General features: G+C 39.0%; 46 protein-coding genes, 1 other RNA gene and 5 pseudogenes. 41 read left to right on the top strand and 11 right to left on the bottom strand.

Annotation, left to right across the window (positions count from 1 at the left end):
• Positions 1-76: 76 nt before the first annotated feature.
• Positions 77-805: a 23S rRNA (guanosine(2251)-2'-O)-methyltransferase RlmB gene (rlmB, locus tag HT724_RS08280; RefSeq protein WP_023944296.1), complete on the bottom strand. Its 729-nt coding sequence runs from the start codon at positions 803-805 to the stop codon at positions 77-79.
• A gap of 44 nt (positions 806-849) precedes the next feature.
• Positions 850-1,461: a peptide deformylase gene (gene def / locus HT724_RS08275; protein WP_173276410.1), complete on the bottom strand. Its 612-nt coding sequence runs from the start codon at positions 1,459-1,461 to the stop codon at positions 850-852.
• Positions 1,462-1,741: 280 nt separating this feature from the next.
• Here def and HT724_RS08270 point away from each other — a divergent pair, with 280 nt between their 5' ends.
• From HT724_RS08270 to ssrA, 4 genes are all read left to right on the top strand, one after another.
• A complete protein-coding gene (locus HT724_RS08270; protein WP_173276409.1) occupies positions 1,742-3,061 on the top strand; it encodes a CapA family protein in 1,320 nt (439 codons plus the stop codon).
• A 21-nt stretch (positions 3,062-3,082) separates the two neighbouring features.
• On the top strand, positions 3,083-3,910 hold the full coding sequence (locus HT724_RS08265; protein WP_173276408.1) for an HAD family hydrolase: 828 nt from the start codon (positions 3,083-3,085) through the stop codon (positions 3,908-3,910).
• A 1-nt stretch (position 3,911) separates the two neighbouring features.
• Positions 3,912-4,547, top strand: a complete 636-nt coding sequence (locus HT724_RS08260; RefSeq protein ID WP_173276407.1) for a GDSL-type esterase/lipase family protein — start codon at positions 3,912-3,914, stop codon at positions 4,545-4,547.
• 61 nt (positions 4,548-4,608) lie between these two features.
• Positions 4,609-4,956, top strand: a transfer-messenger RNA (tmRNA) gene (gene ssrA / locus HT724_RS08255).
• 246 nt (positions 4,957-5,202) lie between these two features.
• Here the strand turns inward: ssrA and HT724_RS08250 are convergent.
• The 3 genes from HT724_RS08250 to HT724_RS08240 all read right to left on the bottom strand — a co-directional run bounded on the left by HT724_RS08250 (position 5,203) and on the right by HT724_RS08240 (position 8,631).
• Positions 5,203-5,550 (bottom strand): PedC/BrcD family bacteriocin maturation disulfide isomerase, encoded by a 348-nt coding sequence (locus tag HT724_RS08250; protein WP_173276406.1) that lies wholly within the window; start codon positions 5,548-5,550, stop codon positions 5,203-5,205.
• 111 nt (positions 5,551-5,661) lie between these two features.
• Positions 5,662-7,380: a phospho-sugar mutase gene (locus tag HT724_RS08245; protein ID WP_173276405.1), complete on the bottom strand. Its 1,719-nt coding sequence runs from the start codon at positions 7,378-7,380 to the stop codon at positions 5,662-5,664.
• Positions 7,381-7,704: 324 nt separating this feature from the next.
• Positions 7,705-8,631, bottom strand: a complete 927-nt coding sequence (locus HT724_RS08240) for an Rpn family recombination-promoting nuclease/putative transposase (RefSeq protein ID WP_173276404.1) — start codon at positions 8,629-8,631, stop codon at positions 7,705-7,707.
• A 471-nt stretch (positions 8,632-9,102) separates the two neighbouring features.
• Here HT724_RS08240 and HT724_RS10425 point away from each other — a divergent pair.
• The 17 genes and pseudogenes from HT724_RS10425 to HT724_RS08170 all read left to right on the top strand — a co-directional run.
• Positions 9,103-9,219, top strand: a pseudogene (locus HT724_RS10425) (YSIRK-type signal peptide-containing protein); the annotation flags it as partial.
• 1,765 nt (positions 9,220-10,984) lie between these two features.
• Positions 10,985-11,793 (top strand): annotated as a pseudogene (locus tag HT724_RS10070) (MucBP domain-containing protein); the annotation flags it as partial.
• A 30-nt stretch (positions 11,794-11,823) separates the two neighbouring features.
• A pseudogene (locus HT724_RS10420) lies at positions 11,824-12,024 on the top strand (hypothetical protein); the annotation flags it as partial.
• A 153-nt stretch (positions 12,025-12,177) separates the two neighbouring features.
• Positions 12,178-15,756, top strand: coding sequence for an LPXTG cell wall anchor domain-containing protein (locus HT724_RS10310; protein WP_240156740.1), 3,579 nt, complete (start codon positions 12,178-12,180; stop codon positions 15,754-15,756).
• A gap of 101 nt (positions 15,757-15,857) precedes the next feature.
• Positions 15,858-18,200: a G5 domain-containing protein gene (locus HT724_RS08230; protein WP_173293575.1), complete on the top strand. Its 2,343-nt coding sequence runs from the start codon at positions 15,858-15,860 to the stop codon at positions 18,198-18,200.
• A 402-nt stretch (positions 18,201-18,602) separates the two neighbouring features.
• Positions 18,603-19,502 (top strand): Rpn family recombination-promoting nuclease/putative transposase, encoded by a 900-nt coding sequence (locus HT724_RS08225; protein ID WP_173276835.1) that lies wholly within the window; start codon positions 18,603-18,605, stop codon positions 19,500-19,502.
• 160 nt (positions 19,503-19,662) lie between these two features.
• Positions 19,663-21,564: an ABC-F family ATP-binding cassette domain-containing protein gene (locus tag HT724_RS08220; protein ID WP_173276836.1), complete on the top strand. Its 1,902-nt coding sequence runs from the start codon at positions 19,663-19,665 to the stop codon at positions 21,562-21,564.
• A gap of 2 nt (positions 21,565-21,566) precedes the next feature.
• Positions 21,567-22,430: a MutR family transcriptional regulator gene (locus HT724_RS08215; protein ID WP_173276837.1), complete on the top strand. Its 864-nt coding sequence runs from the start codon at positions 21,567-21,569 to the stop codon at positions 22,428-22,430.
• Between the two features lie 79 nt (positions 22,431-22,509).
• On the top strand, positions 22,510-23,688 hold the full coding sequence (locus tag HT724_RS08210) for an MFS transporter (RefSeq protein WP_173276838.1): 1,179 nt from the start codon (positions 22,510-22,512) through the stop codon (positions 23,686-23,688).
• Positions 23,689-23,780: 92 nt separating this feature from the next.
• Positions 23,781-25,739 (top strand): NAD-dependent DNA ligase LigA, encoded by a 1,959-nt coding sequence (gene ligA, locus HT724_RS08205; protein WP_173276839.1) that lies wholly within the window; start codon positions 23,781-23,783, stop codon positions 25,737-25,739.
• Positions 25,740-25,851: 112 nt separating this feature from the next.
• Positions 25,852-28,131 carry a type I pullulanase gene (gene pulA / locus HT724_RS08200; RefSeq protein WP_173276840.1) on the top strand — a complete coding sequence of 760 codons (2,280 nt, stop codon included), beginning with the start codon at positions 25,852-25,854 and terminating at the stop codon, positions 28,129-28,131.
• Positions 28,132-28,513: 382 nt separating this feature from the next.
• Entirely contained in the window at positions 28,514-30,442 is a 1,929-nt protein-coding gene (gene glgB, locus HT724_RS08195; RefSeq protein WP_173276841.1) for a 1,4-alpha-glucan branching protein GlgB, read from the top strand.
• Positions 30,432-31,574, top strand: coding sequence for a glucose-1-phosphate adenylyltransferase (locus HT724_RS08190; RefSeq protein WP_173276842.1), 1,143 nt, complete (start codon positions 30,432-30,434; stop codon positions 31,572-31,574). The genes glgB and HT724_RS08190 overlap by 11 nt, the downstream gene beginning before the upstream one ends.
• A complete protein-coding gene (gene glgD, locus HT724_RS08185; protein WP_173276843.1) occupies positions 31,564-32,703 on the top strand; it encodes a glucose-1-phosphate adenylyltransferase subunit GlgD in 1,140 nt (379 codons plus the stop codon). The genes HT724_RS08190 and glgD overlap by 11 nt, the downstream gene beginning before the upstream one ends.
• Positions 32,700-34,133: a glycogen synthase GlgA gene (glgA, locus tag HT724_RS08180; protein ID WP_173276844.1), complete on the top strand. Its 1,434-nt coding sequence runs from the start codon at positions 32,700-32,702 to the stop codon at positions 34,131-34,133. Before glgD ends, glgA begins: the two co-directional genes overlap by 4 nt.
• Positions 34,134-34,191: 58 nt before the next feature.
• A pseudogene (serB, locus tag HT724_RS08175) lies at positions 34,192-34,837 on the top strand (phosphoserine phosphatase SerB).
• A gap of 9 nt (positions 34,838-34,846) precedes the next feature.
• Positions 34,847-35,962 (top strand): glycerate kinase, encoded by a 1,116-nt coding sequence (locus HT724_RS08170; RefSeq protein WP_173276845.1) that lies wholly within the window; start codon positions 34,847-34,849, stop codon positions 35,960-35,962.
• On the opposite strand, the gene HT724_RS08165 is transcribed toward HT724_RS08170, so the two are convergent.
• Positions 35,959-36,405, bottom strand: coding sequence for a DUF1694 domain-containing protein (locus HT724_RS08165; protein WP_173276846.1), 447 nt, complete (start codon positions 36,403-36,405; stop codon positions 35,959-35,961). The genes HT724_RS08170 and HT724_RS08165 overlap by 4 nt on opposite strands.
• A 163-nt stretch (positions 36,406-36,568) precedes the next feature.
• Here HT724_RS08165 and eno point away from each other — a divergent pair, with 163 nt between their 5' ends.
• A complete protein-coding gene (gene eno / locus HT724_RS08160; protein WP_000022813.1) occupies positions 36,569-37,873 on the top strand; it encodes a surface-displayed alpha-enolase in 1,305 nt (434 codons plus the stop codon).
• A gap of 149 nt (positions 37,874-38,022) precedes the next feature.
• On the opposite strand, the gene HT724_RS08155 is transcribed toward eno, so the two are convergent.
• The 5 genes from HT724_RS08155 to HT724_RS08135 all read right to left on the bottom strand — a co-directional run bounded on the left by HT724_RS08155 (position 38,023) and on the right by HT724_RS08135 (position 42,700).
• Positions 38,023-39,186: a site-specific integrase gene (locus HT724_RS08155; protein ID WP_173276847.1), complete on the bottom strand. Its 1,164-nt coding sequence runs from the start codon at positions 39,184-39,186 to the stop codon at positions 38,023-38,025.
• 394 nt (positions 39,187-39,580) lie between these two features.
• On the bottom strand, positions 39,581-40,015 hold the full coding sequence (locus HT724_RS08150; RefSeq protein WP_045606907.1) for a type II toxin-antitoxin system PemK/MazF family toxin: 435 nt from the start codon (positions 40,013-40,015) through the stop codon (positions 39,581-39,583).
• Between the two features lie 446 nt (positions 40,016-40,461).
• Positions 40,462-41,532, bottom strand: coding sequence for a hypothetical protein (locus tag HT724_RS08145; protein ID WP_173276848.1), 1,071 nt, complete (start codon positions 41,530-41,532; stop codon positions 40,462-40,464).
• An 81-nt stretch (positions 41,533-41,613) separates the two neighbouring features.
• The gene (locus tag HT724_RS08140; RefSeq protein WP_173276849.1) at positions 41,614-42,060 is read right to left on the bottom strand and encodes a hypothetical protein; all 447 of its coding nucleotides are present in this window, start codon (positions 42,058-42,060) and stop codon (positions 41,614-41,616) included.
• Between the two features lie 31 nt (positions 42,061-42,091).
• A complete protein-coding gene (locus HT724_RS08135; protein WP_173276850.1) occupies positions 42,092-42,700 on the bottom strand; it encodes a helix-turn-helix transcriptional regulator in 609 nt (202 codons plus the stop codon).
• 150 nt (positions 42,701-42,850) lie between these two features.
• On the opposite strand from HT724_RS08135, the gene HT724_RS08130 reads away from it, so the two are divergent.
• The 19 genes and pseudogenes from HT724_RS08130 to HT724_RS08045 all read left to right on the top strand — a co-directional run bounded on the left by HT724_RS08130 (position 42,851) and on the right by HT724_RS08045 (position 50,838).
• The gene (locus HT724_RS08130) at positions 42,851-43,036 is read left to right on the top strand and encodes a hypothetical protein (RefSeq protein WP_042900417.1); all 186 of its coding nucleotides are present in this window, start codon (positions 42,851-42,853) and stop codon (positions 43,034-43,036) included.
• 95 nt (positions 43,037-43,131) lie between these two features.
• Positions 43,132-43,317, top strand: a complete 186-nt coding sequence (locus HT724_RS08125; protein ID WP_070527671.1) for a hypothetical protein — start codon at positions 43,132-43,134, stop codon at positions 43,315-43,317.
• 300 nt (positions 43,318-43,617) lie between these two features.
• Positions 43,618-43,908: a hypothetical protein gene (locus tag HT724_RS08120; RefSeq protein WP_070527669.1), complete on the top strand. Its 291-nt coding sequence runs from the start codon at positions 43,618-43,620 to the stop codon at positions 43,906-43,908.
• A complete protein-coding gene (locus HT724_RS08115) occupies positions 43,905-44,105 on the top strand; it encodes a hypothetical protein (protein WP_173276851.1) in 201 nt (66 codons plus the stop codon). The genes HT724_RS08120 and HT724_RS08115 overlap by 4 nt, the downstream gene beginning before the upstream one ends.
• A 1-nt stretch (position 44,106) precedes the next feature.
• A pseudogene (locus tag HT724_RS08110) lies at positions 44,107-44,309 on the top strand (hypothetical protein).
• Between the two features lie 13 nt (positions 44,310-44,322).
• Positions 44,323-44,589, top strand: a complete 267-nt coding sequence (locus HT724_RS08105; protein ID WP_065427241.1) for a hypothetical protein — start codon at positions 44,323-44,325, stop codon at positions 44,587-44,589.
• 8 nt (positions 44,590-44,597) lie between these two features.
• Complete coding sequence (locus HT724_RS08100; protein ID WP_173276852.1) at positions 44,598-45,116, top strand: hypothetical protein; 519 nt, start codon at positions 44,598-44,600, stop codon at positions 45,114-45,116.
• Positions 45,106-46,716: a phage resistance protein gene (locus HT724_RS08095; RefSeq protein WP_070527658.1), complete on the top strand. Its 1,611-nt coding sequence runs from the start codon at positions 45,106-45,108 to the stop codon at positions 46,714-46,716. Before HT724_RS08100 ends, HT724_RS08095 begins: the two co-directional genes overlap by 11 nt.
• Before the next feature lie 19 nt (positions 46,717-46,735).
• A complete protein-coding gene (locus tag HT724_RS08090; RefSeq protein ID WP_173276853.1) occupies positions 46,736-46,966 on the top strand; it encodes a hypothetical protein in 231 nt (76 codons plus the stop codon).
• Positions 46,967-47,067: 101 nt separating this feature from the next.
• A complete protein-coding gene (locus HT724_RS08085) occupies positions 47,068-47,241 on the top strand; it encodes a sporulation protein Cse60 (protein WP_173276854.1) in 174 nt (57 codons plus the stop codon).
• 15 nt (positions 47,242-47,256) lie between these two features.
• Positions 47,257-47,415: a DUF2292 domain-containing protein gene (locus HT724_RS08080; RefSeq protein WP_173276855.1), complete on the top strand. Its 159-nt coding sequence runs from the start codon at positions 47,257-47,259 to the stop codon at positions 47,413-47,415.
• Positions 47,416-47,498: 83 nt separating this feature from the next.
• On the top strand, positions 47,499-48,098 hold the full coding sequence (locus tag HT724_RS08075; protein WP_240156736.1) for a hypothetical protein: 600 nt from the start codon (positions 47,499-47,501) through the stop codon (positions 48,096-48,098).
• On the top strand, positions 48,098-48,337 hold the full coding sequence (locus tag HT724_RS08070) for a hypothetical protein (RefSeq protein ID WP_084953903.1): 240 nt from the start codon (positions 48,098-48,100) through the stop codon (positions 48,335-48,337). Before HT724_RS08075 ends, HT724_RS08070 begins: the two co-directional genes overlap by 1 nt.
• 63 nt (positions 48,338-48,400) lie before the next feature.
• Complete coding sequence (locus HT724_RS08065; protein WP_119942686.1) at positions 48,401-48,667, top strand: hypothetical protein; 267 nt, start codon at positions 48,401-48,403, stop codon at positions 48,665-48,667.
• 50 nt (positions 48,668-48,717) lie between these two features.
• The gene (locus HT724_RS08060) at positions 48,718-49,059 is read left to right on the top strand and encodes a replication protein (protein ID WP_119942688.1); all 342 of its coding nucleotides are present in this window, start codon (positions 48,718-48,720) and stop codon (positions 49,057-49,059) included.
• Positions 49,046-49,297, top strand: coding sequence for a hypothetical protein (locus HT724_RS08055; protein WP_119942690.1), 252 nt, complete (start codon positions 49,046-49,048; stop codon positions 49,295-49,297). The genes HT724_RS08060 and HT724_RS08055 overlap by 14 nt, the downstream gene beginning before the upstream one ends.
• A 449-nt stretch (positions 49,298-49,746) precedes the next feature.
• A complete protein-coding gene (locus HT724_RS08050) occupies positions 49,747-50,139 on the top strand; it encodes a transcriptional regulator (protein ID WP_173276857.1) in 393 nt (130 codons plus the stop codon).
• 196 nt (positions 50,140-50,335) lie between these two features.
• Positions 50,336-50,464 carry a hypothetical protein gene (locus HT724_RS10415; RefSeq protein WP_259391131.1) on the top strand — a complete coding sequence of 43 codons (129 nt, stop codon included), beginning with the start codon at positions 50,336-50,338 and terminating at the stop codon, positions 50,462-50,464.
• Positions 50,465-50,502: 38 nt separating this feature from the next.
• Positions 50,503-50,838, top strand: coding sequence for a hypothetical protein (locus HT724_RS08045; protein ID WP_119942696.1), 336 nt, complete (start codon positions 50,503-50,505; stop codon positions 50,836-50,838).
• Positions 50,839-51,223 lie beyond the last annotated feature (385 nt).

Below are 51,223 nucleotides of genomic sequence, written 5' to 3'. Positions count from 1 at the left end.
GCAGTGCTTTGAGCAACCTACGGCTAGCTTCCTAGATAATCATAAAAAGTTTCCAATCAGATGACTGGAAACTTTTTTATAGTCTATTTCGAAAAACTTCGTACATGAGAATGGCTGCAGCAACACTGGCATTGAGACTTTGAACATGTCCATTCATCGGAATGGTAATCATCTCATCAACCTGTTTTTTGATGTTACTAGAGATACCTTTTCCTTCATTTCCGATGATGAGGGCGATTTTCCCTTTTGTATTCCACTTGTGGCACGGAGTACCATTCATATCCGTTCCAAAGGTCCAGAATCCTTCATCCTTGAGTTTGTCCAGAGTTTGGCTCAGATTGGTTACTCGGGCAATTGGAACGTGTTCAATAGCACCTGTGGCCGTTTTGGCAACGACAGGAGTTACTCCGACAGCACGGTGTTTGGGAATGATGACACCTGAAACATTGGTCGCATCAGCGGTTCTTAAGATGGAGCCTAGGTTGTGAGGGTCAGTTAACCCATCCAGAATCAATAGAAGTGGATTTTCTTCTTGGCGTGTTTTTGCAAGGATGTTATCCAGCTCGCTATAGGCAAATTCAGACACTCGTAGAACAAAACCTTGGTGAACAGCACCTTCAGTCATCTCAGAGAGGGATTTTTTTGAAGTCCAAGAAATGGACACTTTCTTTTCTGTAGCCAGTTCCTTGACTTTTTCAACATTTTTACCTCGGAGGTCTTCTTGGAGGTAGAGTTTGTTTCCAGTATTTGCAAGTAGGGCTTCGGTAACGGCGTGGACGCCGTAGACAATATCATTTGTTTTCATGCCTCTATTATAACACAAAACCCCGTCTTGCAACGGGATTTTCTTTATTCAAGAATTAGTAGACCATCTTTAACTGCAAATGGGTCTTTTTCATTGATACGGTCGTAAAACATGATTCCGTTGATGTGGTCAATTTCATGCTGAACAACGATGGAGTTGTAGCCTTTGAGTTTGATACGGTGTTTTTCTCCATCCTTGTCAAAGTAGTCAACAGTGACGCGAGCATGGCGCACCACATAGCCAGGCACGTTGCGGTCAACAGAGAGGCAACCTTCTCCTTCGCCAAGAGCAGCGTCTTGAACCGAGTGAGAGACGATTTTTGGATTGTACATAATGGCTTGTAAGTCGTAGGCTTCCTGCGGAGTTTCACCTTCTTCAACAATATTAGGCACCAAAACAGCGATAATGCGTTTTGAGATATCTAACTGAGGAGCAGCAAGTCCAACCCCACCGCGTAACCCCATTTTTTCAGCCATGACAGGATCTTGGGAATGTTTAAGGAATTGCATCATCTTTTCACCAAGAATGATTTCCTGGTCAGATAGGGGGAAAGCGACTTCCTCAGCAACCGCGCGTAGAGTTGGATTCCCCTCGCGGATAATATCGTTCATATCAATTAAGTGAGCAGCTTTTGTAATACGTTCTATAGCAGACATTTTCTCTCCTTTCATTACCTCTACATGATAACACAAAATGACAAGGATTGAAAGTATTACAGCCTTTAGGATTTATAGAAAATAGATAGGATGTTCAATTCATACTCAATGAAAATCAAAGAGCAAACTAGGAAGCTAGCCGCAGGCTGTACTTGAGTACTGTAAGGCGACGCTGACGTGGTTTGAATTTGATTTTCGAAGAGTATCAATTGTGAAAGAATTACTTATCTATGATATAATAAAAAGAAAAGGCTTGCATAAGAAAGTAGGGAGAATGAAGATGAAAAGAAGACAAGATAGAAATCAGGGTGGTTTAGCTTTTCGTTTTATGAAGGGCTTGGTAAACTTTTTTAGGAGTTATCGCAGGTGGAGCAATAAAGGATTTGTGGCGGTACTCTTGCTAGCAGTTGCTTTATCAATGGGCTTGGTCTTGTTGGTTGAAAGTTTCCAAGGCATGCCTCTGACCAGTCAAAAACGAGATACTATTTCTCAAGAAGGGACTAAGCAAAAGTCTCAGGAGCAGGAAGAGGAAAAATCTGCCAGAATTATGGCCAACGGAGATTTGCTCTACCACGATGGACTTTTCTTTTCAGCTAAAAAAGAAGACGGTACCTATGACTTTCATGAGAATTTTGAGTATGTGACTCCTTGGCTTAAGCAAGCAGATTTAGCTATTGGTGACTTTGAAGGAACCATTAATAAGGATCATTATTTAGCGGGTTATCCTCTCTTTAATGCTCCTGCTGAAGTTATGGATGCCATTAAGGATGCAGGTTATCATGTGCTAGATTTAGCTCATAATCATATTTTGGATTCGCAAATTGAGGGAGTTATTTCAACGGCCGATATTATTGAGAAAGCTGGAATCACTCCAATCGGAGTTTATACGCACGAGCCACGTGATCAGGCTCCGCTGGTCATTAAGGAAGTGAATGGTATCAAGGTTGCTCTTTTGGCCTATTCCTATGGTTTCAATGGAATTGAGCAGTATATTTCTCAGGAAGACTATAATCGTTATCTTTCAGATTTAAACGAAGATAAGATGAAGGCTGAAATTGAACGGGCGGAAAAGGAAGCGGATATCACCATTATCATGCCTCAGATGGGTGTTGAGTATCGATTGGAACCAACTGAGGAACAAAAGGCTCTTTATCACAAGATGATTGATTGGGGGGCGGATATCATCTTTGGAGGGCATCCACACGTTGTGGAGCCATCTGAAATTGTTGAAAAAGATGGAGAAAAGAAACTCATTATCTATTCAATGGGGAACTTCATTTCCAATCAACGAATTGAATCTATGGGAGATGAAGAAAATGCTAAGTGGACTGAACGTGGCGTTCTCATGGACGTGACCATCAAGAAGAAGGATGGAAAAACAACTATCGGAACAGCTAAAGCTCATCCTACTTGGGTCAATCGAACACCAAAGGGAACCTTTTCACCAGAAGGCTATCCTTTATATCATTATCAAACCTATATCTTGGAAGATTTTATAGAGGGTGGCAGTCATCGTGACCAATTAGATGAAGCGACTAAGGAACGAATTGATACAGCCTATAAAGAAATGAACGAACATGTGGGATTGAAGTGGGAATAGCTTGAATCCAGAGGGAAGTAAATGACGATTAAAGTAATTGCGACAGATATGGATGGGACCTTGCTGGATGCTAGAGGCCAGCTGGATCTCCCACGCTTGGAAAAGATTTTAGATCAGTTGGATCAAAGGGGCATTCGTTTTGTCATCGCGACGGGCAATGAAATTCACCGCATGAGGCAACTACTGGGGCACTTGGTGGATCGAGTGGTTCTGGTTGTTGCCAACGGTGCTCGTATTTTTGAAAACAATGAACTGATTCAGGCTCAGACATGGGATGACGCCATTGTTGACAAGGCTTTGGCTCATTTCAAGGGTCGAGCGTGTCAGGACCAGTTTGTGGTAACGGGGATGAAGGGTGGTTTCGTCAAGGAAGGTACTATTTTTACAGATCTTGAAAGTTTTATGACTCCAGAAATGATTGAAAAATTCTATCAACGGATGCAGTTTGTGGATGAATTAACATCTGACCTCTTTGGTGGTGTGCTCAAGATGAGTATGGTTGTTGGTGAGGAACGTTTGAATTCGGTCTTGGAAGAAATCAATGACCTCTTTGATGGCCGTGTTCGGGCTGTATCGAGTGGCTATGGTTGCATTGATATCCTCCAAGCTGGAATTCATAAAGCATGGGGCTTGGAAGAATTACTCAAGCGTTGGGACTTGAAAGCCCAACAAATCATGGCTTTTGGTGACAGTGAAAATGATGTTGAAATGCTTGAAATGGCTGGAATTGCCTATGCGATGGAAAATGCTGATGACAAAGCCAAAGCTGTGGCGACTGCTCTAGCGCCAGCCAACAGCCAAGGAGGAGTTTATCAAGTCTTGGAAAACTGGTTAGAAAAAGGAGAATGAAGTGGCAGTACAGTTATTAGAAAATTGGTTACTAAAGGAACAAGAAAAAATCCAAACCAAGTATCGTCACCTAAATCAGGTTTCAGTTGTAGAGCCAGATATTCTCTTTATTGGGGATTCCATTGTCGAATATTATCCTCTGCAGGAGTTGTTTGGTACTTCAAAGACGATTGTCAATCGAGGTATTAGAGGTTATCAGACAGGGCTGTTACTAGAAAATCTAGATGCGCATCTGTACGGTGGAGCAGTAGATAAAATTGTCCTTTTGATTGGGACAAATGATATCGGAAAAGATGTGCCGGTGAATGAGGTGCTCAATAATCTCGAAGCTATCATTCAATCCATTGTTCGCGATTACCCACTGACAGAGATTAAATTGCTTTCTATTTTGCCAGTCAATGAGGGAGAGGAATATAAGCAGACAGTCTATATCCGCACGAATGAAAAAATTCAGAAATGGAATCAAACCTATCAAAAGCTTGCGTCGGCCTATATGCAGGTGGAATTTGTGCCAGTTTTTGATAGTTTGACAGACCAAGCAGGCCAACTCAAAAAAGAATATACAACTGATGGACTGCACCTTAGTGTTACTGGTTATCAGGTTTTGACCAAAGCCTTGAAAGACTATCTTGTGTAGTTAGTTGATTTCCTTTTTGCATTTTTGAGTTAGATAAGGTATAATGGTTTTATTGTCTTTTGGGGTCGTTACGGATTCGACAGGCATTATGAGGCATATTTTGCGACTCGTGTGGCGACGTAAACGCTCAGTTAAATATAACTGCAAAAAATAACACTTCTTACGCTCTAGCTGCCTAAAAACCAGCAGGCGTGACCCGATTTGGATTGCTCGTGTTCAATGACAGGTCTTATTATTAGCGAGATACGATTAAGTCTTGTCTAGCGGCTTGATAAGAGATTGATAGACTCGCAGTTTCTAGGCTTGAGTTATGTGTCGAGGGACTGTTAAACTAATACATAACCTATGGTTGTAGACAAATATGTTGGCAGGTGTTTGGACGTGGGTTCGACTCCCACCGGCTCCATTATTCCTTTGCATTCTTTTGCATTCCTTGGTAAAACGTTGTTAAATCAACGTTTTTTATTTTTGTCTTTTGTATTCTTTTGCGAAAAAAGGAGTCACAAACAGAGCCTAAAACAGACCCTATTTTTAAAAAAGGGATACAAAAAAGGATACAACATTTTTGTCGTATCCTAAAAATCTATGTGCTTCACAAAGCGTTCTTCGGCTTCATTATGCGTTTTTGTGATTTTAAAACTTGTTAGCTGATTTTTTACAATCCTACGAAATCTTTGATTTCTTGTGCTGACATTGAAGAGTCGCAACGGACATTGATTTGTCCATCTGCAATGTGAACGAAGCCTGGTACAGTTGGAATTCCATAGCGTGAGCGGAATGCTTGTAACTCATTGAGTTGGCTTGGCTCTTCACTGTTGATGAAGTAGATGTGAGCTTTAGTTTCAGCTACGACACTTGCCAAGGTACCAGCAAATTTACGGCAGTAAGGGCAAGTTTTGCGACCGATAAAGAAGGTTGCAGTTTCTTTTTTATCAAGAGCTTCTTGCGCACGCGCTACTGTAGTGACTTCAAGGTCTTTGATATTATCTAAAAATTGTTCCATGAGATTACCTCGCTTTCATTGATATGTCTAGTATGCCATAAAGTTTCTAAAATTGCTTAGATTTGATACGAAAAAAAGATGAGATTGGTCTGTCTCATCTTTTATAGGATTTTATTTTACAAAAGCATTGATTTCTGCTTCGATGTTAGCAATTTTAGCTTGTGATTCTTCGTTGGTTTCACCTACAACTGCAATGTAGAACTTGATTTTTGGTTCTGTACCTGAAGGGCGAACGGCAATCCATGAACCGTCAGCAAGTGTGTATTTCAACACATCACTTGGAGGAGTTGTCAAGTTTGTAACAGTTCCGTCAGCAGCAGTAGCTGTTTGAGCTTTGAAGTCTTCTACGACAGTGATAGCTGTTGTGTTCCATTCTTTTGGAGCATTGTTACGGAATTTAGCCATAATCGCTTTGATTTGTTCAGCACCATCGACACCTGAAAGGGTAACAGAGATAGTCTTTTCTGCGTAGTAGCCGTACTCTTTGTAGATTTCTTCGATACCGTCAGCAAGTGTCAAACCACGTGAACGGTAGTAGGCAGCAAGTTCAGCCACGACAAGAACGGCTTGGATAGCGTCTTTATCACGTACGAATGGTTTAATCAAGTAACCGAAGCTCTCTTCAAATCCCATCATGTAAGTGTGATTGTGTTTTTCTTCGAATTCTTGGATTTTTTCAGCGATAAATTTGAATCCTGTCAAAACGTTGAACATGGTTGCGCCGTAGCTTTCAGCAATCTTCGTTACCAAGTCAGTTGATACGATAGATTTGCAGAGGGCTGCATTTTCAGGAAGAGTTCCAGCGTTTTTGTGGGCCTCCAAGATGTATTTGGCCATGATAGCACCGATTTGGTTACCTGATAGGTTAAGGTAGCTACCATCTTTTTGAAGAACTTCAACACCCATACGGTCAGCGTCTGGGTCAGTTGCCACAAGAACATCTGCACCAACTTGACGACCAAGTTCTTCAGCAAGGGCAAAGGCTGCTTGGCTTTCTGGGTTTGGAGATTTTACAGTTGAGAAGTCAGGGTCAGCAGTTGCTTGCGCTTCAACGACTTGAACAGAGTCAAATCCTGCTTGGGCAAGAGCACGACGAGCCAACATTTCACCAGTACCATGAAGTGGTGTGTAGACAATCTTCATGTCTTTACCAAATTCCTCAATCAAGGCTGGGTTGATGTTTACGTCCTTAACTTCTTTAAGGTATTCTACGTCAACAGCCTCGCCGATGACTTCAATCAAGCCAGAAGCTTTTTCAGCTTCCACATCAGCAACTTCAACTGCAAATGGATTTTCGATTGCACGGATATAAGTAGTCAAAGCGTCCGCGTCGTGTGGAGGCATTTGTCCACCGTCTTCACCGTAAACCTTGTAACCGTTAAATGGAGCAGGGTTGTGGCTAGCTGTGACCATGATACCTGCGAAACAGTTGAGGTGACGAACTGCAAATGATAGTTCTGGAGTTGGACGAAGGCTTTCAAATACATAAGATTTGATACCGTGTTTAGCAAGAACTGCCGCAGATTCAAAGGCAAACTCAGGTGAGAAGTGACGACTATCGTAGGCGATTGCTACACCACGTTCTTTTTCGTTTTCACCTTTAGACTCAATCAAACGAGCCAATCCCTCAGTAGCTTGGCGAACAACGTAGATGTTGATGCGGTTTGTACCAGCACCAATCAAGCCACGCATACCTGCAGTACCAAATTCAAGATTTGTATAGAAGGCATCTTCCTTTGTTTTTTCGTCCATATTTTCCAAATCTTGACGAAGGTAGTCAGGAAGCTCCGCAAAATCAACCCATTTCTGGTAATTTTCTTGGTAAGACATTAAAATTCTCCTTTATTTTTAAAACATTTAATCAGTTTGATTATATCATTTTTTTTAGTTTTAGTAAAACCTTATCTGCTTCGAAAATCTTTTCAAACTAGGTCAGATTGAATTTGGGGTTTATATGATGTTGAGGCTAGGGAAAATTCAATCTCAGTAAAAAAGTAAATCTTCTCATAATAAAACATTGATACCAAACGTTTTATTATGAGAAGACTTTTACCCAGTATCTTTATACACAACCTCAAAACAGTGTTTTGAGTAATCTGTGACTAGACGTTTAGTTCTAAGAATGCCATCTTGACCAGATGGTTTTCTTTACCGTTATTGGTGATAATCTTCTAGCAAGGCTTCAAACTCAGCCACGGTCATTCCTAACTGTCGGCTGGCAACCTCAGGTGTTAGAAGACCTTGGCGGACCATATCTAGGAAGGCAAAAAGTTTTCCACGCTCCAGTCCCTGCTCAATGCCTTCTGCACGACCTCTCTCTAATCCTTTCTCCTCAGCTTGTTCCAAGGCATAGTCCTGCGCTAACAAGGCTTGTTCTTCTCGCATACGTAGTTGACTAAACATCTTCCTGTCCTCCTCGGACCAGCTCTTGTAGTCCAGCAGTTGGTCTGCTTGGCTGATGGCTCGCTCGGGTTGCTGGGTAAAGGGCTTATTCCCGAAAAACTCCAACCACGGTTTGCGAACGCTATCTTTGCTGGTTTCTCTATATTTTTTTAGTTCTAAGAACGCCATCTTAACCAAATGGTTTTCTTGACCGTTACTTGTGATGGTTAAGACTTCACCCGTCGTGTCCTCTCGCATGCTGAAACTGTGGAAAGCCAAGTCATCTGAGAAGTAATTACTATCCACAATTGCAATAGCATATACTGGTGCGATGTGTTTATAACTCTGATGTGTATCACCTTCTCGTTGGCGAATTTTTTCAAGATTTTGATTGACCTGACTGCACAAGTAAGCCCACAGACGATTGATGAAAAAATTCTGATGATGGACTTGTATTTCGATAATAACCTGTGTCCCATTGTCCAACTCCGCTAAGACGTCTATACTGGTATAGAAGTCCTGTGCCGAGTAGGGCAGGGAAGGTAAGACATGAATATTGCTCCCCTCCAAAATGGTTACATTTTTGGCTGGTAAATCCAGCATATCGCGAATAAATTGACAAGTGATTTCTGGATTGCTAAAAATTTTCTTAGCAACCAAATCGTTGGTCGGGCTAATGCCCGGATGTCTGAGAATCATATTTCCTCTCCTTTCATTATAGCACATTTTTTAATCTAATTTGCTAGATTTGATGCTTCTATCTATTTATTCGGAAAAGAAAGGGAAAAGTTTAAAAATAGTAAGGCTGTTTGCTTGTAAATCAGTTGGGTTTCTTTCTTCTCCGTCGCCACTACACTTAAATTTTATAGGCGCTTGAAGTCAAAAAATCTTCTATTTCCGTATAACACAGTCCCTTATGTAACTGACTCTTGGATATGGACGTATTACTATATTTCTTGGGTAGACTATCGATATAAAAGTGACTTTTGACGTTTGTGGACTGATGAAGGGCTCCTAGCTTAGCTTTGATCTCAGTAAAAAGAGTCGTCTATATCCTAATCTGCCATTCGTAAAGTTTGAAATTTACAGCCGACTGGTGTATAATATTTAGATGAAATTGTATTCTATTATGTAGAAATAGTAGAATAATATATATATATATATATATATATGGAGGCGGGCATGAATAGTCCAGAAAAACAATTAAAATACAGTATACGAAAAGTAAGTGTCGGTGCAGCTAGTGTTGTTATAGGGGCGCTCTATCTTTTGATGGGGGCTGGGATTGCTCATGCTGAGGGTGTGGAGTCAGCGAGGGAATCTGAGAGGGCAGCAAACCCGACAGATCCAGAGCGGTCTGGAAATGGAGAGGCAGGAAACAAGGCTGACCTCAGCAATACTGATGCAGCAGCAAACACCTATAATGCTCCCGTAGCTGAAAATCCGCTAGTAGCTCCAGAAAGTACGAAACCTCGTACTCGTAGTAAAAGAGAATTACCTGATGAGGATGCAAGTAATCCATCGAGTGGAGCTACAGGAACTGAATCAGAGCCGACTTCTGGAAATGAGGGAGGTTCAGACCAAGCAGATACTGATCCAGCTTTACTGGATGCCAATCGTAAAGGTGCCACAGTAAAAGACAATCAGCCTGGGGTACATGTACCTAAAGATGGAGAAGAGGGTGGGGATGATAAGAATGCCAACTTAACATTTGATGCTCCTAAGGAAAATCTGACTCTCGAACAATTATGGGATATTGTAAAAAATATGCCAGACGACTTCCAAAATAATGAACGTTCTTACTTGCGTAATATGAACACTCTTGGTGATGCTCTGAACTTAGAACCAGGTGAAATCCGAGAACTCCATGATTTTGGTGGTTGGAGTGCCATTGATAAAGAAGGGAATCCTGGTAAATTCGTTATCGGTAGAAAGAACGAACAGGGATACTTCACTGGATGGCATTGGCTTGATAAAGAAAAGGGTACAAAAGAACAAGGTGGTATGCTTGGCGGGGATGCTTTAGACAACATCTATGTGCACGAACAAGCCCTAGACCGTCGTTTCAGGTACATGCTCATGCTTGTTAAAGGACGTACACGTGCCAATCGTGACGAGAAGGTTTCGGATAATACAGATTATGATCCTAAATCTCAAAATGAACGTGCAGGTAAGAACTCCACCGAGTATAAAAACCTCCCATTTTTAATAAGAGATAAATATAATAAATATTCTCCAGGTGTCGTTGGATATAATGGGATAGAAAAGCAGTTTACTGCCTTTTCTCCTGCCTTCGGAAGCCGTGTTCGTGTGGAATTTGTAACAGGATATATCTCAGATATTAACGGTTCTAAAGGAACCTATCGAGTAGTCATTAAAACTAAGAATACTGCTGGTCAAGAGAATACGGTATACGATCAAACCATTCACCGTATAGCCGAAATCGTTCAAAACGAAGAGTTGTATAAGAAAGGTTTAAATGTAGAACTGGCGCACAAAACTGTTTTGAAGTTTTTTACAGATGAGTTGAATTCCCGTGTTAATAAAATTCGTAATGAGAAAATAAAATTTACTCCATTACACCGTAAATCCAGAAGAGATTATACAAAAGAAGATACCAAACTGTACAATCAATTGGAAGCAGAAGCTACGGAAGAAGCTAAAAAACAAGGCGATATTGTATTAAATGTTACGGAAGACTTCTTAAATATAGAAAAATCAAAAGAAAGAGATTCAGAGTGGAAGAAAACTTTTACAAACACATCGCAGTCAACTACAAAGCTAGCAAACGAATTAAATAATTTATTGAAAGAGGCTGATAAAGATACGCCTAATACCCCAACTTGGCTAAACTCATCAAAAGATTCTCAATCTAAAGCTGATGACAGAGCATATAGATTACTCACTACTCTTATACCAGGTGCTAAGAAAATTATCTATCATGTTAAGGATGATCAGCTAGAAGTTGAAACAGATAAATACACCTATACTGCCGCTAGAAATGGTAGTAAGGAAGCAGGTATTCAAGGGTCAAATATAGAAGCAACTGAAAGTGCAGAGACATATAGTGTTGATTCCCGAACCTTTGATAGAGAGAATACAAATACAAAAGCAAATAACCTTAATAATGGTTGGGCTAGATCGGATTCTGAAGAGTTCAAACACTTCTCACACTTTGTAGGGGTAGATAAAGGGATTGTGCGAACGAAGGTACTGACTGATAAAGAACTATCTGATAAGATTAAGGACGCAGTGGGTCCTGGAGATAGCAATCTAGGAAAAGGTGGCTACTTCTCTACTGGGGATGTTTTATTAGGAAAAGATGTTGTTTCTTATACCGTACAAGTATTTTCAGAGAATAATGAAAGAGTAGGGGTAAACCCTCAAAGTCACCGTGTTCAGTATAATCTCCCAATTCTAGCTGACTTTTCAGTCATCCAAGATACTGTGGAACCATCACGAAACGTTGTTGAAAAAATCATTCCAAAACTAAATATTCCCGAAGAAGAGAAAAAGAAAATAACCGAAAAAATCAAGGAAAAGAAGAAAACCTCAGAATTGGCAGACCTAATCTCAGGAAATGTGAAAGTTCGCTATGTTGATGAACAAGGGCGTTTGCTATCATTGAAAAATGATACTGGAATTGGAGAAAAAGAAAGTGACGGAACCTACATTACCAATAAAAAACAACTGATTGGTACGAGTTATGATGTCACAGATAAAAAACTCAGTAGCATGACTACTACTGACGGAAGATATTATACTTTTGAAAAAGAAGCTACAGATTCTGCAAGTTTAACTGGGAATATTGTAAGCGAAGGTAGAACAGTGACCTTAGTTTATAAAGAAAGCGAAGCGCCGGCAGAAGTAGATGCAACCAGAACAGTTAAGAGAACAATTACCTATGTAAAAGAAGATAATGTGAATGGAACTATAAAAAGAACGGTTCTTGAAAAACAAACGAAAGAAAATACAGTCACATTCACAGGAAAAGAAGTAACTGATACAGAGCATAATACGGTATCTTACAAGGACTGGACAAGCACAAATAGTAAATTCCCGAAAGTAGATACACCAGTACTAGAAGGTTATATCGCAGATATAGCAAGCGTAGGAGAAGAAGAAGCAACAGCGCCAACTTCAACTGGTGAGGTGACTAATCTAACGAAAGAAGTTGTTTACACGAAATTAGGAAGTTGGGTACCAAACTTACCGAAAGGTGTAACACCACCTGAAGGAACAGATATGACACCAAAACCATATCCAAACAATCCGACAGATCCAACTAAGCCTGGAGAGCCAACGGATCCTACTACACCAAATGTACCAGTGATTCCATATGTGCCAGGTTATACACCAAATGTTGGCGGAACTCCTTTAGTACCGAAAAATCCAACAGATTTAACGGAAGGATATACACCACCAACTCCAACAGATCCAAAAACAAATATAGAAATAAACTATACACCAGACCCACAAAAAGCAGTAGTAAAAGTCTATACGATCAGAGATGGCGTAAAAATAGAATTGCCGAATGAAAAAGTAAGTATCGATAGTGGTATACCAGACGCTGCAATTCCTTCAAAAAAGCTTGATGAAAAAATCAAAGACTTAGAAAAACGTGGATATATTGTAGATAATAAAACACCATTAAAAGGTGAAACGTTTGATAAAGTAAAAGATTCAGAAACCGGAGATCCATCGCAAGTTTATGAACTCATTCTTAGAGAGCGTACATCAGTTGAAACAGAAACAAAATCTGTAACACGTACGATTAAATACTATAAAATTGATGAAACAAATGGATCAAAAGTTGAAGTTGATAATGGTAAATTAACGAATACTAAGACAGCTGAATTTACCCGCGAAGTAACTACTAACTTAGCGACAGGTCTAACAACAATCGGTGAATGGAGTGATAAACAAACACTAGATGAAGTGAAAACTCCAGTATTAACTGGATATATAGCTGATAAAGTGAAGGTTCCTTCTAGTGAAGTGACAGCTGATACTGAATCGTTTGAAGAGGAAGTTGTCTACAAGAAAATTGGAAGCTGGGTACCAAAAGTGCCAGGTGTAGAAAAACCAACACCAATTCCATATCCAAACGATCCAAACGATCCAACAAAACCTAAATATCCTGATTATCCGACAACACCAGGAAATCCAGGAGAAACACCAAACCCTCAACCTGATACCCCAGGAGGCGGAACTCCTGAAAAACCAAACCCTCCACCAGTAATTCCATATGTACCAGGATATACACCGAAGATTGGTGAAACACCGTTACAACCAAAAGTGCCAAATGATCCAACACAAGGGTACATTCCACCAGCGGTACCAACAGAACCTGGGACAAACACGGATATTACGTATGTGGCAGATCCACAAAAAGCTGTAGTGAAAGTATTCAATACAACAACAGGAACAGAGGTAGAAATACCAGCTGAGAAAGTAAGTATTGATAACGGAACAACAGATTCAGCAATTCCAACTGATTCAGTAACAGCTAAGATTGCAGACTTAGAAAAACGTGGATATGTAGTTGAGAATAAAGACTTATTAAATAATCAAAAATTTGATAAGGAAAAAGATCCAACAGATGGAGATCCAACGCAAGTATTCAAATTACTTGTTAAGGAACGTACTGTAACAGTAACAGAGCCGAAAAATCCAAATGATCCAGTAGATCCAGATAAACCAGAAGGACCAAAATGGCCAGCAACTGGATTAGCAAAATCTGACTTAGAAAAAGAAGTTACACGTACAATTACTTATGTTAAGAAAGAAACTGCGAATGGACCAGAAATAGCGGATGCGAAACCAACTGTAACACAAACAGCCCACTTCAAACGTAGTGCAACATATAATGCAGTTACAGGAACAATCACATACGGAAATTGGGAAAGTGCGGACAAAGAATTAGCAAAAGTAGACACACCTGAATTAACAGGCTATGTAGCAGATAAAGCTTCAGTAGAAAAAGTGGAAACAAATGCAGATTCGACAGGATTAGATCAAAAAGTAGTTTATACTAAGTTAGGATCATGGGTATTAACACCACCAACAGGTGTAACACCACCAGAAGGAACGAATTTCGATCCAAAACCATATCCAAACAATCCGACTGATCCAACAAGACCTGGAGAACCAGAATATCCACAGCCAGGAACACCAGTTGAACCAAACACACCAGTGATTCCATATGTTCCAGGTTATACACCTAAGATTCCAACAGATCCAACACAACCAGTGGATCCTAATACAAATCCGCTAGTACCATTAACACCGGTAGATCCAAACCATCCAGAAAATGGATACAAGGTGCCACCAGTACCAACAAAACCAGGTGAGGATACACCGATCACTTATGAAGGAAATCCACAAAAAGCATTGGTGAAAGTGGTTAAGGTTGACGGAACAACAGAAACACCATTACCAAAAGATAATGTAACTATCAACGGTAAAACTGGAGATCAAATTCCAACTGAATCAGTAACAGCTAAAATAGCAGAGTTAGAAAAACGCGGATATGTGATTGATAATAGAGATGAAGTAGTAAACTATATTAATAACAAATTCGATAAAGATAAGGATACAGAAGGTCAAGATCCAACACAAACAGTAACGTTGAAAGTACACGAAAAAGTGGTTCCAGTAACACCGCCAACAGATGACAAACCACTTGAACCTGGAAAACCAATCGATCCAGATACACCAGTAGATCCAAATAATCCAAATGATCCAACAATTCCAAGATGGACAGATGAATTAATTAAGAAACTGGACGTTAAGAAAGAAGTAACACGTACAATCAACTATGTTGACGAGGCTGGAAATAAAGTTTCTGAACCATCAACAGACAAAGTTACATTCACACGTGAAGCTAAGATTAACGTAGTAACAGGTGAGATTACTTATGGAGACTGGAAAGCAGTGGGTGGAGATAGTACATTTGATAAAGTATCATCACCAGTAGTTAAAGGTTACATCCTTAAAGACCCAGCTCAAAAAGAAGTTGCTGAAAGAAAAGGAATAACACCAACTGTTGCAAATCAAACGATTGAAGTGGTTTACAAGAAACTTGGTTCATGGGTACCAAAAGTGCCAGGTGTAGAAACACCAACGCCACTACCATATCCAAACAATCCGACAGATCCAACTAAGCCTGGAGATCCAACGGATCCTACTACACCAAATGTACCAGTGATTCCATATGTACCAGGTTATACACCTAAGACACCAGATGGAAATCCATTAGTACCAGTTGATCCAAACCATCCAGAAAATGGATACAAGGTGCCACCAGTACCAACAGAACCTGGTCAGGATACACCGATTGAGTATGTAAAAGTTCCAAATACACCTAGTCCGGAAGAACCGGTAAAACCAACTCCAGAAAGTAATCATATTACAATCTGGGTGGATGAAAATGGTAAGCCATTGAAACCAGAAAAACCTGGAACTCATGAGCCAGGTAATATTCCTGGATACAGATATATTACAACTGTAACGAAGGATGGTGTTACAATTCATAAATTTGAAAAGATAACACCAGTAGATCCTAATAATCCTGTTCCACAGAAACCGACCACACCGATTCCAACTCCACAAGATTCGACTATTCCAACACCAGAAAGTCAAATTCCAACTCCAAACACTCCAGAAGCAAATACTCCGACTTCTGAGACAAATAGAAGAGAGGAATTGCCAAACACAGGTACAGAAGCTAATGCTAGCTTAGCTAGCGCTGGTATCATGACCTTGTTAGCTGGTCTAGGATTAGGATTCTTCAAGAAGAAGGAAGAAGATGAGTCCGAATAATATCAAAACGTTGCTTCCTGCCAAAAGTTGGATTCTTCATCTGGCTTTTGGCTCGGAGTCAACAACCTAGAAACTAAAATAAATGTAAAATTGAGGGAAATATGTCAAGACAATCAACTAAGAATAAAAAATATGCTTTACGAAAAATTGGAAAGTTTTTCGGTTCCTGTGTTGTAGCGACAGTCATTACCCTAGGTGGGGCTGCAATAATGGCACCAAATGTGACAGTTTACGCTTCAGACACTACCGCGGAGCCAGGAGAAGCTAATATTGAAAATATAACTAGTGCATCAGAAGGGTATGAAGTTTTCGTACCTAAAGGAAAGAAGTATGAAAGAGATGATACAGTAGAAAGTCATACTCCTGTTTTGAAAGAAGAAGGTTATAATGGTAGAAGCTTTATCTTGAAAGCTGAAGATAGTGATGATTATTTTGATGAACATCCAATGGAATCATTATTTGAAAAATTATATGATAAAGACGATGATGGTCAAATTGATGACAAATATAAAAGAGCTGATGCCAATACTATAAATGAAAATGCAGGAAAGCCACTTGATGATCCAAACTTTGTTGAACCTAAAGTGAGTGAAGTTAATCCTAAATATCCTCACCGTCTTGATGCAAGTAATGGTACCCCGGCTAATCCAGATAATCTTTATAAAGGAAGACCAGCGGGAGCTGACGGACTTATTGATAGTTCTGATACCATTGTTGAGTCAAATAAACCTATAACGGTAAATCCAAATTCAGAAGAGAATATAGTTAATGATGATGGTACTGTTGTATTATCTAAGTATTATCGTATTCATGTAAACGAAGGAGAACATGCTGATAAAAAGGATGATATTTATGTAGTCGGAACAAAACCAAAAGTAGTTGAAACACCAATTCCATATACAACACGTTATGTAGAAGATAATACAAAAGATAAAGATTATCGAGAAACTACACAAGCGGGAGTAAAAGGGAAAGAAACAACAACTACAACCTACACAATGGATCCAAACACGGGAACTGTGACAGAAAACACTCCAACAGTAGTAAGAGAAGAACCAACAGAGGAAATTATTACAGTCGGAACAAAACCAAAAGTAGTTGAAACACCAGAAACTCCACAACCAAAACCAGGAGAAACACCAGAGACTCCACAACCAAAACCAGGAGAAACACCGGAGACTCCACAACCGAAACCAGGAGAAACACCAGAGACTCCACAACCGAAACCAGGAGAAACACCAGAAACTCCACAACCAAAACCAGGAGAAACACCAGAGACTCCACACCCTGAACAACCAGGAGAAACACCAGAAACTCCACACCCTGAACAGCCAGGTGAAGGAACACCAGAAACTCCACAACCTGGACAACCAACCACTCCTGAGGAAGCACCAGCTCAACCAGGACAGCCATCTGAGCCTGAAGATCAACCAGATCTTAAGGTAGCTCCGCCGACTATCGCTATTGTGGAAGAACCAAATAAAGCAAGTTTCGAAGTAAAAGCTCCTAAAAAAGATGCAGATACAGTCAAAATTATCTATCCTAAGAGTAATGGCTCTGGTAATGAAGTTCTAACTCTTACCAAGCAACCTACTGGTGAATGGACTTTAGACAAACAACCTGAAAATGTTACATTAGACAAGAAAACAGGTACTGTAACCATTCCACGAGAATCAGTTGTCAATAAACAAAAAGTCCAAGCTCAAGCCAAGCATAAAACGAGTGATTATACTCCGTTTGTATACGCTGCTTTATCAATCGAAGCAGCAAACCCAGAGCATCCAGTAACGCTATGGGTAGATACAGCAGGTAAGGAGATTAAGGAAAAAGTAGTTGGCAAAAAAGTACAGGCTGGCGAAATTGCAGGCTACAAGTGGTTATCTAGTCGCTTAGAAGAAGGTATTTTGACGCATACATTTGAGAAAGTAGCGAATGGAACTCTAATTTTACCAGAAAGCCCAACTAGTCATCCAATGACTCCATCAAGTTCGCCATCAACTTCAACGCCAGAAAAACCAAACAAAGCTGAAACTCCAGCGGTTCGTACAGTATGGCGCGATGAAAACGGAAAAGACTTGAAGGTTCCATCAGTTGATAAGGAAGAAGCAGGTGAAGTTCCAGGCTATGAATTTGTTGAGAGTCACCGTGAGGGAGATAACTTGACAGTTCATGTGTTTAGAATCAAGCAAGCTCAAACTCCTGCTCCAAAAGACCAAACTCCAAGCCCAGCACCATCTAAAGTTTCAGAACAAAAAGGTGAAGCAGTGGCTACAGCTACATCAGAAAAGACAGTAGATAGTGTAACATCTACGAAAACATCTGATAAAGCAGAATTGCCAAACACAGGTACAGAAGCTAATGCTAGCTTGGCTAGCGCTGGTATCATGACCTTGTTAGCTGGTCTAGGACTAGGATTCTTCAAGAAAAAAGAAGATGAAAAATAAAGCTCTTTATCAACTGTAGCAGGTTGAGAAAAGCTAAGATTAAGAAGAGGCTGAGAAAAAAGCCTCTCAAATCAGAAAAACGCATAGTATCAGGTATTGAAAAACTTGAGGCTATGCGTTTTATTGTGGGAAGATTTACTTCATTTTTTCCGGAAGTTGAGTTTTGGCCCAGTCTCTTTAAATTATATGTTATCTTAAATTCAGAATAGAACATTATAACTTATAAAATATTGCTAGAAATTGATTCGACTTTACTATCCTATTTGTTCAGAGTTTATTTCATTTTGCTATAAAGTTTGAGATTTCTTTTATTTTTTCTACTCTTTTTCCGAATAAATAGATAGAAGCATCAAATCTAGTAAATTAGATTAAAAAATGTGCTATAATGAAAGGAGAGCAAACATGACTGTACGTCATCCGGGCATCAGCCCAACCAATGATTTGGTTGCTAAGAAAATTTTCAGCAATCCAGAAATCACTTGTCAATTTATTCGCGATATGTTGGACTTGCCAGCAAAAAATGTGACCATTTTGGAGGGAAGCAACATTCACGTCTTGCCTTCCTTACCGTACTCGGCACAGAATTTCTATACAAGTATAGATGTTTTGGCGGAGTTGGATAATGGTACGCAAGTTATCATCGAAATTCAGGTTCATCATCAGAATTTTTTCATCAATCGTTTGTGGGCTTACTTGTGCAGTCAGGTCAATCAAAATCTTGAAAAAATTCGCCAACGTGAAGGTGATACCCACCAGAGTTACAAGCATATCGCACCTGTTTACGCAATAGCTATTGTGGATAGTAATTATTTCCAAGATGATCTGGCTTTCCACAGTTTCAGTATGCGCGAAGACACGACAGGTGAAGTCTTAACCATCACAAACAATGGACAAGAAAACCATCTAGTCAAGATGGCATTCTTGGAATTAAAGAAATACAGAGAAACCAGCAAAGACGAGGTTCGCAAGCCGTGGTTGGAGTTTTTTGGGAACAAGCCCTTTACTCAACAACCCGAGCGAGCCATCAGCCAAGCAGACCAACTGCTGGACTACAAGAGCTGGTCCGAGGAGGACAGAAAAATGTTTAGTCAACTACGTATGCGTGAAGAACAAGCCTTGTTAGCACAGGACTATGCTTTGGAAACCGCTAGGGCTGAGGGGGTTGAACAAGGTTTAGAACAAGGTTTAGAACGTGGAAAACTTTTTGCCTTCTTAGACATGGTTCGTCAACATGTTTTAACTTCTGAATTTGCCAGCCAGCAGTTAGGAATGACTGTCGCTGAGTTTGAGTCACTCTTGTAAACGAGCGAAAATGTTTAGCTAGCTATCTTGCAAAAAAATAAGTAGAGTTTATAATCCAAATACTTTTTAATACCAAGAATAAGCAGAGCCGGTTTTTCTAGGATATTTGGGTTAAGACGATTGTCTTGAATGCCTTAGGGAAACATGCTATACTACTTGTATGATTATTTTACAAGCTAATAAAATTGAACGTTCTTTTGCAGGAGAGGTTCTTTTTGATAATATCAACCTGCAGGTTGATGAACGAGATCGGATTGCCCTTGTTGGGAAAAATGGTGCAGGTAAGTCTACTCTTTTGAAGATTTTAGTTGGAGAAGAGAAGCCAACTAGCGGAGAAATCAATAAGAAAAAAGATATTTCTCTGTCTTACCTAGCCCAAGATAGCCGTTTTGAGTCTGAAAATACCATCTACGATGAAATGCTTCATGTCTTTGATGATTTGCGTCGGACTGAGAAACAACTACGTCAGATGGAGTTGGAGATGGGTGAAAAGTCTGGTGAGGATTTGGATAAACTGATGTCAGATTACGACCGCTTATCTGAAAATTTTCGCCAAGCAGGTGGCTTTACCTATGAAGCTGATATTCGAGCGATTTTGAATGGATTCAAGTTTGACGAGTCAATGTGGCAGATGAGAATTGCTGAGCTTTCTGGTGGTCAAAATACTCGTTTGGCACTTGCTAAAATGCTCCTTGAAAAACCAAATCTCTTGGTCTTGGACGAGCCAACCAACCACTTGGATATTGAAACCATCGCCTGGCTAGAGAATTACTTGGTAAACTATAGCGGCGCCCTCATTATTGTCAGCCACGACCGTTATTTCTTGGATAAGGTTGCGACGATTACGCTGGATTTGACCAGGCATTCCTTGGATCGCTATGTGGGCAACTACTCTCGTTTTGTCGAGTTGAAGGAGCAAAAACTAGCTACTGAGGCAAAAAACTATGAAAAGCAACAGAAGGAAATTGCAGCTCTGGAAGACTTTGTCAATCGCAATCTAGTCCGTGCTTCAACGACCAAACGCGCCCAATCTCGCCGAAAACAACTGGAAAAAATGGAGCGTTTGGACAAGCCGAAAGCTGGCAAGAAATCAGCTAATATGACCTTCCAGTCTGAAAAAACGTCGGGCAATATTGTCTTGACTGTTGAAAATGCAGCTATTGGCTATGATGGGGAAATATTGTCAGAGCCTATCAACCTAGACCTTCGCAAGATGAATGCTGTTGCTATCGTTGGTCCCAATGGTATCGGAAAATCAACCTTTATCAAATCAATCGTGGAGCAGATTCCTTTTATCAAGGGTGAAAAGCGCTTTGGCGCTAATGTTGAGGTTGGTTACTATGATCAAACCCAAAGCAAGCTGACACCAAGTAATACTGTACTAGATGAACTCTGGAATGATTTCAAATTGACACCGGAAGTTGAAATCCGTAATCGTCTCGGTGCCTTCCTTTTCTCTGGTGATGATGTTAAAAAATCAGTCGGCATGCTGTCTGGTGGCGAGAAAGCACGTTTGCTTCTGGCTAAACTGTCTATGGAAAACAACAACTTTTTGATTCTGGATGAGCCAACCAACCACTTGGATATTGATAGCAAGGAAGTGCTAGAAAATGCCTTGATTGACTTTGATGGAACTCTTCTATTCGTCAGCCACGACCGTTACTTTATCAATCGTGTGGCAACTCATGTACTGGAATTGTCAGAGAATGGCTCGACTCTATACCTTGGAGACTACGACTACTATGTTGATAAAAAGGCTGAAATGGAAATCAGTCTGACAGAGGAAGCTTTAACCAGCAATCAAGTAAAAGAAGCAAGCCCAGTCAATGATTACCAGGCCCAGAAAGAAAGTCAAAAAGAAGTTCGCAAACTCATGCGACAAATCGAAAGTCTAGAAGCTGAAATTGAAGAGTTAGAAAGTCAAAGCCAAGCCATTTCTGAACAAATGTTGGAAACAAACGATGCCGGCAAACTCATGGAATTGCAGGCTGAGCTGGACAAAATCAGCCATCGTCAGGAAGAAGCCATGCTTGAGTGGGATGAATTATCAGAGCAGGTGTAAAGATGGAACATCTTGGAAAAGTATTTCGTGAATTTCGGACAAGTGGAAATTATTCTTTGAAGGAGGCAGCAGGAGAGTCCTGTTCAACCTCTCAGTTATCTCGCTTTGAGCTTGGGGAGTCTGACCTAGCAGTCTCACGTTTCTTTGAACTTTTGGATAATATTCATGTCACAATCGAAAATTTCATGGACAAGGCTAGGGATTTCCATAATCATGAACATGTTGCCATGATGGGACAAATTATTCCGCTTTACTACTCAAATGATATTGCAGGTTTTCAAAAGCTTCAAGAAGAACAACTTGAAAAAGCTAAGAGTTCGACAAATCCCCTTTATTTTGAGCTGAACTGGATTTTGCTACAAGGTCTGGTTTGTCAAAGAGATGCGAGTTATGATATGAAGCAAGATGATTTGGATAAGGTAGCAGATTATCTCTTCAAAACGGAAGAATGGACCATGTATGAGTTGATTCTTTTCGGGAACCTTTATAGTTTCTACGATGTAGACTATGTCACTTGGATTGGTAGAGAAGTTATGGAGAGGGAGGAGTTTTACCAAGAAATTGGGCGCCATAAGAGATTGGTGTTGATTTTGGCCCTCAATTGTTACCAGCATTGTTTAGAGCATCTTTCTTTTGACAATGCAAGCTATTTTGAGACTTATACAGAGAAGATTATTGGTAAAAACATTAGTCTGTATGAACGGAATATTTTACATTACCTCAAAGGTTTTGCCTTGTACCAAAAAGGAAAGTGTAAAGAAGGCTGTAAGCAGATGCAAGAGGCCATGCATATTTTTGATGTGCTAGGTCTTCCAGAGCAAGTAGCCTATTATCAGGAACACTACGAAAAATTTGTAAAAGATTAATTTTCCCAAATAAGGGAAAAAATAAAAAGCTCCTTTCAGTTTTGATACAATAGTTTCAAAATTTGAGAGGAGTTTTTATATGAATCGCTATGCAGTACAGTTGATTAGTCGTGGAGCTGTTAACAAGATAGGGAATATGCTCTATGATTATGGCAATAGTGTCTGGTTGGCTTCCATGGGGACTATCGGACAGACTGTTTTAGGAATGTATCAGATTTCTGAACTCGTCACATCTATTCTCGTAAATCCTTTTGGCGGAGTCATTTCAGACCGTTTTTCTCGTCGTAAGATTTTAATGGTGACAGACCTTGTTTGTGGGATTCTTTGTCTGGCTATTTCTTTTATAAGAAATGACAGCTGGATGATTGGCGCTTTGATTGTTGCCAACATTGTGCAGGCTATTGTTTTTGCATTTTCTCGTACAGCCAATAAAGCTATTATAACTGAGGTTGTTGAGAAAGATGAGATTGTGATCTATAACTCTCGCTTAGAGCTGGTTTTGCAGGTTGTAGGTGTTAGCTCTCCTGTTCTTTCCTTCCTTGTTTTACAGTTTGCAAGTCTCCATATGACGCTACTGCTAGACTCGCTGACTTTTTTCATTGCTTTTGTTCTAGTGGCTCTCCTTCCAAAGAAAGAAGAGAAGACTTTGGGTGAGAAGAAACTTACATTCAAAGTTATTTTTTCTGATATCAAGGAGGGAGTTCACTATATTTTGAAGCAAAAGGAAATCTTCTTTTTGTTAGTCATGGCTTCAAGTGTCAATTTTTTCTTCGCAGCCTTTAATTATCTCCTTCCCTTTTCAAATCAGCTCTATGGAGTACAAGGTGCCTATGCCACTATTTTAACAATGGGGGCTATTGGTTCCATCATTGGGGCTCTTCTAGCTAGTAAAATTAAAGCCAGTATGAAAATGCTTCTGTTTTTGTTGGCTCTGACTGGACTTGGGGTGATGATAATGGGATTTACCCTCCCACCCTATCTTACTTTTTCAGGCAATTTAGTTTGTGAACTCTTTATGACGATTTTCAATATTCACTTTTTTACTCAGGTACAAACCAAGGTTGAAGGTGAATATCTTGGTAGAGTTCTCAGTTCGATTTATACCTTAGCTATACTTTTTATGCCAATTGCAACAGGTTTAATGACCTGGCTTCCAAGTGTCCATCTTTATTCTTTCTTGATTATTGGACTTGGAGTTGTCGCCCTATCCTTCTTAGCTCTAGGCTATGTACGAACTCATTTCAAAAAAGAGCTATAAGTCTGTTTAAGTTTTAAAAATAATTCCAATCTAAGTATTTTTTCCGCCCTTCTCGTTTGTGAGGAGGGCTTACTTTATGGTAAAATGGTTTTATGAATAAAAGAATGAATGAGTTAGTCGCCTTGCTCAATCGCTATGCGACTGAGTACTATACCAGCGACAATCCCTCGGTTTCAGATAGTGAATATGACCGCCTTTACCGTGAGTTGGTTGAGTTAGAAACTGCCTATCCAGATCAAGTGTTAGCAGACAGTCCGACCCATCGTGTTGGTGGCAAGGTTTTAGATGGTTTTGAAAAATACAGTCATCAGTATCCTCTTTATAGTTTGCAGGATGCTTTTTCACGTGAGGAGCTTGAAGCTTTTGATGCGCGTGTTCGTAAGGAAGTGGCTCATCCGACCTATATTTGTGAGCTGAAAATCGATGGCTTATCTATCTCGCTGACTTATGAAAAGGGGATTTTGGTTGCTGGGGCAACACGCGGAGATGGTTCTATTGGTGAAAATATTACAGAAAACCTCAAGCGTGTTAAGGATATTCCTTTGACTTTGCCAGAAGAACTAGATATCACAGTTCGTGGGGAATGTTACATGCCACGCGCTTCTTTTGACCAGGTTAATCAAGCTCGCCAAGAAAATGGAGAGCCTGAATTTGCCAATCCTCGTAATGCGGCAGCAGGCACCCTGCGACAGTTGGATACAGCAGTAGTTGCCAAGCGTAATCTTGCGACTTTCCTCTATCAAGAAGCCAGCCCTTCAACTCGTGACAGCCAAGAAAAGGTTTTGAAGCACCTAGAACAACTTGGTTTTGTAGTCAATTCTAAACGAATTCTGGCTGAAAGCATGGATGAGATTTGGAATTTTATTCAAGAAGTAGGAGAGGAACGGGACAATCTGCCTTATGATATCGATGGAGTGGTAATTAAGGTCAACGACCTAGCAGACCAAGAAGAACTTGGTTTTACTGTTAAGGCTCCAAAGTGGGCAGTGGCTTACAAGTTCCCAGCTGAAGAAAAAGAAGCTCAACTCTTATCAGTTGATTGGACAGTTGGCCGTACGGGTGTTGTAACCCCAACTGCAAATCTAACCCCTGTTCAACTAGCTGGAACAACTGTTAGCCGTGCGACCCTGCACAATGTGGATTATATTGCTGAAAAAGATATCCGCAAAGACGACACGGTTATCGTCTATAAGGCTGGTGACATCATCCCTGCTGTTTTACGAGTGGTAGAGTCCAAACGGGTTTCTGAAGAGAAACTGGATATCCCTACAAACTGTCCAAGTTGTAATTCTGATTTGTTGCACTTTGAAGATGAAGTGGCTCTCCGTTGTATCAATCCGCGTTGCCCTGCCCAAATCATGGAAGGTTTGATCCACTTTGCTTCTCGAGATGCCATGAATATTACAGGCCTTGGTCCATCTATTGTTGAGAAGCTCTTTGCTGCCAATCTAGTCAAGGATGTAGCGGATATTTACCGTTTGCAAGAGGAAGATTTTCTCCTTTTAGAGGGGGTCAAGGAAAAGTCCGCTGCTAAATTGTATCAAGCCATTCAAGCATCTAAGGAAAACTCTGCTGAAAAACTCTTGTTTGGACTAGGGATTCGCCATGTCGGAAGCAAGGCCAGTCAGCTGTTACTTCAACATTTTCATTCAATCGAAAATCTGGCTCAGGCAGATCCAGATGAAGTGGCTAGTATTGAAAGTTTAGGTGGTGTGATTGCCAAGAGTCTTCAGACTTACTTTGCGACAGAAGGCTCTGAAATTCTCCTCAGAGAATTGAAAGAAACTGGGGTCAATCTGGACTATAAAGGTCAGACTGTAGTAGCAGATGCAGCCTTGTCAGGTTTGACAGTGGTATTGACTGGAAAATTGGAACGGCTCAAGCGCTCAGAAGCTAAAAGCAAACTCGAAAGTCTGGGTGCCAAGGTAACAGGAAGTGTTTCTAAAAAGACAGACCTCGTCGTGGCAGGAGCAGATGCTGGAAGTAAACTGCAAAAAGCACAAGAACTTGGTATCAAGGTTCGAGATGAAGCTTGGCTAGAAAGTCTGTAATGATCGTTTAAAACTAGAGTTTAGACAGTATAACTAGTTTGTTAATCGGAACAAAATTAGTCAAAAATTTATTAGTAAAACAGAAACAAATTAAAAAAAGGAAAAAATAAAAATGTATACCTACCCTATGCGCATTCATTACCATCGCAAGAATGGTGAATACGACACTTGCTCTTTTGTAAAGAGTAAGGATCAACGAATTGATTTACTAACTTACCAAGAAGATTATTTTGGAGCCTTATTTAGCTTTGAACACCCAAGCGTTCATCCCTTAGAAAGCTTGAATTTTGTGGTTCATACAGGTCAAACTAGTAAAGAATATGTTATCCGTTTTAATCACTATCCCCTATTAACAGAGGTCTGGATTTTGGAAGGCGATGATCGGATTTATTACTCTGAAAATCCTGCTATTGCCAGTCCTTTCTATAAGAATCAAAATCCTTTTGCCTTTGACAAGGCTATCAATAGCGCTAGTTTCGACCACCATTGGGGGTACCAAGGAGAATTGGGGTGCCGTGTAGAGGACAATCAGGCTCATTTTTCCCTCTGGTCACCTACAGCGACAGCAGTGCAAGTTGTCGTTTATGAAACAGCTGCTAATGATGCACCTGTTTGGAAAACTTTTGAGATGGAGCGAGGGAATAGCTACTCCTATAATCATAAGGACAATACTATTGGTGTCTGGAGTTTGGATGTTGAGGAAGATTTGACTGGTAAGGCTTATCAGTATCAAGTCCAATTCCCTCATCACGAAACACTGACACGTGATCCTTATACAATAGCGACCAGCCCTGATGGCAAACGTTCTGCTATTCTGAGCCATGCAGAAAAACAAGTCGAAAATTTCGAGGTCAAGCATGGTTCTGATGCTGCTTGGCGTTTGGAAAATCCATGTAAGGCAGTTATTTGTGAAATGCATATTCGTGATTTGACCCAATCACCGACCTCAGGTGTGGATGAACATCTTCGAGGAACGTTCTTGGGTGCTGCTCAGACTGGAACGGTTAACCAGTACGGTCAGTCAACTGCTTTTGATCATATCAAGAAGTTGGGCTACAATTATGTTCAGTTGCAACCAATTGCAGACCGTCACAAAGAATACGATGAGGACGGGAATGTAACCTACAACTGGGGTTATGATCCACAAAACTATAACGCACCAGAAACTAGTTTTTCAACTAATCCAGATGATCCAGCTCAGGTCATTCGTGATTTGAAGACCATGGTTCAAGCTTACCACGATGCGGGTATTGGTGTCATTATGGATGTGGTCTATAACCATACCTTTTCAGTTGTTGATGCACCTTTCCAAACAACTGTCCCTGATTACTATTATCGTATGAATCCAGACGGTACCTTCCAGAATGGAACGGGTGTTGGAAATGAAACAGCCAGTGAACACGAAATGTTTCGCAAGTATATGATTGATTCTCTTCTATACTGGGTGCAGGAATACAATATTGACGGATTCCGTTTTGACTTGATGGGGATTCATGATGTCAAGACCATGCAGATGATTCGTCAGAGTTTGGATGAAATTGACCCTAACATTATCCTCTATGGAGAAGGTTGGGATATGGGAACAGGTCTTGCCCCTTATGATAAGGCTAAGAAAGACAACGCCTACGAAATGCCAAACATTGGTTTCTTTAATGACAATCAGCGTGATGCTGTCAAAGGTGGAGAAGTTTACGGTGCAATTAAATCAGGTTTTGTCAGTGGTGCTGCGACAGAGCCAATTCTAGCTAAAGCAATCCTAGGAAGTCGTGAATTAGGAACCTATACACATCCAAATCAGGTGCTTAATTATGTAGAAGCCCATGACAATTACAATCTTCACGATTTATTGGCAACTCTTCATCCAGACCAAAGTTCAGAACAAATCATGCGCAAGGTTGAGACAGCCACAGCCATGAATCTGCTCATGCAAGGAATGGCCTTTATGGAAATCGGTCAAGAATTTGGTCGTACCAAACTGGTTGCGACTGGTGAGAATGGTGAGTTGACCCATGATGATAGAGAGCGTGCGATGAATAGCTATAATGCTCCTGACAGTGTGAACCAAGTCAACTGGGATTTGATCAATGAGCGTCAAGATAGTATTGAGTTTATCCGTCAAGTCATCCGATTGAAGACAAAAACTGGTGCCTTTTCTTACTCTAGCTATGATGAAATTTACCATCATGTCTTTGTGCATTCTGCGATTGAACATAGCGGCTGCCTTATCTATGAAGTTCATGGGAAAGAACACCTCTTGGTTGTTGTGAATGCTAAATCCGAACCCTATCAGTTTGAGAATGCAGGAAATTTAGCCATGTTGGTAACCAATAGTCGTTCAAAAGAAGATAATGTTTTAGATGATATTAGTCTAGCCGTCTTGAGTGTTTTATAAAGACCATCTATCTCGCTATTCTAACACATTATTGGAAGTGAACGAATAGAAAGAGCTTAGCTAACAACTCACTTGTATAGAAAAGTTGATAAATATTTTCATCAAATGTGTAAAATCAGGAAATTGTTTTCCTGGTTTTATTTTTTTGCTATAAAACAATAATAATCATAGAAAAAATCCGAACTTTTTGGTATTATAGTAGAGAAAAGAAAGGCGTTTTCACATTTTTTTGAAAAAATATTGCTTTACAATTGAACGAGAAAGTGAACTTTTTGTAGATTTTCAAAATAATTTTAAATAAGTATAGTAATTTACTTGAATCTTCTCTAAAAAGGTAGTATAATAAAAACATAGAAAACGCTTACAGAAAAGAGGGGGTATTATGGATAAAAGAGAAGCTTTGCGCACCTTTATGACAGGAGAGAATTTTCACCTTCAGCATTATCTAGGAGCACATAAAGAGCAAGTGAATGGAGAGTGTGGCTATACTTTCCGTGTTTGGGCACCTAATGCTCAGGCTGTTCACTTGGTTGGTGATTTTACCAACTGGATTGAGGGTCAGATTCCAATGGTAAGAAATGACTTTGGGGTCTGGGAAGTCTTTACCAATATGGCTCAAGAAGGGCATATTTACAAATATCATGTCACACGTCAAAATGGTCATCAACTGATGAAGATTGACCCTTTTGCTGTCAGATATGAGGCTCGTCCAGGAACAGGGGCAATCGTAACAGAGCTTCCTGAGAAGAAATGGAGGGATGGACTTTGGCTGGCACGAAGAAAACGTTGGGGCTTTGCTGAACGTCCTGTCAATATCTATGAAGTTCACGCTGGCTCATGGAAAAGAAATCCTGATGGTAGTCCTTATAGTTTTGCCCAGCTCAAGGATGAACTCATTCCTTATCTCGTTGAAATGAACTATACTCATATTGAGTTTATGCCCTTGATGTCCCATCCTTTGGGCTTGAGTTGGGGGTATCAGCTTATGGGTTACTTCGCTTTAGAGCATGCCTATGGCCGACCAGAGGAGTTTCAAGATTTTGTCGAGGAGTGTCATATCCATAATATTGGGGTTATCGTAGACTGGGTACCCGGTCACTTTACCATCAACGATGATGCCTTAGCCTATTATGATGGGACACCGACTTTTGAATACCAAGACCATAATAAGGCTCATAACTATGGTTGGGGCGCTCTCAATTTTGACCTTGGAAAAAATGAAGTCCAGTCCTTCTTGATTTCTTGTATTAAGCATTGGATCGATGTCTATCATTTGGATGGTATTCGTGTGGATGCTGTTAGCAACATGCTCTATTTGGACTATGATGATGCTCCATGGACACCTAATAAAGATGGGGGAAATCTCAACTATGAAGGTTATTATTTCCTTCAACGCTTGAATGACATTATTAAGTTAGAATATCCAGATGTGATGATGATTGCAGAAGAAAGTTCGTCTGCAACCAAGATTACGGGAATGAAAGAGCTTGGTGGTCTAGGATTTGACTACAAATGGAACATGGGCTGGATGAATGATATCCTCCGTTTCTACGAAGAAGATCCGATTTATCGTAAATATGACTTTAACCTAGTGACTTTCAGCTTTATGTATGTTTTCAATGAAAACTATCTCTTGCCATTCTCGCACGATGAAGTGGTTCATGGCAAGAAGAGTATGATGCATAAGATGTGGGGAGATCGTTACAATCAATTCGCAGGCTTACGCAATCTCTACACTTACCAAATTTGTCACCCTGGTAAGAAATTGCTCTTCATGGGTAGCGAATACGGTCAATTCCTAGAATGGAAATCTGAAGAACAGTTGGAATGGTCTAACCTAGAAGACCTAATGAATGCTAAGATGAAGTATTTCACTTCTCAGCTAAACCAGTTTTACAAAGACCATCGCTGTCTGTGGGAAATCGATACCAGCTATGATGGTATTGAAATCATTGATGCAGATAATCGAGACCAGAGTGTTCTTTCCTTCATTCGTAAGGGTAAGAAGGACGATATGCTAGTCTGTGTCTTTAATATGGCACCAGTTGAACGAAAAGATTTTACAATCGGACTACCCGTTGCAGGAATTTACGAAGAAGTCTGGAATACTGAGTTAGAAGAATGGGGAGGCGTTTGGAAAGAACATAATCAAACTGTTCAAACGCAAGAAGGACTATGGAAAGATTATGAGCAGACCTTAACCTTTACCCTACCAGCTATGGGAGCTAGTGTCTGGAAAATCAAACGCCGCTTGAAATCTGCAAAAACCGTCACAAGTAAAAACCAAAAAGGAGTAGAAAATGAAGAATGAAATGTTAGCTTTGATTCTTGCTGGTGGGCAAGGAACTCGTCTCGGTAAACTCACTCAAAGCATCGCAAAACCAGCTGTGCAATTTGGTGGGCGCTACCGTATCATTGACTTTGCCCTATCAAACTGTGCCAACTCAGGAATTCATAATGTTGGGGTCATTACACAGTATCAACCTCTTGCTCTCAACAATCATATTGGGAATGGTTCAAGCTGGGGACTAGATGGTATCAATTCTGGTGTTTCTATTCTCCAACCTTATTCTGCCAGTGAAGGAAATCGTTGGTTTGAGGGGACTAGTCACGCTATTTACCAAAATATCGACTATATCGACAGTGTCAATCCTGAGTATGTCTTGATTTTGTCTGGGGACCACATCTACAAAATGGACTATGATGATATGCTCCAGTCTCATAAGGATAATAATGCCAGCTTGACAGTAGCAGTTTTAGACGTCCCTCTTAAAGAAGCGAGCCGTTTTGGTATCATGAATACAGATGCTAACAATCGTATTGTTGAATTTGAAGAAAAACCAGCTCAACCTAAATCTACAAAAGCTTCTATGGGAATCTACATTTTTGATTGGCAACGCCTTCGTAATATGTTAGTCGCTGCTGAAAAGAGTAATGTAGATATGTCAGACTTTGGTAAAAATGTCATTCCGAATTACCTTGAGTCAGGTGAAAGTGTTTATGCTTACGAATTTAGTGGTTATTGGAAAGATGTTGGTACGATTGAGTCACTTTGGGAAGCGAACATGGAGTACATTTCTCCAGAAAATGCCTTGGATAGTCGTAACCGTCAATGGAAGATTTACTCAAGAAACTTGATTTCACCACCAAACTTCCTCGGGGCAAATGCTGATGTGGAAGACTCATTAGTTGTAGATGGATGTTTCGTTGATGGAACTGTTAAACATTCTATCCTTTCAACAGGCGCGCAAGTTCGCGAAGTAGCGGAAGTTGTTGATTCAGTTATCATGAGTGGAGCTATCATTGGTCAAGGAGCTAAGATTAAACGTGCCATTATTGGTGAAGGTGCGATTATTTCTGACGGTGTCGAAATTGATGGAACAGATGAAGTACAAGTTGTAGGATATAATGAAGTAGTGGGGGTAGCAACAGATGAAGATTGATAAATATTCTGCCATTTTAGGAAATACAGTTGGTTTTCATGATATGTCGACATTGACGGACCACCGTCCAGTAGCAAGTTTGCCATTTGGTGGGAAATATCGTTTGATTGACTTCCCGCTTTCTAGTCTTGCTAATGCAGGTGTTCGTAGTGTCTTTGGTATTTTCCAGCAGGATAATATCAGCTCAGTCTTTGACCATATCCGCTCAGGACGCGAGTGGGGCTTATCAACCCTTCTTAGCCATTACTATCTAGGAATTTACAATACCCGTGTAGAAAGTAGCACAGTTGGAAAAGAATACTACCAACAGCTTCTTACTTATTTGAAACGTTCTGGCTCAAACCAAACAGTTGCCCTCAACTGTGATGTTTTGATTAACATTGATTTGAACCAAGTTTTCCACCTTCATAACACAACGAAGGGGCCTATTACAGTTGTTTATAAGAAACTTCCTAAGAAAGATATTTCAGAAGTGAACGCAATCTTGGAAGTAGATGAAACAGACCATGTTCGTTCTCATAAACTCTTTGATAGCAAGTCAACATCTGAAACGTTCAATATGTCTACAGATATCTTTGTCGTTGATACACCTTGGTTGATTGAACGATTGGAAGAAGAAGCTAAAAAAGAACATCCAGAGAAGTTGCGCTATGTTTTACGTGATTTAGCTACTAAAGAAGGGGCTTTCGCCTACGAGTATACAGGTTATCTGGCAAATATTCACTCTGTAGAGTCTTATTACCAAGCTAATAAAGATATGCTTGAATCGCAAAAATTCTATTCTCTTTTCTCACCAAACCAAAAGATTTATACAAAGGTCAAAAACGAAGAGCCGACTTACTATGCTAATACATCTAAGGTAAGCACTTCTCAGTTTGCGTCTGGTAGTATCATTGAAGGTCAAGTAGCTAATTCTGTTCTATCACGTAATATTCATGTCCATAAGGATAGCTTGGTTAAAGATAGCCTGCTCTTCCCTCGTGTTGTGATTGGAGAAGGTGCTCAGGTAGAATATGCTATCTTGGACAAGGGTGTTGAAGTTGCGGATGGAGTTGTGATCCGTGGAACTGCAGAAAATCCAGTTGTTGTTAAGAAAGGTAGCAAAGTAACAGAGGATATTCATTCATGAAAATTTTATTTGTAGCAGCAGAGGGTGCACCCTTTTCAAAAACAGGTGGTTTGGGAGACGTCATTGGCGCTCTTCCAAAATCACTGGTAAAAGCTGGGCACGAAGTTGCAGTGATTTTACCCTACTATGACATGGTAGAGACTAAATTTGGAAATCAGATTGAAGATGTTCTTCATTTTGAGGTGAGTGTTGGTTGGCGCAGACAGTATTGTGGAATTAAGAAAACAGTATTAAATGGTGTAACCTTCTACTTTATTGACAGCCAATATTATTTCTTCCGTGGTCATGTTTACGGTGATTTTGATGACGGAGAGCGCTTTGCCTTTTTCCAACTTGCTGCCATTGAGGCTATGGAAAGAATTGACTTTATCCCTGATCTTCTCCATGTTCATGACTACCATACAGCTATGATTCCTTTCTTGTTGAAGGAAAAATACCGTTGGATTCAAGCCTATGAGGGCATTAAAACAGTTTTGACCATTCATAATTTGGAATTCCAAGGACAATTTTCAGAAGGAATGTTATGGGATTTGTTTGGAGTTGGCTTTGAACGTTATGCTGATGGTACCCTTCGCTGGAACAACTGTCTGAACTGGATGAAGGCTGGTATTCTTTATGCTGACCGTGTTTCAACCGTTTCACCTAGCTATGCTCATGAAATTATGACAAGTCAGTTCGGATGTAACTTGGATCAGATTCTTCGAATGGAGTCTGGTAAAGTTTCTGGTATCGTGAATGGGATTGATGCTGACCTTTATAATCCTCAGACGGATGCTCTTTTAGACTATCATTTCAATCAGGAAGATTTGTCTGGGAAAGCCAAAAACAAGGCAAAATTGCAAGAAAGAGTTGGCTTGCCAGTTAGAGCTGACGTTCCACTGGTGGGAATTGTTTCTCGTTTGACACGTCAAAAAGGTTTTGATGTGGTGGTCGAAAGTCTTCACCATATCTTGCAAGAAGATGTTCAGATTGTTCTTTTGGGAACTGGCGATCCAGCCTTTGAGGGAGCTTTCTCATGGTTTGCTCAGATTTACCCAGACAAGCTATCAGCAAATATCACTTTTGATGTCAAACTAGCTCAAGAAATCTATGCTGCTTGTGATCTCTTCCTCATGCCAAGTCGTTTTGAACCGTGTGGCTTGTCTCAAATGATGGCGATGCGTTACGGAACCTTGCCATTGGTTCATGAAGTTGGTGGCTTGCGAGATACCGTTCGCGCTTTCAATCCAATCGAAGGAAGCGGTACTGGCTTTAGCTTTGACAATCTATCTCCTTACTGGTTAAATTGGACTTTCCAAACAGCATTGGACTTGTATAGAAACCATCCTGACGTTTGGAGAAATCTACAAAAACAAGCTATGGAGTGTGATTTCTCATGGGATACAGCCTGCAAGTCATACCTTGACTTGTACCAAAGTTTAGTTAACTAATAGATAAAATCGTATGATGACTTCATACGATTTTTGGGCTGTTTAGAGAGGAGAACTGATGTCTCAAGTAAAAGGCTTGTGTGTCATGGATGTTGATGGAACCTTAATCCTAGAAGAAGTGATTGATTTGTTGGGTCGAGAGGCAGGTTGTGAGGAGGAAATTTCACAGATTACAAGTCAGGCAATGAGAGGAGAGTTAGACTTTGAAAGCAGTTTAAGCAAAAGAGTTTCCTTGTTGGAAGGCCTCCCTATTTCGGTCTTTGATAAAGTTTTCAACTCAATTCATCTATCGCCAAATGCCCAGAAATTCATTTCCATTATCCAAAAGAATGGCATCCAAGTTGGTCTGGTGTCCGGTGGATTTACTTCAATAGTTGAGAGGATGGCAAAATCTCTTGGAATTGCCTATTTTTCTGCCAACCAACTTGAAGTCAAAGATGGTCTTTTAACTGGAAAATTGATTGGACAAATTATCAATCCCGAGAACAAAAAAAGATACTCTAGAACAATGGAGAAAGGAACTGCAACTTCCTAGAGAAAGAACGGTTGCAATCGGTGATGGGGCTAATGACTTATTAATGTTGAAGTCAGCAGGACTGGGAATTGCTTTTTGTGGCAAAGAAGTGCTCAAAAAAGAAATACCGAATCATGTTGACAAGAGGGATTTTTTAGAAGTTCTACCTTTGATTGACTGTTTAGAATGAGGGAAAAATATGAAAATTGTAATTGCACCAGATTCGTTTAAGGAAAGCTTGACAGCTGAAGAGGTAGCCGAAGCTATTAAAAGAGGCTTCCAACAATCGATAGCAGATATAGAATGTCTCCTCTGCCCTGTTGGTGATGGGGGAGAAGGTACTGTTGATGCTATTCGACATTCTCTTGACCTAGAAGAAAAATGGATCAAAGTGACAGGACCTTTTGGACAAAAAGAAGCCATGCGCTATTTTCAAAAAGGGGAATTATCCTTATTTGAAGTAGCTGACTTGGTCGGCCTTGGAAAGATTCCGCTAGAGCAACGAAATCCACTCCAAATCCAAACTCGAGGTATTGGAGAGTTGATTCGTCATCTCATTGCTCAAGGGATTAAAGAAATCTATATCGGCGTTGGTGGCACGGCCAGTAATGATGGAGGACTGGGGGTTGCTGCTGGTTTAGGTTATCGATTTTATGATAAGGATGGAAATGTCTTACCGGCTTGCGGTCAATCCTTACTAAACTTAGCTTCTGTCTCAACAGAAAATCGCTATGAAATTCCTGAAGATGTGCAAATTCGTATTTTAGCAGATGTCGTGAGTCTCTTATGTGGTCATCAAGGTGCGACTTATACTTTTGGCAAACAAAAAGGTTTAGATCCTACTATGTTTGCAGTCGTAGATCAGGCAATCCAAGATTTTTATGAAAAAGCCTCACCTGCAACATTAGAAATTAAAGGAGCAGGAGCTGGTGGAGGCATTGCTGCTAGTTTGTGTGCCTTTGCTCAAGCAAGAATCGTATCTGGGATTGATACCTGTTTAGATTTGATTGATTTTGATAAGAAAGTTTTAGATGCTGACTTGGTTGTTGTTGGAGAAGGAAGACTTGACAGTCAAAGCTTTGCTGGGAAAGCGCCTATAGGTGTTGCAAAAAGAACCCCTGTTGGAGTTCCTGTTATTGCTATTTGCGGTAGTCTTGCTGAGGATTTACCTCCCCTACCATTTGAAAATATCCAAGCTGCCTTTTCTATTTTGGAGAAAAGTGACCCTTTAGCAGATAGTTTGAAAAATGCCAGTCTCTATCTGGAGCACACGGCCGCAAATATTGGACATTTATTAAAGATGCCTAAGATTTAGCCAAACCATTTCTTCCAGATGGATGTTTTGACTGGTTCTTCCTTTTTACTTTCCCAAAGTTTTGCAAAAGCAAGTCGAAGATCCTTTTCTTCTACTTGGACTGGTGCATTGCTATGGATAATCAGGCCAAAAGGAGAAGAAGTATGCTCTTCAGATACAATGGTAGCTTGACTATCAGTTTCTTTAGCTTCTTTTAAGTAGAAAACTTGTTTGTCAAATTCGATATTTGGTGAAATCTTCACAAATAGTGGCTCTGCTTTTTCCTGAAGATTTTCTAAAATAGATAAAAAACCTTTTTCTAACTGAGGGCTATTCGCTGTGTCAATATCTGCATATCCAAGAACTCTTTCCTCAAAAGTACCAAGATAGCGTCTTTGCTCATCTGGATTTAATTTTGCTCCACCATGAGCTTTTTCAAGTAATTGTTTTGATAAATCTGTCATGAAAACAGTATATCATAAAAGTTAGAATAAAACAGACAAAAGAAAGCGATTACTTTATAAAGTTAAGGAAAATTTGCACAAAGATAACGTTTTTTCTTGAAAAAGGAGGGTTTTTAAGGTATTATAGAGGTGTAAAAAATTTAACTCATAAGGAGAGTAAAAAATGTCAATTATTACTGATGTTTACGCTCGCGAAGTCCTAGACTCACGCGGTAACCCAACACTTGAAGTAGAAGTTTACACTGAATCAGGTGCTTTCGGACGTGGTATGGTTCCATCAGGAGCTTCTACTGGTGAACACGAAGCAGTTGAACTTCGCGACGGTGACAAATCTCGTTACGGTGGTCTTGGTACACAAAAAGCTGTTGACAACGTAAACAACATCATTGCTGAAGCTATCATCGGCTACGATGTACGTGATCAACAAGCTATCGACCGTGCTATGATCGCTCTTGACGGTACTCCTAACAAAGGTAAATTGGGTGCTAACGCAATCCTTGGTGTGTCTATCGCTGTAGCTCGTGCTGCTGCTGACTACCTTGAAATCCCACTTTACAGCTACCTTGGTGGATTTAACACTAAAGTTCTTCCAACTCCAATGATGAACATCATCAACGGTGGTTCTCACTCTGACGCTCCAATCGCTTTCCAAGAGTTCATGATCTTGCCAGTTGGTGCGCCAACATTTAAAGAAGCTCTTCGTTACGGTGCTGAAATCTTCCACGCTCTTAAGAAAATCCTTAAATCACGTGGTTTGGAAACTGCCGTAGGTGACGAAGGTGGATTCGCTCCTCGTTTCGAAGGAACTGAAGACGGTGTTGAAACTATCCTTGCTGCGATCGAAGCTGCTGGATATGTTCCAGGTAAAGACGTATTTATCGGATTTGACTGTGCTTCATCAGAATTCTACGATAAAGAACGTAAAGTTTACGACTATACTAAATTTGAAGGTGAAGGCGCTGCTGTTCGTACATCTGCAGAACAAATCGACTACCTTGAAGAATTGGTTAACAAATACCCAATCATCACTATCGAAGATGGTATGGATGAAAACGACTGGGATGGTTGGAAAGCTCTTACTGAACGTCTTGGTAAGAAAGTACAACTTGTTGGTGACGACTTCTTCGTAACAAACACTGACTACCTTGCACGTGGTATCCAAGAAGGTGCTGCTAACTCAATCCTTATCAAAGTTAACCAAATCGGTACTCTTACTGAAACTTTTGAAGCTATCGAAATGGCTAAAGAAGCTGGTTACACTGCCGTTGTATCACACCGTTCAGGTGAAACTGAAGATTCAACAATCGCTGACATCGCAGTTGCAACTAACGCAGGACAAATCAAGACTGGTTCACTTTCACGTACAGACCGTATCGCTAAATACAACCAATTGCTTCGCATCGAAGACCAACTTGGTGAAGTAGCAGAATACCGTGGATTGAAATCATTCTACAACCTTAAAAAATAATCTAATTTCTAGATTAGAGGGCGTCAAGCCTTTAAACTAAGCACTTTGGGGCGCTTTCCCTTAGTGCTTTTTCTAATTTTACTACCCTTTTAGTTACCCTTAACTGATTTTAGGTATAGTAAGAGGGTAGTCACTAAACGTGACACCCTTTATAAATTATTGATGGCTGTTTCATAATTTGAGACAGCTTTTTTTGCATTCTCTTGGTTTGTATGCCAGTAAACATTTTCAGTCACTAATAAGTTAGAGTGTCCCAATCTATATTGGACATCTTTAGGGCTAGTCTGAGCGTACAACATCATAGTGGTATGTGTATGGCGGAAACCGTGGAATGATACATTCGTTACACCAGCGTTCTCAAAATGCTTATTTAGACGTTTGCGTAGGTTGCAAGCATAAGCATATTTTTCTGTAAAAACTGAGAATACAACTGTTTCAGTTCGGCCTAATTTCCAAGACTGAATTTGTTGACGATTCTTGTACTGTTTAAGTAAAAGCAGGGTGGCTTTGTCTATTGGTATATCACGATAACCAGCGCTTGATTTAGGCGAATTTATTTCTTGATAGCGGTTTAGTGTTTTAGTGATACTGATAACACCGCTTTCTAGATCAATATCAGACCACTCAAGGGCTAAGGCTTCACCGATACGGCAACCAGTTGCCAATAAAGTTTTATACAGGACAACATCAAATAGGTTTTCATAATTTGATTGATCCAGAGTATCTAAATAATTCAGAAACTGTTTTAATTCTTTGTTGTCTAAGTATTTTACAGTAGACTTTTCTTTTTGCTGTTTGCGTGGAACGATGACATCGTTAGCTGGATTGTATTGTATTACCTGGATAGCTACGCCATACTTCAAAATACGCTTATTCATGTTATGGAGTAAGGAGTAGTTAGCAAACGCCCCTTTTTCGCCTTTATTGGCCTTGTCAGCCCATTTATTTACTTGCTGTTGAAGAATAGGCGTGGTCAGCTTATCTAGCTTGTAATCGCTAAATACAGGCAATAAATGCACTCTAACCAATCCATCCATAGATTGACGAGTATTGGGCTTAACTGTATTCTTGTAACTATCCCACCAAACTTTTACCAATTCTTCGTATGTTGTGATTGTTGGTTTATCTTTAACTGTATAGCCGTTTGAAGCAAAAGCATTGACAGCCTCTCTTGCTTTGATTTTAATCCCCTTTTTAGTGTTGGCCGTAACAGTAGTTCTAGCCTTTTTCCCTGTAAGTTTATCAACTCCAAGATACACGCTTGCTCGATATACGATAAATCCGTTTTTCTTTTTGTATTCTGTAATATTCATGGTTTACTCCTTTTCCATCAGCAGGCAAGCAATTAGAAAAGATTTTGAGTTTATACCATGCGAGGGGCTACGAGAAACCCCTTATTTTCGATTTTAAGCAGTCAGACGATAAATAATGCCAGAGCATAAAAAAATGCGGAAATGGGGCTTATATAGGCTTGAAGCTTGAGCGAAGCCCGAGAATCCACGCGCCTTTGTTGCTATAATCGGACTTTTCGGCTACCCTAAAAGAAAAATATTAGGGATGAGGTTCCAGGGATTTTTAATAAACTAAAAGCCCAACTCATAAGAGCAGGGCTAGAGATGTCCTCTTGGGACAGTATCATCTATTTTGTCGTCAAGCGACTTTATGATTTAATTCTAACCCTAATTTTAAAAAAAGTCAATTTTTTATTTAATATAAATCTAGTCCAAGAACTTCTTTTATCTTGTCTAATAGTTTTTTATGGTCGTTTGTATCTAGCTTGTAAGCTGGTCTATAAACTTTATCATATAACTCTTTTCCCGCTGCATCTAGCATTACTTGTCCATCACTATCAGTCTTTTTCTTTGTTTTATAGACGATTTTCCGTTTGTCTATTTCTTGGATTTTTCGGACATAAGCATAGGCTTTTGGCTTGGAAGGAGTGTTTTGATATTTACTATTTTCAATCGTGATACCACCACGATATTTCTTTCCTGATTTTTTACCAGTTAAAGGTGCTACTAGGAGTGTTCCATCAGCTTTGTCAGGAATTGTTAAGATGATAGCGTAGTGTTTTCCGTAAAATTCATTCCCACCTTTTTGTGGGAAGTTGATTAGATAAACTTCGCCTTGTTGAAATTTCATATAATGCTCCAGATAATAAAATAAGGTGTACCTCTTAGAAGTACACCAGACCGTTTTGTCCTTGACGAACAAGGCTTTATAAGTAAATATCGTATCCTTGACGAACAAGGCTTTTGACATTATCAGTGTACTGCTTTTTTAACTTTTTGTCAAGTTTTTTGTTAAATTTATTTTTATTATTGTCAACTATTTCATTTTGGAAACAGTTGTTTTTACTTGTTTATGTTATAATTATTTAAAAAGAGAGAGGAGAAAAAAATATGTTAAAAAAAGAGTTAAAAAATTTTATTGTATCGACATTTATATTTCTCTTAATTTTCAAGATTTTTTTCTCAATAACTACGATTTACATCACAAATAGCTATCTTTCAATAGCGATAACTACACTTGTCACATTTTTATTAAAAAAATTTATTTCTTTCGAGTCTAACTGATGTTAGACTTTTTTATTCCTCAAACTTACCTGGTGGATTACTAGTAGTCTGTTGTACAACTGATTTGTTTTCTATAGCAGCTGTTAGTTTTCTCGGAATACGAATTCCTAATTCAGATATTGGTACACCGAGTTCATCAGCTAGTTCTTTTGCTTGCTTAATCCGGTCGAGTTTGTTTTTTTGATAGTCTTGATACGTATTTATTAATCCTGGGACTTCAAGTTCTAATCCCATAACCTTTAGTTTCCCCCCACTTGTCAGAACAATTGCTCCACCAAGTATCATTGAAATTATAAGTCCATAGTTTACAGTATGCGTAATAAGTTCTATAATACCCTCGGACTGTACATTTATTTTTGAATCTACTCGTGTTTCAGGGAAAAGCAACCTTGTTAATAGAGAATATTGATAAACAAATTGACCCAAATAAACCCCTTGAATATCTTTTTCTTCTGTTACATGGTAGCTAATATATAGTTTTTCGTCTTCAATATAGCAAGGGAAAAGTGCGCGGTTAATGAACGGTTTATAATCATTTATATTTGATAGTGTTGCATGAGAATAAATCATTTTATACAATGCGCTGTCTGCATCGGAACGATTAAACCATCCTAACCAATGGACTTTCCACCTTTTTGCAAAGTCAGATCGACTATGCGTCAACTCTTCACTTTTGTATTGTTCAAGCTCATATTGATCGAGTTCGTAAAGTGGTCCAATAACTTTACCGACTAAAAATCGTTCAGATCCTTCAGATGGGACAACAACTATATCGTTTTTCTTAATGTTATTTACAAAGCGAAGCAGTTGGCCTGCAGTGATACCATATTTGTTTTCAGATGGTTCTAAGTCATCTTGAAATGTTAGTTTTTCTTTTAAAATTTCTTTTAATACATTGGAATTATTATCTGCTCGTCTAATATCTTCAAGGGTAATCTCATTCCATCCAATACCTATATAGCCATTTAGATTAAAATCCGTATAATATTCTCCAGAGTTAGCACGCACTAGCCAATAATCACTAGAAGAATCTAAAACAGGGATTTCTTTTTTTATATTTTCTATAATTTCTTTTAATTCCATTGTAATTATCTACTTTCTTTTTTATTTCCCTCTATACACGCTCAGACTGGCCAAACTTTGAGAGCGTGGGGATTTTTTTGTTTATTCAAATCCTTTGAAACTATCTAAAATCTTATCTTTTGAGTCTGTAGCATTAAGCACTAAAACAACATAATTCCCGTAGATATAAGCAGGGTGTCCAATCAACTCTTTTTCTTTCTTAGCTTCTTCAAACATTGGGTTTTTATCGTAATATTCGTAAACCTCTACAGCAGTATCATCTTCTAAGATGAAACCTTTCCCTGATTCGGCTTGAATAAGACTAGCTTCTTTTGAGATTTCCTCTTTGATTGTGAAGCCATTACTTTCTATCGCTTTTTTAAAATCGTCTAAGCTAGTAGCCTTTTTAGAAGCAGGTTTGTCATTTGCTTTAGTTTGCTCCATTTTTGGTTGCTCCGAGCTATCTTTGGTAGCAGATTGATTGTTAGAGCAAGCTACTAGAAGAGTAGTAGTAAACAGGATTGCTGATGTGCTTAGTAGTTTTTTCATGGGTATTTTCCTTTTTAGTTCTCAAATGATATTAGTCATCTGATTCTTTTTCAATTGAAGAATAATTGTCTTTCCATGTTGAGCTATATTCAAATAATTGTTTGAAGTCATAAGTCTTAGCAATTTCCATTTCACTTTGATAGCCTGCTCCCATTGCAACCATCAAATATCTATTATTTATATTTGACATTGTTTTCATAAGATCTTTGATTTGCTCAATTTGATTATCTGAAAGATAGATAGAATACTCTTTTAGTAGTCGGATAAAATCTTTGTCAAATGCTTGCGCAGTTTTTTCAACCTCTTTTCTTTGATTATATAGAAGTCTGTTCCGAACGATAGATAAATAGTGATTTCTTAATTCTGGATTATTTTCTAAATCTTCTTTTTCAGTTGGAGTTAAAACATGATCTAGCTGTAATTCTAATTCTTCTATTAAGTTTTTTGGAACTTCATCATACCCCAACAGAGACCCAACGCTTACTCCGAAGTAGTCAGCTAGTTGCTGGGCTTTTTCTGGTTTGATTTGGCTTTCTTCGTTTTCCCATTTTTGGTACCCTCTACGGGTCACGCCCATAGCTTTAGCAACGACCTCCTGTGTGTCGCCTTTTTTTTGTCTCAATTCTTTTAGTCTGTTCATGTATATTACCTCAATTTCAATTATATCACAAAATAACAAAAAGCTAACAAAAAATTCACTTTTTATTATTTAATCATTGAAAGATAACAAAAAATACGCTATACTACAATCAAGCTAACAAATAGTTAGCTAGAGAAAGGAGGAATTTCATTGCTTATTACCTCAACACAAGCAAAAGCGATTCGCCGAAAGCAGGCAGACAAGAAATTGACTGCAAAGCAAGCAGGCGAAGAAATAGGGGTTTCACAAGTTACCTATCGCAAAATCCGAGACGGTGGCGAAGTAAAGCCTAGCATTTATCAAAAAGCTATGCAGTGGCTTGCAGAAGACTATTAGAAAGGAGCGACCCAATCGCAATACTATTTTACATTTACAGATTTCTCATGTGGTGCTTTACCACTGGGGATTGACAACAAAAAAGGAGCAAAGAAATGAACTTTAAAGAATTTAAAACATGGCTAGATGATGCTGTAAGCATGGCTGAAGCTATGGCATTACCTGAAAATAAAGGGGTACTTGACGACTTGATAGAGAATACGGCCAATAACCTAGCTTTTATCGCTGAGTTAGTGGAAAGCCGTCAACTGATTTATAAAAAACCTAGACATGAAGATTAAAAACGACAACAAAAAAAGTCACTTGCTGAAAGTTTGGCGACAGTAGCAAGCGACTGGATCAAGAGTATAGATATTTTTTCTATATCTCAATTATAACAAAAATCAACCATTCAATCAATAACAACTAATGGCAGGCAAGTAATTAGAAAAGGTTTTGAAAAGCATAGAGCGCCAACTCTTAAAACTGGTACTTTCTCACGCTTTCAATTTGGCGACTCTGAGCGTGAGGCATGTGACAGGAAAAAAGCATTAAAAAGCCATCGTGGCAATTATAAAAAGATAGAAAAAGAGGTAAAAAACATGACAACAAAAAAAGCAACATCAAGCCAACAAGTTCTATTATCGGCTAAGAAACTAGCAGAATTAGGGAACGAATTAACCGACATCATGAATGTTTTAGAAATGAATAACCTAGCTCTTGAAGGGCTTGAGTTTGCACTACAGAAAGATACGACCACGTTCTTATGGCTTGCTAAAAAATACACTGATACAGCATACGCCCAGAATGAAAAGCTATACGATCGTCTAAATGAAATAGCCTTTTTGCTTTTGAACAATGACGACGCTAAAGAGCTGGAGGCAATGCAATGACACTAGACCTAGACAACATGACACAAGCAGAATTTGATAAACAAATGGCTGAAATCAAGGAGAGAAATCCGAACCTCTTCCAGTTTATTGCTGATTTTGTAGATAGAAAAGTAAGCACCGAAGAGGTGGAAGACTTCCTGAAGATGGGACGAAGCGACCAAGTGGACTACATCAAGAACTATAAAGCGAGGGCATGACATGAATGAATTAGATTTGACCAATACACAGGCGGTAATCTCTATGGTGGTACTGATTGGCTTACTGCTTTATCAAACCACCGAGACCGCAAAAAAAGCGCCCAATTTGAGCGAGAAAACCAACAGACGATAGAAACACCTAGAGAGGATTTGAACCCTTACTATGGGCGATATATCCAGCTTGCTGGTAAGATTCATAATTAGAAAGGGGTGTAATATGCAACTATTATCAAGAGAAGCAGAACTTGAATTACTGGAGAAAGTGGGAGATCACTTAGCTAAAAGGATGGAACTGGAAAAGCAACGTGATGACAACTGGGACTTGATTTCTAGGCCTGACTTACTCAAAAAACTTGGTATTAGTGGAACTACCTTAAATAATTGGGAAAAAGAAGGTCTCCGGCCACTACGTTCCCCATTTGAAAGTAGTAAGAAAGTTTATTACCGCAAGAGTGATGTTTACAATTTTCTTGCAGTAGATTAGGAGGTGTAATGAGAATAATAGAGTTGACTATATCCGTTGAGAAAATGCCTCTATTTGGCTTTCTCAAGTCAAATCCTACTCAAGTATGGAAGAATGGGGAACACTACAAATTTACCTATTATGAGCCTGTAGATGAGGCTTTGACGGGTTTTCAATACAAAGGCTTATATGTGTCTATTAAAGACGAAAATGAGGCAGTAGAGGGCTGGGGATTGATCAGAAATTTGGATATTGCTATGGCCAGCCCTGACTTGCTGACGATCCTGAAAGATTTAGAGGTAAACAAATTGACCGAGCAACGACAGGGGCTTGGAGTGGAGTTAAAGGGCTGGATTTTTGACCTGATTTGTAATGGCATTTATACCAGATATGAGACTTCACTCTTTGTCCGACTGCTATTTGTGAATGGCTATAGTTTTAATCAGCTGGTGGATTTGTTTTCTGCAATCGTTAAACGCAAAGACCTAGCAAGCTATTTCTTAGAAGTAGCAAGAATATTTTATAAGGAGGTAGTATTTGAATATTAGAGACAAATTAAATGAGATCATAAGATTAAACTGGACTGAATCAGATTTTGGTTTTTCTAAGAAAAAGGCAGACTACAAGCGTCAGTTGGCTCATATTTATCACTTAGACAGTTTTAACAAGCTGAAATATAAAGGTGAAGAGATAATAATTTCCGCTAGCGAAATTATGTATACTACGGATGTAAATGGAAAGGAAGAAAAGTTTGTATCTGCTAAGATAAAGCAAAAGAAAAAGAATAATAAAGATATCATTAAAGTGGAATTTGAATCCAGTTTCCAACCTTTTGCCAAGATGGTGATTGATTACCTTTTAGGGCGTTATGTATTCTACAATGGTCAACTTTATGATGTAAATAATCGACAAGCAAATAAGATTGACGATATAAGACTGGTTAGTCTTTATGGATTTAAGCATGATACAGAGTTTGTATTGGATATTTTAAAGGGAATTGATAAGCATTTCCATATTGAGCCAATCAGAGTTCTAAAACCATTTCAGATTGCTGGTAATGATTTTATTATTGATTTGGAAAAACACACTCTGACCAGATGTGTTTTGAATAACGAGATTTCATTTTTTAAGTATTATCCAGTTGATTTTGAAACTGCTAAGAGTAGTAAAGAGATTGCCAATAAATTTTTACACTACGTTATTGATGATCCTGATAGTTTCCACAATGCCCAATTACAGACATACTACATAGCACAAGTTGCCAGTGGATTGAAAAACAAAACCAATTTCTTTATAACCAAGTCTGGAATAAGAACTGGTAAAGGATTGAGACATATTGCCTTATCTGGACTGTTTAACAAAATCGATGTTGAACTGGATAACTTGGTTTCACGAGGATTTGACGCTTTGAATGCTTGGGCTATGTTTTCGGGTGGGGAAATGGCCTTAGCGACTGAGCAAGGCGATATTATTGGAGATAAGATTGAGCGTGTTTTAAAAGTAATTGCAACCGAGAAAACACACGTAGCCAGAATGGTAGGAGGAAACCAAGGTCTTGTTATGCTTTCTAGTGTTTTGTGTATTGATACCAATAGAAATGTATCTCTTTCAGATGAAATGAACGGGCGCAAGGTATTGATCCAGTATAAAGATAGACCATCTGGAGAAACTGACTTGGAGCGTGAAGAAGCCTTTGCCGAATATTGGGAGGCATTTACACTACCAGATAAATCTCCAAGGATTGAAGGGTGTATTGGTTTCTTGCTATCCAGTCTTGATTATTTTAATGAGCAAGAACAGAAGTTCATCTGGAAAAATGTTGAAGTGTATAATGGCGATGAAGAACTTGATGATTTTCAGATATCTTTGATAAATCTATTACAAGAAACTGATTTTGTAGCAAGATCTTACAATCCCTCCATAGATTATCTTTACGATAAAATTTATGGAAGAAACACTACAAAAGCTGGAAATGCACTTAGGACAATAGGTGTTAAAAGAGATCGTAAAAGAGTTAATGGGGAACGATTAAGCGGATATGTGATTGAAAACCAAAAACGCTTTGATACTTTTGTTATAAAAGAAGAAAAGAGAGAATTAAGAGTAGATTTTTCAATTTTTGAAGAACTTGGAGAACTTGAACAGTAAAAGTGGCCATAGCGACCACATGTTGGCCACATGTCTGGCCACAGGTAAAAAATACATATGGACAGGAAACAATAAAGGAGTAAAAATGAATTTCGTAACCGCAAAAGAGTTGACAATAGCATTAGATAGCCTAAATGAATGGCTGGGAGAAAATCCTGATTTAAGATTGACAGATATAAGATTGGGAAAGTGCACTTCAAAAGAAGTCACGTTTAGAGTTGAATATGTAGATTTGAGGAAGGGAGTTTAAATCAGCAATCAAAGGAAAACAAAATGGGGTAGATAGTACCGACCCCCTTGCAATGGTGTAACTACTAGTGACACCCTGAAAACAGAAAGAGGAAAAACAACATGAAAATTAAACTATTTTATCAGAAATACAAGCAAAGCCTAGAGGATTTTGAAAGCCAGGTAAATGATTTTATGGCAACCGTTGAAGTGGTGGATGTAAAATATTCAGAAGCAACAGTGGGGAATAGTGAGGATATGGATACACTAACCAGTGTGATGGTTCTATACAAATAGCATGAGAGGATAAACATGGAAATACAAGAAGGCTTTATTTATTTCAAAAGTTATGGTATAATAAAACTGTTAGAGGTTCCAAGGTTTGGTAGTATCACGCTTAAAATACAAGACGGTGAGTTTGTCTCCAGCGTGGAATCTAAAACAACAATATTTAAAAAGAATACTGACTGAAAAAATCAGAGGTATAGCATAAAGTAGAGTAATCTATTTTGGCTATGCCTCTTTTGTTTTTGGAAAGATTGGAGGAAAAAGAAATGCCAACATTGCAAGAAGTTAAAAACCAGATGGACAAAGTACGGACTCAATTAGAGATTTTTGATCGCTTTGATGAGGAAATCAAGAAAGCAGAAAAAGAAGTTAAGGATATCAAATCCAAGAAAGCTGAGTTACAAACTTTTGAAGATTTTCAATCTATTAACGCAAAAGAAAAATATATTGCTGATATGAAAGCACAAAGAACAAAACTCGAAAAAGAACGAATTGACTCAATCGTGGCAGACGCTAGAAAAATTAATGCAAAAGGTTATTTAGAGACAACATTAGAGCAAGATGAAACAGTGAAACGCCAACGTCAAGAAATCAAACAGAAATCTATTGAGCTTCTGGAGTTGATTGCAAATTATAACGAAAACTACAAAAATACTGCTAAGAGATTGGCGGATGAGGTAAGAGAAACAGGTATTGAAGAGTTATTTGACCGCCTGAATACATCCCCAGAATATAGTGGAGTAAGTAAGCCTTACATTTACAGTGGCGTAGCTGGTTACATGGGAAACCAACACCGCTATTTAGATCCGAGTGATGATTTGGCGTATTTTGTGAATCGTATTAACTATTTTGAGGGAGAACAATAATGAAAGATGAATATAAACAACTATTTCAAGAAATCGAAGAAGAGAAGAGACAAGCTGACTTACTGCAGGGGCTTGCCAAGAACGTAGAAAGTATTTCAAAATCTTACGAAGAGGAAGCTGTAACCCTTGAAGAGTTTAAGGCTATGGGTTACAAGCGTAGACATGAACTATTTGAGAAAGATAAAGCCCTATATGATAAGCTACTGGGCAAAGAAAAGCGTGGTTTGTTAGGTTTGTGATGTGGAGGGGAGCAATCCCCTTTTTTTACATAAATCAGACAGAATTACACACGAGGTAGGGGAATGGTTAGAAGTTTAAAAGCGAGACTAGAAAAGTTAGAAGAGTATGCTGGGAAGACGGAATATGCAACAACCGATGAATGTATATCTTTATATGTGGATTGTTTAAGGTTTGCTTTTCAGCAAGATGAAATAAAAATAGATATGGATGATTTTATTAAAACACCATTTAAAGATATTAAGCTATCAGACTATAAGAAATCACAAAAACGTATGGATGAACTTAGGGAAATGACTGGGATAAGTGAGTTTCCAGAATTAGAGCAATAAAGCGAGGTGACTAGTATTTGACAGAATTAAGCAGAAAAAAAGAGATATTTATGGCCAATTATCTCATGACTGGGAATGTAAAAAAAGCTAGTGAATTAAGTGAGATCACCAGAAAGACGGCTTACAATTACTTGAACGATGCAACCTTTAAGAGAATTTACCGTGAAAGACGTAGCGAACAACTCAAGGAGTCTACTACGCTGTTACAGAATGCAAGCGTTGAGGCAGTCAATGTATTAAGGGAAATCATGCTTGATAAGACAGTAAGCCCGTATGCGAGACAACAAAGCGCCCAGAGCATTCTAAACATGGCTTATAAGGCAGTTGAAATGGTTGAGGTAGTGGAGCAATTAGAAGTATTAGAGGCTAAGATACTAGATGAAGGCGATTAAAAACCGTTTAAATAAGTTGAATAAGTTAGCGGTAGTTGATGAAGTTGATACCGTGTTTTTGACGCAGATTGATACTGGACATTTTGAGGTAAGATATAGGATAGGTGGAAAAAATCCCAAAGATATTATAGAAGTCTATCCGACAAAAGAAGAAGCAGAAAAAGCTATCTCAGAAATTAGAAATACAAAAGGATTGCGGATATTCTGGGACAATTTGGCTTTATTGGAGGATGATTAGAGCTTATCATTTATCAAGCAGATAAGAGAAATAATAACCCTCCTTAACTCCCTGAGAAACGACAAGCAGATAAGGACGACAATAAGCCTTCTTAATTGCTTACAAAACGATAGGGAGTTAAGACGAATTTAAAAGCCCCTTATTTTCGTTTTTCTCCTTGTCAAACGGTAAGGAAATAAGACAGGAAATAACATCGCTTATTTTGATTTTGCTCCCTGAAAAACTGTAAGGAGATAAGAGCAATTTAAAAGTTTGTTATTTTGGATTTGTTGCTTACCAAATGATAAGCAGATAAGCAAGGAAATAAGAGAGATAAAAACATCCCTTAATTGCTTATCAAATGGTATGGAGAATGGACTTTAACGCCGAGAAAACGCAAAAAAGCCAGCACAGGGCTGACTCTCATGGTATGGTTTCGCATAACTATTATATCATGAAGGAGCGAACTAATGGAGCTGGATAACTTGAAAACGATGATGAACGTCAGAGAGCGGATGACTTACTTTCTGAGATTCCAGAGGATGGCAGGAAGTGAAAACCAAGTTACGATAGATGAAGAGGCTTGGGAACTTGTCTTACCTGATCAGTGGAATTTGAGTGGTGAGCATGAAAAGGCAATCCGTGAGGGGTTGGAAATATTCGCCCAAGACATCAACAGTATAGAGAACAAACGAGCCAGAAAATATTTTATTATCCATTATTGCTACATGAGAAAGAAAACAGTAAGTGAATGTTTAGAAATTGCTGGGGCAAAATCCACTAGCTACCACCGATATAAACAGATAGCCGTCTTAAACTTTGCGAGAATCCACCAGAACGGAGAGCTAGAAGTATATAAGTAGGCTGAGGCTTCATATTCGCCCCTTATTCGCTTTGTTTTGGACTGTATAACTAAATCACCACGGATAAACTAAAAGCCCTTAGAAACTAATCTGGGGGCTTTTGTGGTTGAAAAGTGTTAGAAAAGGTATATAATATGGATAAGAATAGAAGTAGAGAAATCCAGAAACAGGGAAGACCGAGCTAGTACCTGCTGATATGACTTATAAAGAGTGGTATAGCAAGTATGTGGATGGTGAGGACGTTGTTAAGGAATCAAAACCAGAAGTGGATGACAAGATTTTTGTAGCTGATAAACCAAATGAAATAGATGATTTCTTTAGATGAAAATGGAATGATAATTTATGGCTTGGAGGTGTTAGAAGATGGGATTTGATAAAGATTTTATAGAAAAGGCTTTTTCTGATGGAAAAGATAGAGTTAATCGAGCGATTTATGTAAAACCCGAAGAACTTATTGAAATATCTGATGAAGATTTGAGTTATTTTGGTGAGGGTATCTTTTGTTGCCTTCCTCGCAATCAGTACATAATGGATCACAAAGATGAAATCAGAGAAAAATATAAACTTTCTCCAAATATGCCAAAGATAAATGGCATCTATTTAGGGAGTTTGGTAAAAATGAGGTCATGGACTAGAATTTGGAAGACAAACCCAAGCTTAAAAGAAATAATCGAAATGACAAAAAAAGAAAGCATTTAGAAATTCTAAGTGCTCTTTGATATGAGTTATTTTTTGCCTTTTATATACTACGTGGTATAATGAACCTATCAGCAATAAAAAAAGCACGTTTGACCGTGCTAGTTTCTTGCCTGCTGAACTCATCATTTTAAGTTCCTTTTTGTTACCCTTTAAGTTATCTCAACTTATTTGAATTTAATAGTTTTTGAGAAAATCAAGTTAGATATTGAGTAGGCTTAGGCCTATTTATTAGTATCTAATAATAGGAAGATAACTTGAAAAAATAAAATAGTTCAGTGAACTATTTTATCCCGAACCTTGAAATTCAAAAGTTCGGCCGTTGATTTAACAACGTTTCTAGCCCCTCGGATTTTATCCGAAGGGCTATTTTTTAGCTCTTTGTCAA

It is taken from the genome of Streptococcus sp. k-402 (assembly GCF_013277515.1).
Lineage (GTDB): Bacteria > Bacillota > Bacilli > Lactobacillales > Streptococcaceae > Streptococcus.
The sequence above is the reverse complement of the archived record's forward strand: the minus strand, read 5'-3'. Positions and strand labels throughout refer to the sequence as shown.

Coding starts and splice junctions, on each gene's coding strand:
- HT724_RS08120 (WP_070527669.1), top strand. CDS start 43,618: ATGACAACAAAAAAAGCAACATCAAGCCAACAAGTTCTATTATCGGCT.
- HT724_RS08145 (WP_173276848.1), bottom strand. CDS start 41,532: ATGGAATTAAAAGAAATTATAGAAAATATAAAAAAAGAAATCCCTGTT.
- HT724_RS08050 (WP_173276857.1), top strand. CDS start 49,747: ATGGAGCTGGATAACTTGAAAACGATGATGAACGTCAGAGAGCGGATG.
- pulA (WP_173276840.1), top strand. CDS start 25,852: ATGTATACCTACCCTATGCGCATTCATTACCATCGCAAGAATGGTGAA.
- HT724_RS08085 (WP_173276854.1), top strand. CDS start 47,068: ATGAAAATTAAACTATTTTATCAGAAATACAAGCAAAGCCTAGAGGAT.
- HT724_RS08045 (WP_119942696.1), top strand. CDS start 50,503: ATGGGATTTGATAAAGATTTTATAGAAAAGGCTTTTTCTGATGGAAAA.
- HT724_RS08150 (WP_045606907.1), bottom strand. CDS start 40,015: ATGAAATTTCAACAAGGCGAAGTTTATCTAATCAACTTCCCACAAAAA.
- rlmB (WP_023944296.1), bottom strand. CDS start 805: ATGAAAACAAATGATATTGTCTACGGCGTCCACGCCGTTACCGAAGCC.
- HT724_RS08165 (WP_173276846.1), bottom strand. CDS start 36,405: ATGACAGATTTATCAAAACAATTACTTGAAAAAGCTCATGGTGGAGCA.
- HT724_RS08065 (WP_119942686.1), top strand. CDS start 48,401: ATGGTTAGAAGTTTAAAAGCGAGACTAGAAAAGTTAGAAGAGTATGCT.
- ligA (WP_173276839.1), top strand. CDS start 23,781: ATGAATAAAAGAATGAATGAGTTAGTCGCCTTGCTCAATCGCTATGCG.
- glgB (WP_173276841.1), top strand. CDS start 28,514: ATGGATAAAAGAGAAGCTTTGCGCACCTTTATGACAGGAGAGAATTTT.
- HT724_RS08215 (WP_173276837.1), top strand. CDS start 21,567: ATGGAACATCTTGGAAAAGTATTTCGTGAATTTCGGACAAGTGGAAAT.
- HT724_RS08090 (WP_173276853.1), top strand. CDS start 46,736: ATGTTGGCCACATGTCTGGCCACAGGTAAAAAATACATATGGACAGGA.
- HT724_RS08250 (WP_173276406.1), bottom strand. CDS start 5,550: ATGGAACAATTTTTAGATAATATCAAAGACCTTGAAGTCACTACAGTA.
- HT724_RS08170 (WP_173276845.1), top strand. CDS start 34,847: ATGAAAATTGTAATTGCACCAGATTCGTTTAAGGAAAGCTTGACAGCT.
- HT724_RS08135 (WP_173276850.1), bottom strand. CDS start 42,700: ATGAACAGACTAAAAGAATTGAGACAAAAAAAAGGCGACACACAGGAG.
- HT724_RS08270 (WP_173276409.1), top strand. CDS start 1,742: ATGAAAAGAAGACAAGATAGAAATCAGGGTGGTTTAGCTTTTCGTTTT.
- eno (WP_000022813.1), top strand. CDS start 36,569: ATGTCAATTATTACTGATGTTTACGCTCGCGAAGTCCTAGACTCACGC.
- HT724_RS08080 (WP_173276855.1), top strand. CDS start 47,257: ATGGAAATACAAGAAGGCTTTATTTATTTCAAAAGTTATGGTATAATA.
- HT724_RS08225 (WP_173276835.1), top strand. CDS start 18,603: ATGACTGTACGTCATCCGGGCATCAGCCCAACCAATGATTTGGTTGCT.
- glgA (WP_173276844.1), top strand. CDS start 32,700: ATGAAAATTTTATTTGTAGCAGCAGAGGGTGCACCCTTTTCAAAAACA.
- HT724_RS08155 (WP_173276847.1), bottom strand. CDS start 39,186: ATGAATATTACAGAATACAAAAAGAAAAACGGATTTATCGTATATCGA.
- glgD (WP_173276843.1), top strand. CDS start 31,564: ATGAAGATTGATAAATATTCTGCCATTTTAGGAAATACAGTTGGTTTT.
- HT724_RS08190 (WP_173276842.1), top strand. CDS start 30,432: ATGAAGAATGAAATGTTAGCTTTGATTCTTGCTGGTGGGCAAGGAACT.
- HT724_RS08100 (WP_173276852.1), top strand. CDS start 44,598: ATGAGAATAATAGAGTTGACTATATCCGTTGAGAAAATGCCTCTATTT.
- HT724_RS10415 (WP_259391131.1), top strand. CDS start 50,336: ATGACTTATAAAGAGTGGTATAGCAAGTATGTGGATGGTGAGGACGTT.
- HT724_RS08075 (WP_240156736.1), top strand. CDS start 47,499: ATGCCAACATTGCAAGAAGTTAAAAACCAGATGGACAAAGTACGGACT.
- HT724_RS08070 (WP_084953903.1), top strand. CDS start 48,098: ATGAAAGATGAATATAAACAACTATTTCAAGAAATCGAAGAAGAGAAG.
- HT724_RS10310 (WP_240156740.1), top strand. CDS start 12,178: ATGACACCAAAACCATATCCAAACAATCCGACAGATCCAACTAAGCCT.
- HT724_RS08230 (WP_173293575.1), top strand. CDS start 15,858: ATGTCAAGACAATCAACTAAGAATAAAAAATATGCTTTACGAAAAATT.
- HT724_RS08125 (WP_070527671.1), top strand. CDS start 43,132: ATGAACTTTAAAGAATTTAAAACATGGCTAGATGATGCTGTAAGCATG.
- HT724_RS08245 (WP_173276405.1), bottom strand. CDS start 7,380: ATGTCTTACCAAGAAAATTACCAGAAATGGGTTGATTTTGCGGAGCTT.
- HT724_RS08105 (WP_065427241.1), top strand. CDS start 44,323: ATGCAACTATTATCAAGAGAAGCAGAACTTGAATTACTGGAGAAAGTG.
- HT724_RS08055 (WP_119942690.1), top strand. CDS start 49,046: ATGAAGGCGATTAAAAACCGTTTAAATAAGTTGAATAAGTTAGCGGTA.
- def (WP_173276410.1), bottom strand. CDS start 1,461: ATGTCTGCTATAGAACGTATTACAAAAGCTGCTCACTTAATTGATATG.
- HT724_RS08140 (WP_173276849.1), bottom strand. CDS start 42,060: ATGAAAAAACTACTAAGCACATCAGCAATCCTGTTTACTACTACTCTT.
- HT724_RS08240 (WP_173276404.1), bottom strand. CDS start 8,631: ATGATTCTCAGACATCCGGGCATTAGCCCGACCAACGATTTGGTTGCT.
- HT724_RS08060 (WP_119942688.1), top strand. CDS start 48,718: ATGGCCAATTATCTCATGACTGGGAATGTAAAAAAAGCTAGTGAATTA.
- HT724_RS08115 (WP_173276851.1), top strand. CDS start 43,905: ATGACACTAGACCTAGACAACATGACACAAGCAGAATTTGATAAACAA.
- HT724_RS08265 (WP_173276408.1), top strand. CDS start 3,083: ATGACGATTAAAGTAATTGCGACAGATATGGATGGGACCTTGCTGGAT.
- HT724_RS08220 (WP_173276836.1), top strand. CDS start 19,663: ATGATTATTTTACAAGCTAATAAAATTGAACGTTCTTTTGCAGGAGAG.
- HT724_RS08210 (WP_173276838.1), top strand. CDS start 22,510: ATGAATCGCTATGCAGTACAGTTGATTAGTCGTGGAGCTGTTAACAAG.